Annotated in this window: 51 protein-coding genes, 1 other RNA gene and 1 pseudogene; 25 read left to right on the top strand and 28 right to left on the bottom strand. The window is 57.5% G+C overall.

Annotated features, from left to right (window positions below; genetic code table 11):
• Positions 1-34: 34 nt before the first annotated feature.
• From H8B15_RS00265 to H8B15_RS00255, 3 genes are all read right to left on the bottom strand, one after another.
• Positions 35-238 carry a fructose-6-phosphate aldolase gene (locus H8B15_RS00265; protein WP_185283205.1) on the bottom strand — a complete coding sequence of 68 codons (204 nt, stop codon included), beginning with the start codon at positions 236-238 and terminating at the stop codon, positions 35-37.
• Positions 239-391: 153 nt separating this feature from the next.
• Positions 392-488, bottom strand: an RNA gene (gene ffs / locus H8B15_RS00260) — signal recognition particle sRNA small type.
• A 116-nt stretch (positions 489-604) separates the two neighbouring features.
• Positions 605-1036 (bottom strand): carboxypeptidase regulatory-like domain-containing protein, encoded by a 432-nt coding sequence (locus tag H8B15_RS00255; RefSeq protein ID WP_187317661.1) that lies wholly within the window; start codon positions 1034-1036, stop codon positions 605-607.
• A gap of 164 nt (positions 1037-1200) precedes the next feature.
• On the opposite strand from H8B15_RS00255, the gene guaA reads away from it, so the two are divergent.
• The gene (guaA, locus tag H8B15_RS00250) at positions 1201-2733 is read left to right on the top strand and encodes a glutamine-hydrolyzing GMP synthase (RefSeq protein ID WP_187317660.1); all 1533 of its coding nucleotides are present in this window, start codon (positions 1201-1203) and stop codon (positions 2731-2733) included.
• 110 nt (positions 2734-2843) lie between these two features.
• Here the strand turns inward: guaA and H8B15_RS00245 are convergent, their stop codons facing one another.
• The 3 genes from H8B15_RS00245 to H8B15_RS00235 all read right to left on the bottom strand — a co-directional run bounded on the left by H8B15_RS00245 (position 2844) and on the right by H8B15_RS00235 (position 7053).
• Positions 2844-4733: a DUF4153 domain-containing protein gene (locus H8B15_RS00245; RefSeq protein WP_187317659.1), complete on the bottom strand. Its 1890-nt coding sequence runs from the start codon at positions 4731-4733 to the stop codon at positions 2844-2846.
• A gap of 249 nt (positions 4734-4982) precedes the next feature.
• Positions 4983-6644, bottom strand: coding sequence for a beta-N-acetylhexosaminidase (locus H8B15_RS00240; RefSeq protein WP_187317658.1), 1662 nt, complete (start codon positions 6642-6644; stop codon positions 4983-4985).
• Between the two features lie 70 nt (positions 6645-6714).
• Positions 6715-7053, bottom strand: coding sequence for a DUF6686 family protein (locus H8B15_RS00235; protein ID WP_187317657.1), 339 nt, complete (start codon positions 7051-7053; stop codon positions 6715-6717).
• 155 nt (positions 7054-7208) lie between these two features.
• Between H8B15_RS00235 and H8B15_RS00230 the strand changes: the two genes are divergently transcribed.
• Positions 7209-10433, top strand: coding sequence for an AsmA-like C-terminal region-containing protein (locus H8B15_RS00230; protein WP_187317656.1), 3225 nt, complete (start codon positions 7209-7211; stop codon positions 10431-10433).
• A gap of 117 nt (positions 10434-10550) precedes the next feature.
• Here H8B15_RS00230 and H8B15_RS00225 read toward each other — a convergent pair whose 3' ends face one another.
• On the bottom strand, positions 10551-11246 hold the full coding sequence (locus tag H8B15_RS00225) for a DUF1361 domain-containing protein (protein ID WP_187317655.1): 696 nt from the start codon (positions 11244-11246) through the stop codon (positions 10551-10553).
• Between the two features lie 188 nt (positions 11247-11434).
• Between H8B15_RS00225 and H8B15_RS00220 the strand changes: the two genes are divergently transcribed.
• The 5 genes from H8B15_RS00220 to H8B15_RS00200 all read left to right on the top strand — a co-directional run bounded on the left by H8B15_RS00220 (position 11435) and on the right by H8B15_RS00200 (position 17213).
• Entirely contained in the window at positions 11435-13165 is a 1731-nt protein-coding gene (locus H8B15_RS00220) for an ABC transporter substrate-binding protein (RefSeq protein ID WP_187317654.1), read from the top strand.
• 230 nt (positions 13166-13395) lie between these two features.
• The gene (gene hemL, locus H8B15_RS00215) at positions 13396-14724 is read left to right on the top strand and encodes a glutamate-1-semialdehyde 2,1-aminomutase (protein WP_187317653.1); all 1329 of its coding nucleotides are present in this window, start codon (positions 13396-13398) and stop codon (positions 14722-14724) included.
• A gap of 225 nt (positions 14725-14949) precedes the next feature.
• The gene (locus H8B15_RS00210) at positions 14950-15768 is read left to right on the top strand and encodes a hypothetical protein (protein ID WP_187317652.1); all 819 of its coding nucleotides are present in this window, start codon (positions 14950-14952) and stop codon (positions 15766-15768) included.
• Positions 15769-15935: 167 nt separating this feature from the next.
• Positions 15936-16472, top strand: coding sequence for a dCTP deaminase (gene dcd, locus H8B15_RS00205; protein WP_187317651.1), 537 nt, complete (start codon positions 15936-15938; stop codon positions 16470-16472).
• Between the two features lie 186 nt (positions 16473-16658).
• Positions 16659-17213: a hypothetical protein gene (locus H8B15_RS00200; protein WP_187317650.1), complete on the top strand. Its 555-nt coding sequence runs from the start codon at positions 16659-16661 to the stop codon at positions 17211-17213.
• A gap of 75 nt (positions 17214-17288) precedes the next feature.
• Here H8B15_RS00200 and gldC read toward each other — a convergent pair whose 3' ends face one another.
• The 8 genes and pseudogenes from gldC to H8B15_RS00160 form a co-directional block, all read right to left on the bottom strand.
• A complete protein-coding gene (gldC, locus tag H8B15_RS00195) occupies positions 17289-17627 on the bottom strand; it encodes a gliding motility protein GldC (RefSeq protein WP_185283191.1) in 339 nt (112 codons plus the stop codon).
• Positions 17628-17760: 133 nt separating this feature from the next.
• Positions 17761-18885 carry a DNA polymerase III subunit beta gene (gene dnaN / locus H8B15_RS00190; protein ID WP_187317649.1) on the bottom strand — a complete coding sequence of 375 codons (1125 nt, stop codon included), beginning with the start codon at positions 18883-18885 and terminating at the stop codon, positions 17761-17763.
• 229 nt (positions 18886-19114) lie between these two features.
• On the bottom strand, positions 19115-20458 hold the full coding sequence (locus H8B15_RS00185) for a type IX secretion system plug protein (RefSeq protein WP_187317648.1): 1344 nt from the start codon (positions 20456-20458) through the stop codon (positions 19115-19117).
• Between the two features lie 132 nt (positions 20459-20590).
• Positions 20591-21082, bottom strand: coding sequence for an XrtX-associated membrane protein (locus H8B15_RS00180; protein ID WP_187317647.1), 492 nt, complete (start codon positions 21080-21082; stop codon positions 20591-20593).
• Positions 21083-21110: 28 nt separating this feature from the next.
• Positions 21111-21734 (bottom strand): annotated as a pseudogene (gene xrtX, locus H8B15_RS00175) (exosortase X); the annotation flags it as partial.
• 21 nt (positions 21735-21755) lie between these two features.
• Positions 21756-21965, bottom strand: coding sequence for a PID-CTERM protein-sorting domain-containing protein (locus H8B15_RS00170; protein ID WP_187317645.1), 210 nt, complete (start codon positions 21963-21965; stop codon positions 21756-21758).
• 575 nt (positions 21966-22540) lie between these two features.
• The gene (locus H8B15_RS00165) at positions 22541-24574 is read right to left on the bottom strand and encodes a six-hairpin glycosidase-like protein (protein ID WP_187317644.1); all 2034 of its coding nucleotides are present in this window, start codon (positions 24572-24574) and stop codon (positions 22541-22543) included.
• 251 nt (positions 24575-24825) lie between these two features.
• Positions 24826-26736: an ABC-F family ATP-binding cassette domain-containing protein gene (locus H8B15_RS00160; protein ID WP_187317643.1), complete on the bottom strand. Its 1911-nt coding sequence runs from the start codon at positions 26734-26736 to the stop codon at positions 24826-24828.
• A gap of 233 nt (positions 26737-26969) precedes the next feature.
• Here H8B15_RS00160 and H8B15_RS00155 point away from each other — a divergent pair, with 233 nt between their 5' ends.
• Positions 26970-27494 carry a GNAT family N-acetyltransferase gene (locus H8B15_RS00155; RefSeq protein ID WP_187317642.1) on the top strand — a complete coding sequence of 175 codons (525 nt, stop codon included), beginning with the start codon at positions 26970-26972 and terminating at the stop codon, positions 27492-27494.
• Between the two features lie 83 nt (positions 27495-27577).
• Here H8B15_RS00155 and H8B15_RS00150 read toward each other — a convergent pair whose 3' ends face one another.
• The 3 genes from H8B15_RS00150 to H8B15_RS00140 all read right to left on the bottom strand — a co-directional run bounded on the left by H8B15_RS00150 (position 27578) and on the right by H8B15_RS00140 (position 29915).
• Positions 27578-27910, bottom strand: coding sequence for an ASCH/PUA domain-containing protein (locus H8B15_RS00150; protein ID WP_187317641.1), 333 nt, complete (start codon positions 27908-27910; stop codon positions 27578-27580).
• 152 nt (positions 27911-28062) lie between these two features.
• Positions 28063-29688, bottom strand: coding sequence for an amidase (locus H8B15_RS00145; RefSeq protein WP_187317640.1), 1626 nt, complete (start codon positions 29686-29688; stop codon positions 28063-28065).
• Between the two features lie 44 nt (positions 29689-29732).
• The gene (locus H8B15_RS00140) at positions 29733-29915 is read right to left on the bottom strand and encodes a DUF2256 domain-containing protein (protein WP_187317639.1); all 183 of its coding nucleotides are present in this window, start codon (positions 29913-29915) and stop codon (positions 29733-29735) included.
• 130 nt (positions 29916-30045) lie between these two features.
• On the opposite strand from H8B15_RS00140, the gene H8B15_RS00135 reads away from it, so the two are divergent.
• Complete coding sequence (locus H8B15_RS00135) at positions 30046-31050, top strand: hypothetical protein (RefSeq protein ID WP_187317638.1); 1005 nt, start codon at positions 30046-30048, stop codon at positions 31048-31050.
• A gap of 102 nt (positions 31051-31152) precedes the next feature.
• On the opposite strand, the gene H8B15_RS00130 is transcribed toward H8B15_RS00135, so the two are convergent.
• Positions 31153-31521, bottom strand: coding sequence for a DoxX family protein (locus H8B15_RS00130; protein WP_187317637.1), 369 nt, complete (start codon positions 31519-31521; stop codon positions 31153-31155).
• Between the two features lie 161 nt (positions 31522-31682).
• Positions 31683-33863, bottom strand: coding sequence for a hypothetical protein (locus H8B15_RS00125; RefSeq protein WP_187317636.1), 2181 nt, complete (start codon positions 33861-33863; stop codon positions 31683-31685).
• A gap of 185 nt (positions 33864-34048) precedes the next feature.
• Between H8B15_RS00125 and H8B15_RS00120 the strand changes: the two genes are divergently transcribed.
• Entirely contained in the window at positions 34049-34633 is a 585-nt protein-coding gene (locus H8B15_RS00120; RefSeq protein WP_187317635.1) for a 2'-5' RNA ligase family protein, read from the top strand.
• Positions 34634-34708: 75 nt separating this feature from the next.
• Entirely contained in the window at positions 34709-35179 is a 471-nt protein-coding gene (locus H8B15_RS00115; protein ID WP_187317634.1) for a hypothetical protein, read from the top strand.
• Positions 35180-35373: 194 nt separating this feature from the next.
• Here H8B15_RS00115 and H8B15_RS00110 read toward each other — a convergent pair whose 3' ends face one another.
• The 3 genes from H8B15_RS00110 to H8B15_RS00100 form a co-directional block, all read right to left on the bottom strand.
• Positions 35374-36135 carry an SDR family oxidoreductase gene (locus H8B15_RS00110; RefSeq protein ID WP_187317633.1) on the bottom strand — a complete coding sequence of 254 codons (762 nt, stop codon included), beginning with the start codon at positions 36133-36135 and terminating at the stop codon, positions 35374-35376.
• Between the two features lie 76 nt (positions 36136-36211).
• Positions 36212-36628: a helix-turn-helix domain-containing protein gene (locus H8B15_RS00105; RefSeq protein WP_187317632.1), complete on the bottom strand. Its 417-nt coding sequence runs from the start codon at positions 36626-36628 to the stop codon at positions 36212-36214.
• A 194-nt stretch (positions 36629-36822) separates the two neighbouring features.
• The gene (locus H8B15_RS00100) at positions 36823-37584 is read right to left on the bottom strand and encodes an OBAP family protein (RefSeq protein WP_187317631.1); all 762 of its coding nucleotides are present in this window, start codon (positions 37582-37584) and stop codon (positions 36823-36825) included.
• 118 nt (positions 37585-37702) lie between these two features.
• Here H8B15_RS00100 and H8B15_RS00095 point away from each other — a divergent pair, with 118 nt between their 5' ends.
• The 4 genes from H8B15_RS00095 (at position 37703) to H8B15_RS00080 (ending at position 41790) form a co-directional block, all read left to right on the top strand.
• Entirely contained in the window at positions 37703-38605 is a 903-nt protein-coding gene (locus tag H8B15_RS00095) for a helix-turn-helix domain-containing protein (protein ID WP_187317630.1), read from the top strand.
• Positions 38606-38686: 81 nt separating this feature from the next.
• Positions 38687-39526 (top strand): SDR family NAD(P)-dependent oxidoreductase, encoded by an 840-nt coding sequence (locus H8B15_RS00090; protein ID WP_187317629.1) that lies wholly within the window; start codon positions 38687-38689, stop codon positions 39524-39526.
• Positions 39527-39713: 187 nt separating this feature from the next.
• A complete protein-coding gene (locus H8B15_RS00085; protein WP_187317628.1) occupies positions 39714-40574 on the top strand; it encodes an SDR family oxidoreductase in 861 nt (286 codons plus the stop codon).
• 268 nt (positions 40575-40842) lie between these two features.
• On the top strand, positions 40843-41790 hold the full coding sequence (locus H8B15_RS00080) for an N-acetylmuramoyl-L-alanine amidase (RefSeq protein WP_187317627.1): 948 nt from the start codon (positions 40843-40845) through the stop codon (positions 41788-41790).
• A gap of 32 nt (positions 41791-41822) precedes the next feature.
• Here H8B15_RS00080 and H8B15_RS00075 read toward each other — a convergent pair whose 3' ends face one another.
• Complete coding sequence (locus tag H8B15_RS00075; protein ID WP_187317626.1) at positions 41823-42152, bottom strand: hypothetical protein; 330 nt, start codon at positions 42150-42152, stop codon at positions 41823-41825.
• 89 nt (positions 42153-42241) lie between these two features.
• Between H8B15_RS00075 and H8B15_RS00070 the strand changes: the two genes are divergently transcribed.
• Positions 42242-42760 (top strand): hypothetical protein, encoded by a 519-nt coding sequence (locus tag H8B15_RS00070; RefSeq protein ID WP_187317625.1) that lies wholly within the window; start codon positions 42242-42244, stop codon positions 42758-42760.
• 259 nt (positions 42761-43019) lie between these two features.
• Here the strand turns inward: H8B15_RS00070 and H8B15_RS00065 are convergent, their stop codons facing one another.
• The 4 genes from H8B15_RS00065 to H8B15_RS00050 form a co-directional block, all read right to left on the bottom strand.
• Entirely contained in the window at positions 43020-43991 is a 972-nt protein-coding gene (locus tag H8B15_RS00065) for a deoxyhypusine synthase family protein (protein WP_187317624.1), read from the bottom strand.
• Positions 43992-44178: 187 nt separating this feature from the next.
• Positions 44179-44718 carry an ATP-dependent protease subunit HslV gene (gene hslV / locus H8B15_RS00060; protein ID WP_187317623.1) on the bottom strand — a complete coding sequence of 180 codons (540 nt, stop codon included), beginning with the start codon at positions 44716-44718 and terminating at the stop codon, positions 44179-44181.
• A gap of 137 nt (positions 44719-44855) precedes the next feature.
• Positions 44856-46586 (bottom strand): pyruvate dehydrogenase complex dihydrolipoamide acetyltransferase, encoded by a 1731-nt coding sequence (locus tag H8B15_RS00055; protein ID WP_187317622.1) that lies wholly within the window; start codon positions 46584-46586, stop codon positions 44856-44858.
• Positions 46587-46801: 215 nt separating this feature from the next.
• Entirely contained in the window at positions 46802-47416 is a 615-nt protein-coding gene (locus H8B15_RS00050; RefSeq protein WP_187317621.1) for a histidine phosphatase family protein, read from the bottom strand.
• A gap of 77 nt (positions 47417-47493) precedes the next feature.
• Here H8B15_RS00050 and H8B15_RS00045 point away from each other — a divergent pair, with 77 nt between their 5' ends.
• The 9 genes from H8B15_RS00045 to H8B15_RS00005 all read left to right on the top strand — a co-directional run bounded on the left by H8B15_RS00045 (position 47494) and on the right by H8B15_RS00005 (position 57151).
• Entirely contained in the window at positions 47494-47922 is a 429-nt protein-coding gene (locus H8B15_RS00045) for a hotdog fold thioesterase (RefSeq protein ID WP_187317620.1), read from the top strand.
• Positions 47923-48080: 158 nt separating this feature from the next.
• The gene (locus H8B15_RS00040; RefSeq protein ID WP_187317619.1) at positions 48081-49292 is read left to right on the top strand and encodes a chorismate-binding protein; all 1212 of its coding nucleotides are present in this window, start codon (positions 48081-48083) and stop codon (positions 49290-49292) included.
• Positions 49293-49449: 157 nt separating this feature from the next.
• Positions 49450-51288: a 2-succinyl-5-enolpyruvyl-6-hydroxy-3-cyclohexene-1-carboxylic-acid synthase gene (gene menD / locus H8B15_RS00035; protein WP_187317618.1), complete on the top strand. Its 1839-nt coding sequence runs from the start codon at positions 49450-49452 to the stop codon at positions 51286-51288.
• A 121-nt stretch (positions 51289-51409) separates the two neighbouring features.
• On the top strand, positions 51410-52222 hold the full coding sequence (gene menB, locus H8B15_RS00030) for a 1,4-dihydroxy-2-naphthoyl-CoA synthase (protein ID WP_187317617.1): 813 nt from the start codon (positions 51410-51412) through the stop codon (positions 52220-52222).
• Positions 52223-52551: 329 nt separating this feature from the next.
• Positions 52552-53367: a DUF2490 domain-containing protein gene (locus H8B15_RS00025; protein ID WP_187317616.1), complete on the top strand. Its 816-nt coding sequence runs from the start codon at positions 52552-52554 to the stop codon at positions 53365-53367.
• Positions 53368-53486: 119 nt separating this feature from the next.
• Positions 53487-53954, top strand: a complete 468-nt coding sequence (locus H8B15_RS00020) for a DUF305 domain-containing protein (protein ID WP_187317615.1) — start codon at positions 53487-53489, stop codon at positions 53952-53954.
• An 85-nt stretch (positions 53955-54039) separates the two neighbouring features.
• A complete protein-coding gene (locus tag H8B15_RS00015) occupies positions 54040-54465 on the top strand; it encodes a hypothetical protein (RefSeq protein ID WP_187317614.1) in 426 nt (141 codons plus the stop codon).
• A 109-nt stretch (positions 54466-54574) separates the two neighbouring features.
• On the top strand, positions 54575-55693 hold the full coding sequence (locus H8B15_RS00010) for an AMP-binding protein (RefSeq protein WP_187317613.1): 1119 nt from the start codon (positions 54575-54577) through the stop codon (positions 55691-55693).
• A gap of 225 nt (positions 55694-55918) precedes the next feature.
• Positions 55919-57151: a cation:proton antiporter gene (locus tag H8B15_RS00005; RefSeq protein ID WP_187317612.1), complete on the top strand. Its 1233-nt coding sequence runs from the start codon at positions 55919-55921 to the stop codon at positions 57149-57151.
• Positions 57152-57339 lie beyond the last annotated feature (188 nt).

The raw sequence follows: 57339 nt of genomic DNA, 5'->3' as shown, positions 1-57339 counted from the left end.
GAGTTTAAAGAAACAGTTGGCAGCCTTGTGTAAGCTACACTTCCAGCTTTTGCAGCTTGCCGAACGAAAGGCCTTCGATAACGGCCGCCAACGGCTCTTCCTTTCCAGCCAGGCCATAGCGGTGCAGGTCTTTGAGCGGACGATCGGCGCGGAAATAGGCAATGAGCACAAACTGCTCGTCCCGTAGCTGGATGTAATCCGGAATTTTCGCCTTGCCTTTTACTTTGATAATATACATACGGATGACTGGCTGCATGAGCGCAACGGCTGCTCTGGCCGTGATACGCTTACTCTCGCGGCTTCGTTTTGTTCCTACCCGCCGCAAAGCAGGAATGCCCCAAAGCTACCGGTTTGCGCGGTACGGCGCTACGGGGCGTTGGGGCAAGGACAAAAAAAAGCGAGCCAAAATCGCACCGCTCAACCGCCTACCCTTGCTACCTTCCGGTCCTGGGGGAGTTCAGCAGGAGCTGGTCGTTCTGACTCGCCGGTGCAAAGATACGCACGCTATCCGGTTTTGCTGCGCAACAGGGCAATATTTTCTTCGAAACAAGCCCTGTTAGCGCGCAGTAGCCTGATTGTCACGCTGAAAAAATGCTAGTTATGGCTAGTTGCGCTTGCCTTTGCCGTTCCAGTCCTTGTACGCCTTCTTGCCTTGTTTGCGCAATTGCTTCTTGTATTTGTCGATGGGGGCCAGCGAAACGACGGCTTCCCCGTCTTGGGGTACGTCGGCTTGATTTTCCTCATAGCCGGCGCAATTCACCACCAGCACGGGCTGGACCTGCCGGGTGGTCAGCAAAAACATACCTTCTTTGTTGGTTATGGCTGTATTGTCGCGCTGGTCGCCACGCACCAATACGGTAGCCCCGGCCAGTGGCGCGCCAGCAATGGTGGTTACCTTGCCCGTGAGGGTACGGGGTAGCGGGGCGGTTTGGCTGGCCTGCGCCTGCGCTGGCACAACGCCGAGGCAGCCCAGTAGGAGCAGCAAAAAAAAGAAGAGGTAAGCTGGGCGGGAAATTAAATCAGAAGAAGAGCGCATGCAAAGTGAAGTTGGCAGGTAGCACAATAAGCTGAAGATAAGTGCATTATTCATACTTTAGAAAGAATACGCACCTGTTTATGTTCAGATCAATTATTTTCTGATTAGTTACCAAATTCTGCGCCAGCTATGCAATCGTTCCATTCTGCACAGTACCTTTGCCCATGCCCGAACAGATTCTGATCCTCGATTTTGGCTCTCAGTACACACAGCTCATCGCGCGACGCATTCGCGAGCTGAATGTTTACTGCGAGATTCATCCCTACACCCACGCCCCGCTCCTCACCGAGGATATCCGGGGCGTTGTGCTTTCTGGCTCGCCCTGCTCCGTGCGCGAGGCCGACGCCCCCAACCCCGACCTGAGCGCCTACCTAGGCCAGGTGCCGGTGCTGGGCGTATGCTATGGCGCGCAGCTGCTGGCTCACCAGAACGGCGGCGAGGTGCTGCCCGCTACCATCCGCGAGTATGGCCGCGCCCGCCTCACGCACATCAACCAGCACCACCCGTTGCTGAACGGCTTAGAGCCCGGCTCGCAGGTGTGGATGTCGCACGGCGACACCATCAAAACTCTGCCCGATGGCTTCCTGGCCATTGCCGGCACCCCCGATGTGCAGGTGGCCGCTTATGAACTGGAAGGCCAGTCGACCTATGGCATTCAGTTTCACCCCGAGGTGACGCACTCTACCGACGGCAAGCAGCTGATGAAGAACTTTGTGGTGGACATCTGCGGCTGCGCGCAAGACTGGACACCCGAGCACTTCGTAGACGCGATGGTGACGGCCCTCCAAGACACCATCGGCGAAACCGATCAGGTGATTCTGGGCCTCTCCGGTGGGGTAGACTCTTCGGTGGCGGCGCTGCTGCTGCACCGCGCCATTGGGCCACGCCTGCACGGTATCTTCGTGGACAACGGCCTGCTGCGCAAAGATGAGTACGAAGGCGTGTTGGAAGCTTACAAAGTACTGGGCTTGAACGTGCGCGGCGTAGATGCCTCGCAGGAGTTCTATGCCGCCCTGGCCGGCCTCACCGACCCTGAGCAAAAGCGCAAGGCCATCGGCCGCACGTTTATTGAGGTGTTCGACCGCGAGGCGCAGAAGGTGGAAGGCGCCCGGTGGCTGGCGCAAGGCACCATCTACCCCGACGTGATTGAGTCGGTGTCGGTGAAGGGACCGGCCGTGACCATCAAGAGCCACCACAACGTGGGTGGCCTGCCCGAGAAGATGAACCTGAAGATTGTGGAGCCGCTGCGGGCCTTGTTCAAGGACGAGGTGCGCGAGGTAGGCGACGCGCTGGGCCTACCCCATAACATCCTGCACCGCCACCCCTTCCCCGGCCCCGGCCTGGGCATCCGCATTCTGGGCGACATCACCCCGGAAAAAGTAGCCATCCTGCAACGCGCCGACGCCATTTTCATTGATGGCCTGAAAGCACACGGCCTCTACGAGCAAGTATGGCAGGCCGGCGTGATGCTCCTCCCCGTGCAGAGCGTGGGCGTGATGGGCGACGAGCGCACCTATGAGCAGGTAGTAGCCCTGCGCGCCGTGACCAGCGTAGACGGCATGACGGCCGACTGGGCCCACCTCCCCTACGAGTTTCTGGCCGAGGTCAGCAACAAAATCATCAACCAAGTGCGCGGCATCAACCGCGTGGTGTATGATATCAGCTCTAAGCCACCGGCTACCATTGAGTGGGAATAAATGGTGAAGTTGTGAGATGGTGAAATTGTGAGTGTTGAACCATCATACAAGAAAGGCCGCTGGTAGCATACCAGCGGCCTTTCTTATGGACTAAAGCCAAGGCTCGAAAGCTACTTGTTTTCGTGAAGCTCTAGTAGAGCCTGGGCTTCCAAATCATAGGATACACTATCCTGCACCTGTTTGCGCGTGAGGTTTTGCAGAAATAAACGCAACGTGGCACCTGCGGTAGATGCTTGCAACTGCAGCTTCTTACCAGGCAGCTTAACCGAAGATTGCAGGTCGCGGCCGTATACGCGGGCCAGCGAATCAGCCATTACGCCAAGTTGCACCGCTACTAGTGGCTGCCAGCTACCATCGGCCCGAAGCTGCTCCAGCGCCACCTCACGCCCCTGTTGCCTGGCACGCAACCGGAAAGTGCCTTCCTGCACTGCCATTTCTGCTGTCAAATTGCCCTTGCTATACATGTATTGATTCTGACCAACATCTCTTATCCAATAACGACCAGCTCCGAGAGCTACAAAATCATTTTCGTCAGCCTGGAAAGAAGCCGACAGTTCATCGTGTTCCTTTGTTTGATACCAGCTAGCCCGTTCTATGCCGCTAAGCGTAAAGAGCCGGTCTGTTTGCCAACTCTGCTGCATCCAGGTTGATTTGAGACGTAGTGAATCGGGCATATTCTGCAATTCTGCTGCGAATAGCGGTTGCAATTGTGCCACGGCCTCCCGTTCGGCAAAAAAATTAAAAATGGACGTAATGCGCTTGCGAGCGTTCAACGACAGTTTCGGTACACGCTGCCCGGCTCCGTCTAGCTTCCCATCCTTCAAAAGCCCGTATTCCGCACTGATTTCGCGCAGTTGCTTTAGCTGACTGCGCCGGGCCACGGCAAACGCGCTCCACGGTCCCGCAGCCGACAGAAACGCTACTAATGCCAGCGAGGCCGGAATCCAGATGATACCTTGGCCGCGCCGCACCAAAAAATACACGGCCATGCAGAATAGCCACGCCGCCAGCACCAACACGAAATACCGCTCCTCGGTGATACCATAGTCGCGGATGCGAGTGCCGATGGCTACGGCCAGCAGCCCCAACAGCGGAAACAACGCCCGGTAGAACCAGCGCGCAAACGTGCGAATCCAGGTGTTTTCGGCGGCGTGGCGAATGGGGTGAATTAGCAGCAAGGCGAAGATACCTGCTACCGAAAATGCCAGAATCAGGATGGACACCCAGCCCTTAGGCAGCTCCCACTGCACCAGGATGCGGCCCAGGTAGGCGTACAGAATAACCAGATACAGCACTACCAACGGCAGCAGCACGAACTGCGTGAACAGCTTCAGCGCCTTTGGGTAGGGCGCCGCCTGCTCCAGCTCAGCAAAATTATGCGGCACGCCGGCCAGGAAGAACCACGTGTTGAATACCGTGGCCAGCGTCACAAACAGATAGCCGAACAGGTGCTCATCCAGCTTGACATCAAACAGATTATCGATGGCTACCAGCGCCAGTGCACACCCCACAAAGAGCACCCCGGAATAGATACCGGCCAGCAGAATGCGCAGAAATAGCGTTTCGTTGTAGCGCCAGAAGCCGGGCGTATCGGCCGTGCGGCGCAGCTCGGGCAGGTAGGGGCCGGCGGCTACGGCCAGGTGCATTCCCAATAACAATAGCGCCAACCGGATGCCCCACACCAGGTTGGGCTGCGCAGGCACTAGTGCGTACCAAAGTGCCAGCAAGGCTACCACAACGGCCTGTGCTACCCAACGCTTTGCCGGCCCCCAGCGCCACCGCTCGGTTGCCAAGGCAACCGCCAGCGTACTCGAAAGACCTAACCCAGCCGTGGAAAGCGCCGAAAAAAGCCAGTCCAGTTCCTGTTGCTTCTGGTTATCAAGATGAATAACATAGATGCCTACCCCGCAGAGCACAAATGCACAAAGCAGTGTAAGCGGAAAGCGGCGCACCACCCGCGCTGCTTCGGCGGCAAGGTGTTGCAGGGAGGGTAGCTTCACGATGTAGGTATAAGAATAGTGACTATGCAATATAAGCGGTTGCTACCGCGCAACCGCTGGTTTTCCTACCCCCTTTCAACGACCGAAGCCCCTTTGCACAACCTGCGGGCAGTTGTGCAAAGGGGCTTCGGTCGTAAACCTGTTTGTCACTGAACGCAGCGGAGCGCAGTGAAGGACCTTATCACACAAGAACAGTATATGTGATAAGGTCCTTCACTGCGCTCCGCTGCGTTCAGGATGACAGACGGTTTACTTCTTGGCTTCTACCGGCCATTGATAAGTAAACTTATCATTGATTGGCGCGCCGAAGTAATTCACATTCAGCAAGTCCAGGCGCTTTTTGTGCACGTCGAGGCGGCGGTTGAAGTCGGCGTAGTCCTTGTCCTTTTTAGGCGTCCAGCCTACCTCAGCCAGGGCAGTAGCGCGGGGGAATACCATGTACTCCACGTACTCGGGCGTGAGCATATACTCGGTCCAGACGTTGCCCTGCACGCCGATGATGTGCTTGGCCTGGGCTGCCGTGAGGCTATCAGGGGTAGGCTCGTAGGAATACGACTTTTCGGTGGTGAGAAAGCCGCCGATAGCGATGGGCTGGGTTTTGGGGTCAGCCTGGTAATGGTCGAGGTAGCAGAACTCACCGGGCGTCATAATGGCGTCGTGGTTTTGGCGGGCGGCGGCGAGGCCGCCCTCGGTGCCGCGCCAGCTCATCACGGTGGCGTTGGGCGAGAGGCCGCCTTCCAGGATTTCGTCCCAGCCAATCATGCGACGGCCTTTGCTGGTGATGAACTTATCGATGCGACGGATGAAGTAGCTCTGCAACTCGTGCTCGTCCTTGAGGCCTTCCTTGCGCATCAGGTCCTGGCAGAAGCGGCTTTCCTTCCACTGCACCTTGGGGCACTCGTCGCCGCCGATGTGAATGTACTTGCTCGGGAACAGGTCCATCACCTCGGTCAGCACATCTTCCTCAAACTGAAACGTTTGCTCACGCGGGAACAGCACGTCCTCAAACACGCCCCATTTGCCGGTCACGAGTATAATCTTATCGGGGTTGCTGCCCAGGGCCGGGTAGGCCGCCAGCACCGACACGGTGTGGCCGGGCATCTCGATTTCGGGTACTACCGTCACGAAGCGCTTCTGAGCGTAGGCCACCACGTCGCGGATTTGGTCCTGGGTGTAGAAGCCGCCGTAGGGCTTATCGTCGAACTTGTTGTCGGCGTAGCGGCCAATCATCGTATGGTCGCGCTTGGAGCCGATTTGCGTCAGCAGCGGGTATTTCTTGATTTCGATGCGCCAGCCCTGGTCGTCGGTGAGGTGCCAGTGAAAGGTATTTTGCTTGTGCAGGGCTATCAAGTCGATATACTTCTTCACGAAATCCACCGAAAAGAAGTGGCGGCTCACATCGAGGTGCATGCCGCGGTAGGCAAAGCGCGGCTGGTCTTCGATAGTGCAGCAGGGCACGGCCCAGGTTACGCCCGCCACCGGGGTAGGGCTGAACACCTCCACCGGCATCAGCTGCAACAACGACTGCATGCCGTAGAACAGCCCCTGCGGCTCAGCGGCCGTGATGGTGACTTGTTTGGGCGTCACGCGCAGCTCGTAGCCCTCGGCGCCCAGCTTGCTTTTCTTGTTGAGAGCGAAGAAGATACCCTGCTTGGCGGGTCGCTTGGCGGTGGCAATGCTGGGCCGACGGCCGGTAGCCGTACCGAGCTGTGCGGCCAGCAGATCGGCCACCTGATGCATCTGCTCATCGGTTTCCGACACGGTGATGGTGAGATTGGCAGGCAGCGCAAAGGTGCCGGACTGCTCGCGCAGGTGCGTGGGTTTGGGGATGATGGCGTAGCGGGCCGACTGGGCACAGCTTAGCTGCACAGAGAACAGCGCCGCAAGCAGCAGCAAGAGAGAAAGTCGCATAGATTAGGGTGCGGTTAGAGAAAAGAGCCCTCTAGTATACAGCCTTTTGCCGACACTCTCCGTGCTGCCCCTACCCTAGCAAGGCTTCTACCTCCAGTAGTAAGGCCGTATTTTCCAGGATTTCGTGCAGCTGCTCCAGCTCCTGCCAGCTGAGCACCAGGGCCATACGGTCGGTGGGGGTACGCAGGGCAATGCAGCGGGCTTCTGGGTCGCGGTAGGCGGAATGGTTACGCGCATGCTCCTCTTCAATAAAGCGCCGGAACTCCTGAAACTCTGCTGTGGTGGCTACCAGCGCCAGATTGCCAAAGCACAAATGCATGTGCCGGGTGCGCGGGCACCGCAGGCAGTAGCCAAACGAATTGTGATGAAAAAACTGCGCCATACGCGGAGTAAAAAAGTCGAAAGACATAGGCTAACGTAGCAATCAAATTTATTTAGATTTTTTCTAAATAAAAAGAATTCCTTTCCAAACTCAATATTTGCTAAGCGTCCATTCCTGCTTTTTTTGCGTACAGTTGCACAATGCTGACCTTCTTTTAGGCCGCTTTCTGCCCGCTCCTTTTTATGAAATTCTCCACCCTCTGGCGGCTGCTCGCTGCTGGCTTCGTGCTGCTCTTGCTGTTGCTGCTGGGGGGCGTGTGGCTGCTGGGGTCTACGTACGGGCGGGAGCAAGCCAAGAAGCTGTTGCGCCAGCGGGTAGGCGAAAACACGGATTTGGTGGTGTCGCGGTTCGACGTGGACTTCTCCCCCCTGCGCGATTTTCCGCACTTCACTATCTCGGTGCGCAACTTCGGGCTGACCGATACAGCCCACCAGCAACTAGTGCCCGTGCTGCGAGTAGGCCGCGCCGATGCTCGCCTGGAACTAAGTCAGATCCTGCGCGGCAAGGTCCGCATAACCCGATTGCAACTCACCGACGTGTTTTTTCATCAGCAGGTTGATTCGCTGGGCCGACAGTGGGGCCTGCGCGGCAAACGGCGCCACGAGGCCGGCTCCGGTCCGCCCCTCAGTTTCAAACTAGACTCGCTGGTGCTTCGGCATCTGCACCTCTCCACCCGCAACGACTACAAGCACAGCACCTTTGCGGCCGTGGTGGACCAAGCGCGTCTTTCGGCGGTGGTGTACGATGAGCAGGCCCGTTTGCGCGGAACGCTGGCCGGGCAACTGCTCTACCTGCGCACGCGGGGCAACACGCTATTTGCAGGCGAGCCGGTGCGGGCGCAACTCCGTTACCGGTATGATTTTCGGCAGCGCCAGGGCAAGCTCTGGCAGACGTACGCTACCCTCAACGGCGACACCGTGCGCGTGGGCGGCACCCACACCGCCGCCACCGACCGCGAAACCGGCTCGCGCCTCAACCTACGCATGGTGGGCCAGCAGCCGCTGCTGGATGTGTTGCGCACTGCCCTACCCCCCAACCTGCATGCCTACCTGGCCGATGCGCGCAGCCACAGTAAAGCGCATATCCGCTATACCATTCAGGGCCTGAGCGGCCCCACTACCCGCCCCCACAACGTGCTCACCTTCCGGTTGCGCAACGCCCGCGTGGTATGGCCCGACTCGGGTAGAGCCATTCGGCGCTGGGACCTGCTGGGGCGCCTCGACAATGGCCCAGACCATGCCCCGGCTACCACTACCCTCTCTCTACCCCGTTGCCGCATCTACTCCTCAGCCGGAGAGTTGGATGCCGCGCTGACGCTCCGCAATTTTGTGCGTCCTTACCTGATAGGCCGGGTGCGGGGCCAAACCGAGTTGCGCAGCCTAGCCACCATTGTGGCTCCGGGCCTGTGGCAAGCCCAGCAAGGCACTGCTACCCTGGATCTGCGGTTGCGTGGGCCACTACCTACGGGCCCCAATCCTGCCCGCGCCCTACCCGCTATGCGTATGCACGGCACCGTGGGCCTGCACAATGCCCATTTCGTTGTGCCTACCCGTCACGCCCACATCACCAACCTAAACGTGCAGCTGGGCCTGCAAGACAGCCTCTGGATGCTGCGCAACGTATCGGGGCAGCTGGCGGGGATGCGCTTCCGGGCCAATGCCCGCACGGTGCATTTGCTGGATTATCTCACCGATCAATACCCGACTACTACCGTATCAGGCCAGTTTGTGGTGGATGAGCTGCACGTACCGCGCCTGCGCTACCTGCTGGCCCGGCCGACACAAAAGCGCATAAAGGCGGCGGGCCAGGGCAACGCGGCCAAGGCCATGACGCGCTACGCAAATCTTTTCCCAACGGGCCTACACCTGGATGTGCAACTGCGCTGCCAGCAGCTGACTTTGCCCTCTGATACCCTGCACGACCTGGCCGTACAAGTACGCCACGATGGCCGGCGTGTTCGGCTCACCAACCTGGCGGGCCGGGTGTGGGGTGGACGAGTCAGCGGGCAGGCAAGCTGGCCCACCGACACTACCGGCAAAATCAGGCCCGTAGATGCGCAGCTGGCGTTACGTTTCGGCACTATCAACTACCGCAAGTTGCTTACACGCCTGAGCCGCCCCCCTGGCCAGCAACGCGCTGCCCGCCGGGCCGCCGGTGCCGACCCCGACCCCTCCTTGCGCGAACTGCTGTTGGAATCGAGTGGGCAGCTCACGTGTGAAATAGCTCGGGTTGACTTGCTCACGGGCGAGAGTCTGCGCAATCTGCGGCTGCGCTTCGATAAGCAGGGACCCAGCCTGCGTGTGCCCTACCTCACGTTCCAAACCAGTGACGGGGGCAAGGGCCGGGCGCAGGCCCACGCCGATATCGAAGGGTTACGCCTCACCTCGGCCCACGCCGATGTGGATTTCACCTACGGTACGCTCAATATTCAGCGGTTGCTACGGCTGCTGTCGGGCCTCAACCCACCCGACGATTTATTTGCCCCGCGCACCCCGGCCGCACGGGCGGCCCGGCGCGCCGAGCCCACTTGGGGCGTATCGCCCCTGTTTGATGGCACCATCACGGCCCAGGTGCGCGTGCGCGCCGACCGGGTGCGCTACGCCGTGTTGCAGGGCACCCAGTTCCGGCTGCGCTCTACCCTGGAGGCCGGCTCGGCGCGGGTGGAGGAGTGTACGCTCCAGGCATTTGGGGGTGATGTGGCCCTACGCGGCCGCCTGCGCACCAATGCCGAAGCGGGCCACCACCCCCTGCACGTGCAAACCCGCTTGCGCGACGTGCAGCTGCCTGCCCTGGCCGAGGTAGCCGAAGTACTGAATCTGAATGCCCTGAGCAGCGCCAACGTGCGCGGCACCATGCAATGCGAAGCCGACCTGCGCACCGACCTCGACGCCGAGTTCCTACCCCACCTCAGCCAAACCCTGGGCTACCTCAAAACCGACATTCAAAACCTGGAGCTGCTGAACGTGGTGGTGCTGCAGGATGCGCTCAAGCTCATCAGTAAGGAGCGGGCCGGGCACTTGTACTTCGAGCCCGTGAAGGCCGAGTTTTTCCTAGACCGGGGCCGCATTCTGATTCCTCATTTGCCCTTGCATAGCAACCTTACCAGTATGTCGGTGAGCGGCACATACTCGCTGAATGGTCCGGCCAACCTGTACGTGGGGTTGAACCCGTTTCAGGCGCTTTTCGGCAACAACCAGAAGCGTGTGGCGCGCATTCAGGCCGGCAAGCGGGTGCGGGCGGTACGGCAGTTGCTGTATGTGAACCTGCGGCGCGAGCAACCCGGTCCGTTCAAAGTGCGCCTGTTCAAAAAGAAGGAGCAACGAGCACAACAGACTATGATTGAGCAGGAATATCGCACCCTTCTGCGCCAGCAGCCCCTGGATACTACCATGCGGCTGTTGCAGTAGGGGCGCGTTGCACGCGCCCACCATTACGGTCAATTCAACGTGGTAGTAATCAGACAACGTTGAGCAACAGTACTTGCTACCGAAAACGGACAGCTGCAAGCCGCCCCTACCTCGTTCCTACCCTACCTCCTCGCCGCTGCGAAGCTGCCCCAACTGCCGCACCGTGAGGTAGCCCACCAGCAGAAACACCCCGTAGAGCAGCGTGACGCCCCAGGTGCCCAAGTGAGCGAAGGGATGCAGGATGCGGCTCATGATATCGTAGAATAGCATAAGTGGATTGGTGATAATATCCCAGCTGTTGAAGCGCAGGTAGCGGCCCAGATACACGCCGAAGCTACTGAGTAGCAGCGCTACGGTAGCAAAGCCCCAGCCCACGGCCGCGCCCAGGCGGCGCTGCACCAGCATTTGCATATCCAGCAGGGAGGCGTAGGCCAGCATCAGGCCGTTCCAGGCACAGGAAAGCAGTAGAGCTAGGTCGTACCAGTAGGGCACGCCGGCACGGGGCGTGAGGTGAAACAAGTCGGTGAGGATGTAGGGTGCGTTGGGAAAGAATAGCAGCCACACCGCCCCTACCGGCAGCAGCACCCGCGCCCGCAGGGGGCGGTCGGTGAGGCCCAGCAAGGTGCTCAGGCCAAACGGAATGAAGGCCAGAAACAGGTTCCAGAGCAAAAACACGAACGTCAGCTCCCGGGTATACACCACGCGGCAGGCAATCAGCAGAAAGCTGAGGGCCAATGAGATGCCTAGCAGTAAGATGAGCCCGAGACGCCTACGCAGAAACGGCGCCGGTGCATGTAGAATAGTTGTGGCCATACGCGAGAGGCGGCGCCGAGCCGATGGCGCCGCGGCCGGCAACCTGCCGGCTTGTTTCTCCGAAGATACAACGCCCCGCCCAAAAACCCGGCGTAGCACCGGCTCGACTTCTGTAATACCTTTGCGGCCGCTTCCGCCGTACACTGCGGCAAGCCTTCTCTCTTTTTCCCGATTTCTGCCATTTCGCTATGCGGCCTTTTTCTTTTATTCGACTGCTTTGCGTGCTGGGTAGCGCCTTGGCACTTCCCAACGTAGCCCACGCGGCCTGGGAAGCGCCCTTGCAAATGCCTACCCCTGCAACCCCCGAGCAGAACACCCGCTACCAGAACGGCAAGCTCCTTTTGGACCAAGGCAGCTACTTGCTAGCGATGAAGGAGCTGGAACCGCTCACGCCGCCTGCTGCCCGCTTTGAGCGCGCCCCCGAAGCTGCCTACCTCTACGCCGTGGCCGCCACCCGCCTCAAAAAGTGGCCGGAGGCCGAGCAGATGCTCAATCTGCTGCGCACGGAGTACCCTACCTCCGCGCTGGTGCCTGATGCCCTGTACCTGCAAGGGCAGGTTTCGTTTGAGCAGGGCGAGCCCGACAACGCCCTGCGCACCTTGCAGCAGCTACCCGCCGGCAAGCTAACAGCCGAGCGCGAGGCCATGGAAGTCAACTACTTGTCGCGCCTCAACGACCGCGCCCTGTTTCAGACGCTGTTGCAACGCTATCCGCAAAACGCTACTCTGGGCCGCGTCTACGCCGATAAGCTGCTAGGCGGCTGGTACACGCCCGCCGACAAGGTGACCCTCACGCGGCTGGTGGAGCAGTTCAAGCTGGACCCTACCCGCTATTCGCCCCGCCAGGTAGGCGCTGCCAAGAAAAACAGCTACAACATTGCGGTGCTGCTGCCATTTGAATTTACCGACGCCGCCCAAGCCCGCCGCACGCAGTTTGTGACGGACTTGTACGCTGGTATGCGCCTGGCGCAGGACTCCTTGCAGCGCGAGGGCCGCCCGGTGCAGGTATTTGCCTACGATACCGGCGCCGACACTTTGCAGCTCAAGCGGGTGCTGGCCTTACCTGAGCTTGCTTCTATGGATTTGATTATCGGGCCAGTGTATAAATCAGGCAGCAAGATTCTGGCCCGTTACGCGCAGCAGAAGCAGATTATTACAGTCAATCCGTTGTCGCAGGACGGGGAGCTGGTGCAGAACAACGCCTGGCACTACCTCTATGAGCCCAGCTCCGCTACCCAGGGCCAGCAGGCAGCTCGCTTTGCTCTCAACACCTTCACCAACCGCACCGCCGCTATTCTCTACGACAACACCAGCGACGACGCGGCCTTTGCCCAAGCCTACAAAGCGGCATACGAGGCCCAGGGTGGCAAAGTGAAGCTCATGCGCCGCGCCGTGGGTACCAGCACCGATTCGGTGTTTGCGCAGGGGTTCGTAGGTTTCGATCTGAAGTCGGTGGGGCACTTGGTGGTGGCCTCCACGGGCCGGCGGGCCGGGCCGTACACCTTCAAGCGCTTGCAGGCTCAGAAAGTAACGATGCCCATCATCACCTACGCGGCCTGGCTGGACAATCCTAGTATTAGTCTCAGCCAGCTCGACGCCCGCGACGTGTATATGCTCTACCCTCACTACCTCGACCCCGGTGCGCTGGGTGTGCGCCGCTTCCGGCAGCTCTACGCGCAGCAGTACAATCTGCCGCCGTCGGTTTTTGCTAATATGGGCTTCGAGATGCTCTACTACTTTGCCCAGCGCCTGCACGATGCCGGCCCGGCTTTTCAGCAGCAATTGTCTGATTCCGGTCCGGTTTCGGGCGCGTTGTTCCAAGGCATTGGCTACCCCGGCGGCGCCCACGATAATCAATATGTACCCATCACGAAGCTGGAACGCATGAACGTGGAAGTGCAGAACCCCGTGGGGGAGTAGTAATTTTCAGCGCGTCGTTCTACCATCATCTGTCATCCTGAGCGCAGCGAAGGACCTTATCACGGCAGAAGGATGCTCGTAACAACGACTCGTAACAACGTGAGAAGGTCCTTCGCAAGCTCAGGATGACAGAATATATTCATAAGTATTCCCTTCCTACCCGCATCTTTCCGGCCTTCTGGCTGTTCTACTTCTTTGTCACTACACGGGCTTCGGCTCTTTTCTACCCTATGCTTTCTTCCGATTCAACGATTGCCCCTACCCTGACGCACACCCAAAGCGCAGCCCTCTTTGAGCAGGCCAAGCAGCACATTCCCGGCGGGGTCAACTCGCCGGTGCGGGCGTTTCGGGCGGTGGGCGGCCATCCGGTGTTTATGCAGTCGGCGCAGGGCGCGTGGCTGACGGACGTGGACGGCAACCGCTACATGGACTTTATCAACTCCTGGGGGCCTATGATTTTGGGTCACGCCCCGGAGGTGGTGCTCACGGCCGTGCAGCAGGCCCTACCCCACTCGCTGTCGTTTGGGGCGCCTACCCGCCGCGAGGTGGAAATGGCCGAGCTGATTAAAGAAATGGTGCCCAGCATCGAGAAAGTGCGATTGGTAAATTCCGGCACCGAGGCCACCATGTCGGCCATTCGGGTGGCGCGGGGCTACACTGGCCGCCCCAAGATTCTGAAGTTTGAGGGCTGCTATCACGGTCACGGCGACTCCTTCCTGATTGCGGCTGGCTCGGGCGCCCTCACCCTCGGCACGCCCGACTCGCCTGGCGTCACCAGTGGCGTGGCCCAGGATACCCTCACCGTACCCTACAACGACCTCGACGCTGCCCGTCAGGCCATAGAAGCCAACCCCGAGCAGATTGCGGCCCTCATCCTAGAGCCGGTGGTCGGCAACATGGGCCTGGTAGCCCCCGCCGACGGCTACCTGCAAGGCCTGCGCGATTTGTGCACTCAGCACGGCATCGTGCTCATTTTTGATGAGGTGATGACCGGTTTCCGCCTCGCGCCCGGCGGCGCGCAGCAGCGCTACGGCATTGTGCCGGACATGACGACCTTGGGCAAAATCATCGGCGGCGGCATGCCTGTGGGTGCCTACGGTGGCCGCCAAGACATTATGGACCAGGTAGCGCCTGCTGGCAAAGTGTATCAGGCGGGCACGCTCTCCGGCAACCCCATTGCCACGGCCGCCGGCCTAGCGCAACTGCGCTACCTGCAAAGCCACCCCGAGGTATACGAGCAACTGGAGCGTACCACTACCCGCCTCGCCGATGGCACCCGCCAGATTGCCGCCGAGTTGGGCCTGAACTACACCGTGAACCAGGTAGGCTCCATGTTCAGCCTGTTCTTCACCGACCAGCCCGTTACGGACCTCGAAACCGCCAAGCAGGCCAATTTGGAAGCGTTCGGGCGTTATTTCCGCGCCATGCTCAACCGGGGTATCTACCTAGCTCCCTCGCAGTTTGAAGCGCTGTTTGTATCTACCTCTATCACCGATGAGCTAGTGGAGCAGTACCTCACCGCTTGCCGCGAGTCTCTGCGCGAAGCACACGGGATGTAGAAGTGGTGAGTTTGTGAAATGGTGAGTGGAAAGCGCCTGTCATCCTGAGCTTGCGAAGGACCTTATAACAGTTGAACGAGTCGTTGGTACGCTTGTCGTTCTTGCGTGAGAAGGTCCTTCGCAAGCTCAGGATGACAGGCGCTTTCCACTCACCATTTCACAAACTCACAATTTCACCATTTCACCTCTCTGCATTGCCTACCTTTGCGGCAAATCTGCGCCGCTATGCTTCAAGTCCGTTGTTTATTTTTGGTTGTATTGCTGACGTGGTTGGCGCCGGCAGTAGCATGGGCGCAAGCCGAAGCACCCGCCGTGGCCAACAAGCGGCTGTTTGACCGCACCGTGGACGAGCTGAATTTCCGCACCATGGAGACGGTCTACGACAAGACCTTTACGCGGCGCAAGTTCCCAGTGTCGCTGCGCACGCAACAGCAGCGCAAGCAGTTCGACGACTTTAATGGCAACGCGGAACTGAAAAAGCTATTCTTGAACTATAACGACCTGTCGGAGCGCTTCAAAAACCGCTTTGGTAAAGGCCGCACCGATCTGGCTGAGTTTGAGCGCCAGCTCAATGGCTTGCTCATCGATAAGAATTTCGAATTCTTCATCAGCGTCATCCCGCGCGACGAGCGTATTGCCCTTATCCGCGCCGAACAGCGTATCATCAAGCAGGCCACGGCCCAGTTCAACGCCTCCCAGGACCCCACGCCCGACGAGCTGGCCACCGATGCCGCTACCGTGCCGCCGGCCGATGCCACTACCCTGCCCTCCGGCGATGCCTCTGAGCTAGAAGACGTTGCGCCCCAGCCCGAGGTGGTAGCACCTAGCTCTGGCGGCCCCATCATTCGCTCCGCCGACGTTCCCAGCACCCACGACTGGTTCGATTACCTCACGCTGCTACTGGCCCTGAGTAGCTCTCTGGGCTTGCTCTATGTGCTCACCAGCGTGCTGCCCGAGATGCGCGCCCGCCTCAACGAGCTAGACCCTACCCACGCCACCCGCTCCTCTGACCAACTTCCCTCTGACCGATACGAGGACGAGTGATTTTAAGTAGGAAGTAAAATGAAGGATTGCAACCCGTTCGCTGCCCGTCATTCCGAGCTTGTCGCGGAATCTCGCGTGCTGACGAAAGCTAGTATCTGCCATCAGCACGCGAGATTTCTCACTGCGTTCGAAATGACGGGCAGCAAATTAATTTTTAATTGAAATTCATGATTCTTACCGATCAGCAGATTCTCGCCGAAATAGAGCGGGGCAATATTGTCATTGAGCCGTTTGAGCGAGGCTGCCTTGGCACCAACTCCTACGATGTGCATCTGGGCCGCTACCTGGCCACCTACAAAGACAGCGTACTGGATGCTCGTAAACACAACGAAATCAGCACATTCGAGATTACAGAAGAAGGTTTTGTGCTGGAGCCCGGCGTTTTATACCTGGGCGTGACGGAAGAGTACACCGAGAGCCACGCGCACGTACCCTTCCTGGAAGGCAAGAGCAGCGTAGGTCGCCTCGGCATTGATATTCACGCCACGGCCGGCAAGGGCGACATTGGCTTCTGCAACACCTGGACGCTGGAAATCAGCGTGTCAATGCCCGTACGTGTGTACCACGGCATGCCGGTGGGCCAACTGATTTACTTCGCTGTGCAAGGCGACGTGCAGACGTTCTACAATCGCAAAGCCAACGCCAAGTACAACGACCGCACCGATAAGCCAGTGGAGTCGATGATGTGGAAGAACAGTTTTTAACTCAACAGCTATAAACCAGAACGTCATTTTAACCAGCGGGCTTTCTCTGCTGGTTGAAATGACGTTCTGGTTTCTGCCTCAGCTAAACTACTTCGCGCCCGTATGCGTTAAAAAGAACACGCTGGCGGGTAGTGCCTTAGCTATACCGCTTGGCATGTGATGTTGAACTGCTCCTACTGTATACTCATGAAAAAGCAAATTGCTACCGTTGCGCTAGTCCTTGTAGCCGCTCTCGGCGCACAGGCGCAGCAGGTTTCTACGGTTATTCCCCGCGATAAAACGCAGAGTACGCCTCGCCTGAACGCCCAGGAAATCAAGGCGGACCGTCTCTCTGCCCAAATGGCCCGCGACCTTCGCCTGAATGGGTACCAGTCCAGCCGGGTAGAGGCCATCAATGCTGCGCAGGCACAAAAAATGGCTGCTATTGCGCAGCAAAATGCAGGTAATCAAAAGGCCATCGACCAGCAGTGCGATGAGGTGTGCCGACAACGCGACGCTGCTTTGCGAGGCGTTTTGAGTAACGATCAGTATACCGACTATTACGGCCAGCGCGCTGCGTACAACAAAGTCGCAAAAGACTTTGCGATGCAAAATGCCGATGCCCAGTTTGTGAAATCAGTGCGCGACCCTGCACCCGTTAGCACCAACGGTGCTACCATTGGTCCAGCAAAAAACACGACAGACCCACGCCCAGCTGCTACCCGCGCCCGCGGCGCTGCAAAGGCCGACGGCAGCCGCTAAGATCCACTTCTTTTTATATAAAAGGCCCCGCCAAATACTTGGCGGGGCCTTTTATGTGTATTACGGGCACAGGGCTTATTTGGCTTTGCGCTCTTCCTCTTCGATATGGTCCATCAGCTCACGGCATACTTCGCGGATGCGGCGGGCCATTTTATCGTCGCTGGTGGCGGTTTGCAGGCTCTCGGCCATAGCGCCCATCGTATCCACGTAGAAACGCTTCATGTCGTCTACGGGCATGTCCTTGGTCCACAGGTCAATCTTCATGGTGCCGCGCTCGTCCCGGTCCCACAGGGCAATGTTGATGGCCTTGGCAAAGTGAATGTTTGGCCCCGCATCGGTGGCCTGCCAGCTGATGGCCTCGGGTACCTTTTGGTCGTCGAGGGCGATGCTAAAGTGAATTTCAGACTTCTTCATAGTGAATGAGTAAATGGTTGAATGACCAAATAGTTTTCTATTCGGCATTCAAAAGAAAAAGCAGGATGGTTTAATACGAAAAATGGTCAGCCGTATGTACGACCAACCATTTAACAATCAAACTATTCAGCCCTTATACATAGTTGTTCAGCATCACGGGCATCACCAGCATCAGGATGTTCTCGTTGTCATCCGGCGTGGTAGGCATCAGCAGGCCAGCGCGGTTGGGCGTGCTCAGCTCCAGCGTAATTTCCTCAGAGTCAATATTCGACAGCATCTCTTGCAGGAAACGGGCATTGAAGCCGATTTCCATGTCCTCGCCGTCGTACTGGCAGGCCAGCACCTCTTTGGCTTCGTTGGAGAAGTCCAGATCCTCGGCCGAAACCGTTAGCTCGGAGCCAGCCAGGCGCAGGCGCACCTGGTGAGTGGTTTTGTTGGAGTAGATGCTGATACGCTTCACCGTGTTCAGAATTTCCTGCCGGCCAATGATGAGGCGGTTAGGGTTGCTCACGGGGATTACGTTCTCATAATCGGGGTAGCGCTCGTCAATCAGGCGGCATACTAAGCGCATCTGGTTGAAGCTGAAGAAGGCGTTGGAGGTGTTGAACTCCACCGTCACGGGCGTAGCCTCCGAGGGTAGGGCGCCTTTCAACAGGTTGAACGCCTTGCGCGGAATGATGATGTTGGCCGTCTGGCCCGCGCCCACGTCGGAGCGGCGGTAGCGCAGCAGACGGTGGCCATCGGTGGCCACGAAGGTCACCTGATTATCAGCCAACTGCACCAGGATGCCCGTCATGGCGGGGCGCAGCTCGTCGGTGCTCACCGCGAAGATGGTCTTGTTGATGGCCCGCGCCAGCGACGACGACGGAATCTCTACCGGCGCCGAGCCTTTCACCACCGGCACGCGGGGAAAATCGGTGGCATTCTCGCCCGCCAGCTTGTAGCGGCCGTTGGAGCTGGCAATTTCGATGGTATAGGTTTCCTCATCCAGCGTAAACGTCACGGGCTGGTCGGGTAGGTTCTTGAGCGTATCGAGCAGAATGCGGGCCGGAGCCGCAATGCGGCCGCTTTCGCGGGCCTCCACGGGCAGCTCCGTCATCATCGACGTTTCCAGGTCAGAGGCCGTAATCGTCAGCTTGCCGTCCTCAATTTCGAAGAGAAAGTTCTCCAAAATAGGCACCACGGGGTTGTTCGTGACTACGCCATTGATGCTCTGGAGCTGCTTGAGCAAGGCGGAAGACGAGACGATAAATTTCATATCGGCGGGGTGTTTGAGCTTTAGTAAGTAGAAAGCAAAGATAGGAAACCGCTACCGGAGTTTTCTACTTGCTGGAACGTCATTTCATGTGGCACGTCATTCTAAGAAGAACGTCATTCCGAGCTTGTCGAGGAATCTCGCGTGCTGACGCCGGATAGAAATCACTATCAAGCGAGATTCCTCGACAAGCTCGGAATGACGTTCTATTATCCTACCCTTGCCCTCTACCCTACCGCTTATTCACATCCACCGACTGATACCCAATGAGCAGGTCGGCGCGGGTGCCGGGTGGGCGGTAGTATACCAAGAGGTCGTATTGGTTTTCGGTTTCCTGGTGCGAGCCTTCCCACATCACGCTATTTGCCCCCTGGGGAGTTTGGGTGGCGTAGATGTAGTTGTAGTAGCCCTGCTTGAGCAGCACCGTGGTCGTATAAAACTGCGTGGTGGCGTCATAGCTGAGGCGGAATTCTTCGCGCAGTTGCCAATCGGTGAGTTGGCCTATTACGTACACGGGGCCAGGCGCGGCCTGCTCGGCGTGCAGTTGAAACGTGACGTTGGCGTAGTCGGCGTTGGTGTCGCCGTTGCCGTACTCGCGGCTCTCAAATAGACGCTGCCCGTTGATATCGGGATACTGGGTGTAGGGCTCCCCGGCCCGGCTAGCGTCGGGGTTGAGCAGTACCGCTTTCGGTACGGCTTGCTGGTCGAGCTTCAGCATGCCTACCCCCATCACTTGCAAGGAGCGCAGGTCAAACGGCCGAAACTCGCTGAGGCCCGGAAAGGCATTCTCGAAGTTGAAGTACTGATACTCCAACCGCTGTTCCGCGTCGCGCACGAAGGTAGGGCGCAGGTTGTACTTGGCATTGTCCCACCGAAAGTTCTGACGCAGAATCACTTTCAGCTCCTGCGAGGGATTGATGATGGGGTAGCCCGCGTAGCTGATGCCGAAGTTGAGCTGTTGCAGCGTATAACGCTCGGCCCCGGCCGCAATAGGGCCGGGCTGCAAAAACAGCTGCACGTTGGTGTCATACACCAGCAAGCGACGCGAGAGTAGCGGCGTGTTGCCGGGTCCCTGCACCAGCAGCAGGTAGTTGCCGCTGAGCTTCACGCGTGGCACTTGCATTTTGTAATGGACGTAAGGCACCTTGGTACCTACCGATGTACGGTAGTCCGTAATTAGCTGCTCGTTGATTTGGTCCAGAAACTGAATATCGGTCAGGATGGACGGTTTCCAATCCACGTCGCAGTGGATGAGCTTGGCCGTGAGGCGCTGGCTCTGCGTGCCCAGCACATCAAACTCCAGCAAGATGGGTAAGCCCTGCGCCAGCGGCACGATGGGCGGCTGGAAGATATCGGTGTTGCCGCTGGTGCCCACGTAGCACTGCACCGAGCGCACGTTGGGGTCATAGATATAATCCTGGTAGCGCAGGGTTTTGTCGGCGTAGTACGCCGGCGTGGTTTGCTGGCCAGGGGTAGGCGCAGCCTGGCGGGTGGTATCGGTGCTGGTAATGGGCGTGCCCAGCGGCACGCAAGCGGCAGCCAGAAGCAGGAAAAGCAGGATGGGGGAAAGGCGCATAAGACGAGAAGCAAAATAACAATGGCTGATGCGGGAGCAATATGCCTTGCTACTGCATCAGCCATCGGCTAAAATAGTCGGAACTTTTTACTCCAACCCTGCTACCCCATTTACCCTTACACCCGATGAACCCTACTGCGTGCTTTCAGCCGGCGCGATGGGTGCGTACCACCGTAGCACTGGCACCAGCATTATTACAGCTACCGGCGACAGAATGAAATGAATGATCTGGCTGCTGAGGGCATAGGCGGCAGGTAGGGCCAGCAGTTTTCCTACTAGCAAAAGCAATATCCCACTTCCACCTGCCACTGCATAAAACAACATCGCCAAGCGCCATTGCTGTGCACTCACCAAGAGCAATCGCACTAATGCCAAGCAGGCAGCCAAGTACAGCACAGCGTACAGGCCGGCAACGGGTACACTGCGCGTCCGGTTCATGAGGTGCAGCGCGGCCTCATCGTGCTGCATGGCAGAGCCGATACCGATGGCAGCCAATAGACGCTCCCATGCGGGTGTCAAAGAGGCGTAGAACTCCTCCGTGTACCACGTCAGGCAAAACAGGAAGAGCACTAGCAGTACCACTCCACCCCAACGCAGCAGCGTGCGCGGTGCAGAGATGCTCATCGGTGTTGGCATTGGGTAGGGAGCAGCCTCAGGCATACGCGTAGGTAGTGTCTGGTTGGGTAGGCGCAGACTTGCGGGTAGCCAGACGCGTGGCCCACCACATCCAGAGCAAGAAAATGAAGGCGTACACAACGAACGTAAACGTGTAGTGGTGGTTGAAATCCACCGACTCGTGTGCGTAGTACTGGTTGATACCTAAGGCGGCAATACGCAGCACGTTGATTCCGTAGATCAGTAAGTTGCCGAGCGGAATAAACCACAGCTTATGGCGTATTGGGCCTGGGAAGGCAAGCACGAAGCCAGTAAATAATGCATACAACACCAATCCATCGCAGGGGGCACTTACTACTACGGCGGGCACCCCATTGAGAAACAGCACGTTGGATTGCGCATCGGGCACCATAGCCTGGTAGTTTGCCATACGCAGCACAGCCGCGCCGGCGGCCGCTAGGTTGTGCATGAGCACGGCGTCTAAGCGTCCATCTGGTGCCAGCCACTGCTCATACCCAAAAAACCAGAGCAGATACAGGCTAACGGCAATGATACCTACACGCAACAACGGATGTAGCCGGGGCATAAAGCAACTATTATAGAGTAAGCAAAAAAATAAAAGCAGCTTTCCGTTGTGCCTCTTCTGTATGGTAGAGGCACAACGGAAAGCTACTCCTGCACATTATTTGTTTTTCCGGATGCGACGCACCATGTAGGCCGCGCCGCCAGCGAGCAGTACCGAAGCACCACCGTCGATGGGAGCATGCGTGGGCGGCGGGCAATCCTGTACTGGTACGGGTAGTAAGATATCGCTGGCTTGAGCAGGAGCGGCAGCGCGGGTCAGCAGAAAGGCTGTGATGGCAAAGCGCAATGCGTTGGTAACAATCTTCATGTGAAGAACGGTTAGTGAATAATGAAATGGTTGAGAAGATGTTGCTGCTCCCGGACGTCAACGGCAGCAGTAACTGCTTCAAATGTAGGATACATTATTATACTATTCATATATTTTATAAAATATTTTTTCAATTGAATTCTATTATGTCATACTATAGTTATACAATTATCCTGTTTAATAGGAGCATCTGAAGGCGAAAGAGCCGCTGGGCGAGGGAATAAAAAACGTTTCTCCCCCATTGCCCAGCGGCTTTTTCAGCTATTGCAGCTGCGTTAAAGAGCAACGCAACAATGGTTCTACAACCTTTCCAACTCTTCCACGCGCTTTACTACTTGCTCCCAGCACCTGCTCGTTTTGTCTAGGCCCTTCTTCACTTGCTCAAACTTCATGATTGCCTCTTTGAGTTGAGCGGCATTGCTGTCAATGATAGGGGTTAGCGAGCTATTTTTCGTATGTAGCCACCCCACTTTCCAAGTCCGTAAGCACGTTGGGGTCGTAGAACATGCCTCTCGGCGCTGAATACTAAGGATAAAGCACACTAGCACTATTCACTGCTTTCACAAAGCACAGGGCTACTTTAGCCGAACCTCCACCAGCATATCATTCTTTAACGCCCGCTGTAGGATAACCTTACCCTGCTGAATAACCTTTACCTGAAGCTTACCTTTTGCTCTGCGAAGGTCAACATCAAAAGTCGTGTTAAACGCTTTTACCTGACTGATAGTCAGATGGTCCCACGCAGCTGGCAAGTTTGGGCGTAGGGTGAAAGAACTGAACCCCGTCGGTTCGAGGCCGAGTATGCCTTCGGTGAAGATCCGGCAGTACAGAGCGCTTTCGGCCGACAGGTGCGCCATGCCATTCTCCGGCCAGGCTTCCACGGCATAGGGTACTCGAAAACCAGTTAGTCGCGTGGTGGAATAGGAAGTCAGGCGCTCCAAGGCCCGATCCGCTGCGCCCGCTTTAAAGGCCCCTCGAAATGCATACAGGCTTCCCCGGTCCCAAAACACTTGCGGGGAATTGTTATCTGGTGTGCGCTCGGTCAGCACGCCGTTGGCCGACCACAATTTATCGAACAAGGCATCCAACGTACCGGCTTTGCGTTGGTTCAGGCCCACCACCAAGGGTAGGCAAATCCAGCTTCGTAGCGTTGTATTCTCTTTGTAGTACTTGTACGTGTGCAGGCCGTCCATCTCTGCCCCAAAATACTTTTCAATAGCCGTTGCTACCCGCTGCGCCCGTTGTTGATAGGTAGTACTAAGGGCTGCCGGCTTCTGCATGGCCTTCACTAGCCGGGCCGCCTGAATCAACGCCCCGTAGTACAAAGACGAGGTAGCAAGATTAGCCGAGCCAGAAGGAAAACGCCCTTCCAGCTCATCACTTTCCGACGCTACAATGCCCTCCGGCGTGGTTCGTTTATGACAGTAGTCCAAGCACCACGTGATTAGGGGCCATAGCTCCTCGGCTTTTTTCCTATCCCCGGAAGCTAGCAGAAAGTGCGTAGCGCCGAAGGCAATCATGGCCGCGTCGCCACGGTCACGCTCCCCAAAGGGAAAGGTGACGTCCATTTCAAACGAAGCCCAGATTTTGCCCCCGTCTTTGGGCAGGTTGCGCTGGAAGATCCGGTAAGCGTTCATGGCGGCCTCTACGCCGGTTTGATACCCCAGATACGGAAAGAACGGACCGCTGTACTCGGCCTGGTCATTGGCCCAGATCCCAACGTAATAGTTGCCGCCGCCCGGCGAATGGACCAGGCCGTAGCGGGAGCGGAAAATACTTTCCGCGGCCCGAATTTTAGAGAAATAGAATAAAGTATTGATAATCTGGTCTGGCGAGTGCAGGCGCAGATTGGTAGCGATACTATCCAGGAACGTGTCGCGGCTTCGTTCGATTGCGGCTACGGAAACGGCGGGTTCCGCTTCCTCGTTTAGCGTTGCGAGAAAGTAAACACCAAAGTCATACTGTTTGCCGGGTTGTAGGGTGACGTTGCGCTGGGCATCGGTAAAGACCCGGCGGTGGTACGTGCCGTGCCAGCCTGCCTCTTCCTGCTTGAGTTCGGTGGCTCCAATCCCTACCGTACGGGGCGTCTTGCCAGTGTTGAGCAAGGTCCACTTCTCCACCAGGCAGCGGTCTTGCATCGAAGGAAAAAACGAACGAACCACGGTAAGGCCGTCTCGCTCCTTGAAATAAAAGCTGATTTTGCCGTTGATCCTAATGGAGTCTAATACGCCGGTTTCGTACTTTTTGTCTGCCAGTGTGAGGACGGGCAACAGGTCATCGGAGTAGGTATCGCGTAGGTAGGCGCGGTACAGCGACTCGTTCGATTTGGTGTATTTGCGCAGCTGCGGAAAGAGAATGTCGCGGGTAATGTGCACCTGCTTCGCCTTATCTACCTCGTAGCGAATGATGCCGGAAACCTGCGTGCCCGACAGTTCGATATTGTCGTTATGAGGAAGCCTGGTTTCACGGGTCAGGTCCCAAGTGATGCTATTGTCTGCATTCGGGCGCCAGAATAGCTCCTTTTGGTTTTTGAAGTCTTGCGCTTGACTTTGGGTGATACTGCCAATAGCTAAAACAAACAGGACGGCTAGGTAGGATTTCGTACTCATCAGATACGTTGTGGTAGGAAACGGCATAGGGTGTTTGCTTCTATGTACCGCCTCAAGATACTGAGAGAACTTGTGCCACTTGAAGTAGCACCTCGGCAAGTGCAGTGCAGAATAGTATCCGACCGGGAACAGCGGCTACGTAGGCGCTTCGGGAGTGTGCGTACCCGTGTCAAATCAACATTTATAAAACCAAAAAGCCCCGCCCGAAGCACAGAGCTTCCGGCGGGGCTTTTTGCATGCCAGTAACTACACTACATTTCCGCTAGCATTTCCCAACGGTCATTCAGCTGGGCCAGCTCTTTTTTCACCTGCTCAAATTTGAGAGTAGCGTCTTTCAGTTGGGCCGCGTTTTGGTAAATCTGCGGGTCGGCGAGTTGGGCTTCGTATTGGGCCAGTTCCTTTTCCCGCTCATCAATCTTCTTCTCTACCTCAGCCAACTCTTTTAGAGCTTTTTTCTGGTCGGGGGAGGGGGTTTTGGCGGGGGAAGCGTCGGCCTTCTTCTCCTCTTTGGGTAGGGGCTTGGGGGCCGAGGGCGAGGGTAGGCCGTTTTTCTTGGCTTCCTTCTCGCGGTCTTCCTGCCACTGCTCGTACTCGGCGTAGGTGCCGGGGTACTCTTTCAGCTGGTAATCCTCGATGTACCAGATTTTGGTCGCCACGTTCTCCACAAAGAAACGGTCGTGGCTGATGACGATGAACGTACCCTCAAACTGGTCCAGGGCCTGAATTAGGATGTTCACCGACTGCATGTCCAGGTGGTTGGTCGGTTCGTCGAGCAGCAGGAAGTTGGCTTCCGAAATCAGGGTTTTGGCTAGGGCCACGCGACTTTTCTCGCCACCACTCAGCACCTTGATTTTCTTGAACACCTGGTCGCCGGTGAACAGGAAGGAGCCCAGCACGGTGCGCAATTCCATTTCGTTGCGCTTGGAGCCGGCCTCAATCATCTCCTGCAAAATCTCGTTTTCAATGCGCAGGCTTTCCAGTTGGTGCTGGGCGTAGAAGGCCATAATCACGTTGTGGCCCAGCTGGTGGTTGCCAGCCGTGGGGGCCTCGGTGCCGGCCACCAGGCGCATCAGGGTAGACTTGCCCTTACCGTTGGCGCCAATCAGCGCAATTTTGTCGCCGCGCTCGATGTGCACGTTGGTGTCGCGGAAGATGGTTTTCTGGTCGTACTTTTTGGTCACGTGCTCCATGCGCAGGATGTGGCGGCCAGGCTGCACCGAAAACCGGAACGAGAAGTTCACCTTGGCCGCCTCGGGCGCTACGTCCTCGATGCGGTCCATCTTGTCCAAGGCTTTTTGGCGGCTTTGGGCCTGCTTAGCCTTGCTGGCTTTGGCTTTGAAGCGCTCGATAAAGCGCTCGGCCTGCCGGATGGCGGCCTGCTGGTTTTCAAACGCCCCCTTCTGAATCTCGTTGCGCTCCTCCTTTTCTACCATGTAGTAGGAGTAGTTGCCAGCGTAGGGCACCAGCTTCCCGCCCGTCACCTCCACAGTGGTGTTGGTGGTGCGGTCCAAAAACTCGCGGTCGTGACTCACGATAATCACGGCGCCTTCGTAGCCAGCCAGGTAGTTCTCAATCCACTTAATAGAGGGTAGGTCCAAGTGGTTGGTGGGTTCGTCGAGCAGCAGCAGGGAGGGTTGTTGCAGCAGGATTTTCGCCAGCATCACACGCATGCGCCAGCCCCCCGAAAACAGCTTCAAGGGCTTTTGCAGCTCCTCGGTCGTGAAGCCCAGGCCTTCCAAAATCTCTTCGGTGCGGGCCTGCATGGTGTAGCCGCCCAGCGCCTCGAAGCGCTCCTGCAAATCGGCCAGCTTGTCTACCAGGTCGTCGGTGTAGTTGGTTTCGAACTCCAGTAGCGTCTCGTCGATTTGCTTCTGCAGGTCCAGCGCCTCGCCAAAGGCCTGCATGGCCACGATGAGGATAGGCTCGTGCGAGTCGTAGCTTAGCAAATCCTGGTTCAGGAAGCCCAGCGTCACATCCTTACCCATGCTAATGCTGCCGCCGTCGGGCTTATACTCGCCTACCAGGATGCGCAGCAGCGTCGATTTACCCTGCCCGTTCAGCCCAATCAGGCCGATTTTGTCTTTGGGCTTAATGTGGAGGTTGGCCCCGTCGTAGAGCGTGCGCGAGCCGAAGTGAAAGTCTAAGTCGTTGATGGAAATCATTTCCTACTTTGCTGTAAGCTGCAAAGGTAAGGAACTCTGCGTGCTAGTGTATAAGCTGCTGACAGTACCTCTGTCATACCGGGCGCAACGGAGTGGAATTGAAGCGGTAGAGATGCTTCAACCTCGCTCCGCTTAACATGACTTAACCAACCTTTCAATTACACTTCTTCAAACACCCCATAGCCACTGACTGCTAGACTATCCTTAGCGTCCAGCACCGTATTTTCGCTGCCATGGCCCCTACCCTTTCTTTCGTTCCCGCTACCCCTACCGATATTCCCGAGTTAGAACACCTCGTGAATCAAGCCTATCGCGGCGACGCCTCGCGCCAGGGCTGGACCACGGAGGCCGACCTGCTCGACGGCACCCGCATCGACGCGGCCGAGCTGCGCCAACTGCTGGCAACACCCGGCGCTACTATTCTCACGGCCCGCGACGCAACTGGTGTGTTGATAGCGTGCGCCTACCTACAAATACAGATGCCACGCCTGTACCTGGGCATGCTCTCGGTACAGCCCACATTGCAGGCGCAGGGGGTAGGGAGGCAACTGTTGCAAGCCGCCGAGCAACACGCCCGCCAACACGGCTGCCACCAAGTGAAAATTACCGTCATCAGCGACCGAACCGAGCTGCTGGCTTGGTACGAGCGTCACGGCTACCGGCGCACAGGAGCCACTGAGCATTTCCCTACAGATACCCGCTTTGGGGTGCCGCGCAAGCCATTGATACTGTTAGTGCTGGAGAAGCAGCTTGCGTGACGCTTTGGCATATTTGAACAGCGCGCTTACAAAAAATGGCCCTAACAATTCGCCAGGGCCATTTTTGTAAGTGCAATGAAATATTACCACAAGCTGGTATTGGTGATGCCGGGTGGCAGGGGCGGATGCTCGGCAAAGCCCAGCACGCACCAGCCGGCTTCTACCCCAAAGGCACCGCCGTGCAGCACATAGCTGATCCAGCGGGTGAGGACGCGGCCAGTGTACTGCTCGCTTTCGGGCTCAAACTCGCGCAGCAGCACCGCATCGCCTACCTCAAAGTTTCGGTCGTTCTGGCGGACGTCGAAGGGTTTGGTGTGGGCTTCTACAGCCGAGAAGCAGGAAGGCCAGATTTTCAGCTCGTGCGTTTGGTGAGTAGCCGGGGCCGCGTGGGTTGGGAAAGTTGCTATAGATGTCATGATGAAAAGTCGGTTGGAGTGAAGCATAGGTTCTAACAGGAACCGGGTTAAGCTCAAAAAGTAAGTGTAAGAGCCACATATTCACTTAACTATAACATAGGCTTGCCAGAATACGTGCAAACACCGGCCCAACTCGTCACCAGCTTGTCTTCCTACCCTGCCAGCGCCCCCCGAAACTGCGGCGCCTTACGCTGCCTGCTGGCTTGCTCGTAGGCATAGGCTAGCGGCAACAGCGCCGCCTCCTGCCACGCCCCGGCCACAAACGACAGGCCCACCGGCAACCCATGCGCCTGGCCCATGGGCACCGTAATGTGGGGGTAGCCGGCCATGGCGGCCGGCGACGAGAAGCCAGGACCGGGCCAGTAGTCACCATTTACGAGGTCGATGCAGGGCGCGGGGGCGTTGGTGATGCCTACAATGGCGTCGAGCTTATGGGTTTGTAGGGCAGTATCGAGGGCACGGCGGGCACCCTCGTGCGACTTGCGCAGGGCGGCCTGGTACTTGGCGCTGCCGAGGCCGTCGGTTTTCTCGGCTTGCTCCAGGATTTCCTGCTGGAAAAACGGCATGGCCTTATCGGCGTGCTGGGTGTTGTAGGCCATAACGTCCGCCAGCGTTTTCACCGGGGCGTTGGCTGTGGCCAAGTACTTGTTCACGCCGTCTTTGAACTCGTAGAGCAGCACGTCGAACTCAGCGCCACCAAGCGGTTCCACTTCCTTTAGCAAGTCGATTTCCACTACCGTGGCACCCTGCGCCTTCAATAGCCCCACCGCCTGCCGAAAAAGCGGCACGGCGTCGTTGTTGCCGGTGAGATGCGCTTTTTCTACCCCCAGGCGCTTGCCTTGCAAGCCGTTAGCGTCCAGAAACTTGGTGTAATCGGCGTGTAGTTTGCCGGCGCTGGCCTGGGTAGCGGCGTCTTGGGCATCGGGGCCAGCCAGGGCGCCCAGCAGCATAGCGGCATCGCGCACGGTGCGGGCCATGGGGCCGGCCGTATCCTGGGTGGCCGAGATGGGAATGATGCCTGCGCGGCTCCACATCCCTACCGTGGGCTTGATGCCCACTACCCCGCTGCACGACGACGGCGACACGATGGACCCATCCGTTTCGGTGCCAATGGCCAGGGCACACAAGTTGGCCGATACCGCTGCGCCCGACCCCGACGATGAGCCGCTGGGCGTGCGATCCAGCACGTGCGGATTTTTGGTCTGGCCGCCGCGGCTGCTCCAGCCGCTGGTGCTGCGCGAAGAGCGAAAGTTGGCCCACTCGCTCAGGTTGGTTTTGCCAAGCAGCACTGCTCCGGCCTCACGCAGCTTCTTCACAATAAAAGCGTCTTGCGCAGCTTTGTGCCCACTCAGCGCCAGCGAGCCGGCGGTGGTCTGCATCTGGTCGCCCGTGTCGATATTGTCTTTGATGAGCACCGGCACGCCGTGCAGCGGGCCGCGTATCTTACCAGCCTTGCGCTCTTGGTCCAGCTGGTCGGCTAGGCGCAAGGCGTCGGGGTTCAGTTCAATCACGCTGCGCAGGGTAGGGCCGCTTTGGTCGATGGCTTTGATGCGCTGCTGGTACAGTTCTACGAGGCTACGGGCAGTGCGCTGGCCGCTTTGCAGCTGCTGTTGCAGGTCACTTAGGGTAGCTTCGTGCAGTGCAAAGGCATCGGGTGTGGCGGTAGACGCTGCGGCATCTTTTGTGGCCGGCGGCTTGGAGTCGCAGGCGGGTAGGGAAAAAGTGGAAAGGGCCAACCCGGTCAGGCCGCCGTTGCGCAGGAATAGTCGTCGATTCATCGGCTGGTATTTTCTGCGTAAGATACGGGCCGCATCGGGCTTTTCTACCCTACTGCTGGGGCCGCTTTGAGGCGGTTGCGCTGGCATTTCTCGCCGCAGTACTTCACTTCATCCCAGCTGTTGCGCCATTTCTTGCGGTACTCGAAGGGTCGCCCGCAGGTCAGACAGATTTTGGTAGGCAGGTTGCCTTTGGTGAGTTTGGCGGGCAGGTTGCTGGCAGGAGGCATGGGCAAGGTAGCAAGTGAACGGGTAGGCACATCTTCAAACGGCTTGGGCAGCCGAAAGGTGCGCGGCTCATAACCCTACCCAGTAGCTCATCCGTAGTGCCTGGATACAACCACTTCATCCTCACCAACTATGTCTGCTCTCACCACTTTCCGGCGCCCTACCCTACCCCTGTTCTCGCTGGCGCTGCTGGGCCTGCTAGCTACCAGCTGCAACGACGATTCCGACTCCGACCCTGACGCGCCTGATACCATCACCTTCACGCAGTCGGCGCTCTACCCCGAAGGTGTGCAATACGATGCCGCCAACAACCGCTTTCTGGTCAGCTCCCAAACGCGCGGCACTGTGGGCCAGGTGAAGGACGACGGCACGTACAGCGCTTTTGCGGAGGATGCCCAGCTGGTTTCTACCATCGGTATGCACGTAGACGACGCCCGCAACCGCGTGCTGGTGGCCGTATCAGACCCCGGCTACAACACGGCCCGCTCCACCGACGCTACCCGACGCAAATTGGCCGCTGTGGCCATTTTCAACCGCGACAACGGCCAGCGTATTGCCTACGTGAACCTGGGCGCTCTGCGTCCCAACGCCCCCGGCCACTTCGCCAACGATATTGCCATAGACGGCCAGGGCAATGCCTACGTGACGGACAGCTTCGCGCCCATTATCTATAAAATCGATGCGCAGGGTACGCCTACCGTGTTTCTCGAAAACGCCCAGCTGAGTGCCCCTCCCGGCTCGTTCGGCCTCAACGGTATTGTGTATCACCCGGATGGCTACCTGTTAGTGGCCAAATCGGATGAAGGCGCGCTGTTTAAGGTGCCGCTGAACAACCCGACGTCTTTCACCAAAGTAACGACCAGTGTGAATCTAAAAGGGGCCGATGGCCTACTGCTCTACAATAACACCACCTTGCAGGCCGTCGCCAACAACCAGAGCACCGTGTACCGCCTCACCTCGTCCGACAACTGGGTTTCCACTACCTCTACCGGCACCTTCACTACCCCTGCCGTGTACCCTACCACCTTGGCCCGCCGCGGCTCCGACACCTACGTGCTCTACTCCCACCTGAACGCGCTGCAAGCGAACCAACAGCCACCCGTATCCGAATTCACGATCCAGGAAGTGGATTTCTGATATCTATCCTACCCTTGGTTTAACAACATAACTCCGGTTTTACTTGTGGCGGTCTGCTAATAAAAGAAATTTGCTGGCAGACCGCTTCGAGTAACAGCCTATTTATACCGTGGCAGTTATTGGCCGCCGCAGCCACAGTACCACTAGTAGTAACAGCAGCAGTACAATGGCCGGCACGCCGCCCGCCAGACCGCCAGGAATTTTGGTAGCGTGCATAATAACGGCGCCAATCATGATAACACTCAACCCCAACGCGGCGGGTCGGACAAAGCGTGGCACCAGCAACCCTATGCCCCCCAGTACTTCGGCGGCGGCAACAACATACGCCAACGCACCCGGTAAGCCCAGACCACCAAACATGCCAACTGTACCAGGTAAATCCATAAGTTTTCTTGCTCCAGAAGCAATAAAAGCTAAGGCTAACAAACCTTGTAGAACCCAGGCAATGATGTTGCGAGCAGATGCAGACATGATAGGAAATGGTTGTGGAGTTAAAAAAGAGACCGAACGTAGCAATACACGCTTGCTGCTATAATAGTAAGCATTGTTCTACTAAAAGACTATTACCCAGCAGTAGGAAAATCCATTCTGTTGCCGGAGTTAATCGGCAACCCTAAGTCATTGATCCTTGCTTACTTGAATACCGGTTTATCCTGTTGCTCGCTGAGCTTTTTGCTGAGGGGGGCAGGTACGCCGGCGCTGTTCAGCATACCGCTGACAATACCCTGGCGCCATAGGGTAAATACCGACACGCGCAAGTCGCGGGCGGAGGTCATGCGGCCCACCTGGAGCTTGCCTTTGCGTGGGTTGTCGTCGCGCAAAAACAGGCCGTTGACAAGGGTTGTTTTTAGGCGGGAGCCGAGCGTTTTGTGGTCGGCACCGCCTTTTTGGCTGAGCAGGGTCAGCTTGAGGGCGGAGTAGCTGGCCCACATAGGTCCCGTTACCCGCTGACGATTGGCCTGCATGCGGAAGCGGATATGATGCACCAGCCCACTGCGAAAAAGCAGCTGCTTGGTAGGCACCGTCATCGGATTCAGCATCGACAGCTGCCCTTCGCTGAACGTACCCGCAATGGTATGGCGCCCCTGGGGGTCGAGCAGATTGGCCCTGAGCGTGGCTTGCAGCCGGCAGCGGTTTTGCAGCCACGCCGTGGCGTGCACTACGGCCGGGTGCGCCGCCGACATCTGGTGCGGGTCGTTGGAGAAGTTTTCGATGGTGCCCGACACGCGGTTGATGGTTAGCTCACCGGGTTTGGGGTTTTGCGGTGCCCGATAGATGGTGTACAGCGTGCCATTTTGCACGCTGATGCGCCGCACATCCAGTATGAAGCCTAAGTGGCGCAGCGCCTCGGGCGTGGCTACGGAGTACTCAGGATTTAAAGCAAACCGACCGTCGCTGCGGGTTTGCAAGCGGGGCTGCCGCAGGGCCAGCGTCTGCATGGCCAGACGGTGCTGGTGCACGAGGGCTGCGTACTGAATAGCCGTAGCGCGCAGCTGCCGGATGAGCAGCGTGACGTGGGGCGCCTGGTGGTGCTTCCTGCGCGAAAGCTCCGCCACCGACACTAAAGGCCGAAGCCGGATATTATTGATTTCCAATAGCCCGCCGCGTGTGGCTAGATGTGCACTTTGGCAAGCCAGCTGGTAAAACGGTGGGTCGAGGCGGGCCATAACTACACCGGTGCGCACGTCCCACTGCTGGGCATACAGTACCCGCCGCTGGTCCTGTGCCCCCACCGAATCGATTCGCAATTGGCTGCCCTGCACCGCAATACGTTGCGACCGGGGCTGCTGCTCCAGCCCCCGAATGCGCGCCGAGGCATTGGCCAGCAACAGATGCTCCAGCTGCACCCGGCTGAGCCACGGCGCCAGCAGCCGGTGGATGGGCGGCGGCGGCACCCGCGGAGCCGTCATGTCCAGGTCGCAGGCCAGCACTAACAGCGTATCGGCCCAAAACTGGTGGCGTGCCAGTGCTGCCGTGCGCAAGCCCGTGAGCAGCAGCCGCGGCAGGTGCAGCGAAATGCGAGCATTGCGGCTGCGCACCTCACTCAACGGCTGCTGCGGCCGCACTGCCACCGAATCGACCACTAACGTACCCGGCCGGGATACAAACCGCACGCTACGCAGTGCCAGGCGGTGCTGCGCGGCCGCGGCAGCCACGTGTTGTATCTGTGCAGTCATGGCGGCAGCGTAGCCTATCCGTTGCGAGTCGGCGGCACCGGCGGCGCTGAGTAGTATATCCTGCGCCGAAAAGCTTGCTTGCTTCCAGGCTACACGCGCTTGTGGCGCAGGCTGGTAGGCGGCCTGCACGTGGCGAAGCGCTAGGTACTTCAGGCGTATTCCTTGCAGGTGCAGGGGTAGGCGCTGGTAGAGTGGCTGTGGCTGCTTCGCCGTGGGTAATTTCCCCAGCAAACGAATATGCAACGAGTCAAGCACCAGGCTATCAATAGGCACGGGGCCGCGTTGCACTAGCTGCCACAGCCCTACCCCCGTGAGGCGGGCGTGGCCCAGCTCGAGCTGCACGGGAGGTAGCGCAGCGGTGTCGGTGGCTGGGCCTACTGTGCGCAGCCGTACACCGCGCACGTGCACGCTCTGGTGCCACAGGCTGGTCTGCAGCTGCCCAACGTGCAACTGGTAGCGGCCGTGCGAGCTTTCAGCCACCTGCTTTTCCAGGTATTGCCGCAGCCAGGGGTCGAGGGCCAGCAAAGCCAGCAGCATGACACCGCTCAACGCTACCAGCCCCAGCATCACCCAATGCCACCACCGCCGGGTAGGCGATGCAGGAGGAGTAACAACCGGTGCGGAAGAAGCTGACAACACGAAATAATGAAAAATAAAGAATGCCTTTGTAACGTATAACTAAGCCGTGACGGTTGTCGGGCCTTTCGTTTTTTTAGCTGCTTCTACGGCGCATACGTACTCTCAGACAATTGTCCGGTTTTGCTTCTGGCCCTATCTTGCTGGTCGTAGCCTACCTTTTTCGCCTTCTATATCATTCGTGCATGCTTGCCATTACTTCGCTGCTCAGCCCCAAATACGCGGCGCATATCAACAAGATTATCAAAAGCCTGGAGGAAAAGTTTGGCCTTGATGATGTGCAGGCAACCCCCGACCCGCATATCACCTACCAGCTGGCCGGTGTGCGCCAGCTGTCGGCCCTGAAGGAAGTGTTGCAGGACGTAGCCCGTACCACGCATTCATTTCCAGCCTTCACCACGGGCCTGGGCGTGTTTCCGGGCCCCAACCCGGTGATTTATATTCCGGTGCTGCGTTCCGATGAGTTGAATGCCCTGCACAAGCGCATTCTGCGGGCCACCGCGCCCCTGTGCCTGCAAACCGATAAATACAGCGCCCCCGACTGCTGGCTACCACACATTTCGCTGGCGCTGCACGATACCACTCCCGAGCTGCTGGGCCCCGTGCTACAATACCTCAACGAACAAACGTTCAATCTGAAAATCAGCATAAACAACCTGGCCATTCTGCGGCAGGAGGGCGAGCAGTTTGTACGCGAAAACGTATTCAAGTTTGAAGGGCATAAGCTCGATGAACCTTCTCCTGTGTTTGAGGCGCCCGTGCCGCGTTAGTAAATTTCTGAGGGTAGGGCGCGGCATTTTGCGCCTCGCGCCCGACCTTTGCCGCTCAACCACTCCCACTACCTGATGACACTCTACTCCGTCGTACTACTGCTGCACAACTGGACGCGCTGGCTCGTCCTTATTTTCGGACTCATTGCCATCTTCCGCGCCTTTGGCGGCTGGCAGGGCCGCAAGCCCTTCACCAGCGCCGACAACGGCATGGACGCCGCCTTTGTGGGCTCTATGCACCTGCAATTGTTGCTGGGCCTGTTGCTGTACTTTGTGCTGAGCCCCGTGGGCCTGTCGATGATGAAGGCGATGGGAGGCGCGGCCATGAAAGACCCACAAGCCCGCTTCTGGGGGGTAGAGCACATCACAGCCATGATTCTGGCCTGGGCTTTCGCGCAGATTGGCCGCAGCAAATCCAAAAAAATCAACGACGCCGTGCTCAAGCACAAAACCGCGTTTATCTGGTTCACCATCTCGCTGGTGCTAGTCCTCATCATGATTCCGTGGGGGATCTGGAACCCCGCCCGCCCTCTGATTCGCCCCTAATCACGGATTTCTGCGGATTTTTCGGATTAGTCGAATTTTGTGGACGATTGTCGTCTGCATCGTGTATAATCCCGCTGTAAAGCAAAAAGGCTTGCCAACTGGCAAGCCTTTTTCGTGTTCGGACGAAGCATAGTGCAAACGACAATCGTCCACAAAATCCGACTAATCCGCAGAATCCGCAAAAATCCGTGGTTCTAGATGGCCTGGCCGCCGCTTACCTCAATGCGCTGGGCGTCAATCCAGGCGGCTTCGGGGGTGCACAAGAAAGCCACTACCGGCCCAATATCGGTGGGTAGACCCACGCGGCCCATGGCCGTAAGGCTGGCAATGTGGGCGTTAACTTCTTTGTTATCGCGGGTGCGGCCGCCGCCAAAGTCAGTTTCGATAGCACCGGGGGCCACCACGTTGGCGCGGATGCGGCGACTGGCCAGCTCCTTTGCCTGGTATTTGGTGAGGGTTTCGGTGGCTGCCTTCATGCTGGCGTAGGTAGCGGAGTTGGGGTAGATGATGCGCGTTAGGCCCGAGGAGATATTAATGATACCGCCCCCATCGTTCATCAGTGGCAAAGCCTTCTGCGTGAGAAAGAACGGGCCTTTAAAGTGGATGTTCAGCATGTCATCAAACTGCTGCTCCGTCACCTCTGGGTAGGGCTGATAGAGGCCCGTGCCGGCGTTGTTGATCAGGAAATCGAACCGCTCGGCACCAAAGGTGCTGCTCAGCGCGCTTTTCACCTGCTCGAAAAAACCATCGAAGCTGCCCACCGCAGAAGCGTCGAGTTGCAGAGCAGCAGCTTTGCGGCCCTGACTTTTAATTTCGGCTACCACGGCTTCGGCTTCTTCGCGTTTGCTGTGGTAGGTCAACAGTACGTCCAGGCCTTTCTGGGCCAGGTTTAGGGCCATGTCTTTGCCCAGACCGCGGCTGCCGCCCGTTACGAGGGCTATGTTGGGGGTGCTCATAGAAAATAGTGCGTTAGGTGAATGACACTGCAAAAGTCGGGGTAGGCCGGCGCTCTGCTCTGGTGAGTAGTTCAGATTAACTGGTAACCGTTTCCGAATCTCCTACCCGCTCCTTTGCCCACAACTCCTCGCGGTACTGCCGGGGTGTGCAGCCCACAAAGCGCTTGAAAAACTTGGTGAAGTTGGATGGGTCGTAGGTGAGCTGGGCCGCCACATCGGCCACCGACCGGCCCGCATCGGCCAGCAATTCCTTGGACACTGCTACCAGCTTGCGCTCATAAATAGCGCAGGGTGCCTCGCCAGTGGTGTGCTTGAGCGTGTTGCTGAGGTGGGTGGGGTGAATGCACAGCTGCCCGGCAAAATCCCGGATTTCAAGCGCTTCCGTAGCCCTGCCTGCCGCCAAATCCTCGACGTGGGCGTGCACGAGACGGGTGAAGTCGGCGGTTATTTCGTGCTGGCGGGCCAGAATTTTCTTTGGGATAGGGGTAGGCATAGCAGTCAGATAGGAAGAAGCTTTTTGGGTTAACTACTGCACGGTGTAGAGACGCATACTTGCGTCTTATCGTTGAACGTTCGCCGCCCAAATCGCCCTACGACGAGACGCAAGTATGCGTCTCTACACCGTGCTTGAGACCTGAAACCGCTTCTTAGCGGTGCAGCTAGATTCACCCAACCTGCAGCAGCCACTTAATGTTGGTGCGCCGCGTTGGCCCGTTGCGTCACCTCAAACTGTCGTACTTGGCCTTGCTGCCAGGCATCGGCACCGGATAGCACGTCGGGCGCGGCAATGTCGGCCCGCTGGCGGCGCTTTTCGGCCGTCGAAATTTGCATGCGCCGGTCGCGCTGGCCTACCATGGCCGTGTCAATCTGCCCGTCCTGCGTGAAGCCCATCATCAGTAGTGGCCCACCCAATGGCAGCTCCTTGTCGCGGTCGGTGTGCCAGGTGTGGATGGTTTTGCCGTAGGTGCTCACCACCTGCTCCATCAGCTCGTGCTCGGCCACATTGGGTAGGCCCGGCGCCACCAGCGTCCCCGATTTCACCTCGTAGCGGTGGCTGTGCCAAAGCTTTTTTTCCTCGGTGGGCAGCTTTTCAAACAAGCGCCGCGATATAATGTATTCCACGCCCATAATCTTGGCATCGGCAGCATTCCCATCAAAAATCACAGCCTGAATCACGTCTTCGTTCAGCTTGGTGCAGAAGTGATGCGCCTCCATTTGCGCCTGCATAGCCCCACTGTAGAAGTGAAACCCATCGAGGTAGATGTTCATATTGCGCAGTGGCTCTTTGCCCTGCAATACGTCGGCGCCGGCTTCCAGCACCTCGGTTTTGGTTGATTTTTTGGCGCCGGGCGCCTGCACCGGCGAGCGGGTGTTCTGGTCGCCGCAGGCAGATATGCATACACTCAGCAACAAGGCGTAGCCGGGGTAGCAGACTCGATTTGCTTTCATAAGGTGGGGGTACATACTTCCCTACCCTACGCGCTACCTGGCGCTGCGTTATGGCTGAGCTATGCACACAGAGTCCGCGTACTTTAGACCTCTCTGTTTGATTTACGTAGGTTTGTCTATGCAAAAGCCTCTAAGCCTCGAAGATTTCTACCAGCAGAAAATACACTGGCTGCCCGATAACCTGAAGCAAGATATTGGTCACTTCAACGTGTTTCGGCTCGATGATTTTGTGGGGCCCAACGCCTGCCACTTGCCCTATAGCCGCAAGGATTTCTATAAGATTACGCTCGTCACGGGCCGCAGCAACTACCACTTCGCCGACAAGACCATCGAAATCAGAGGCAACGCGCTGCTGTTTGCCAACCCGCTGGTACCCTACGACTGGGAGCCCCTGGACGACCAGCAATCCGGGTTCTTCTGCATTTTCACGGAGGCCTTTTTGCAGCGCTATCTGGTAGCGGGAGCGTTGGAGCTGCCCATGTTCAAGCCCGGCGGGCAGCCGTTGTACTCACTCACCGATGAGCAGCTACCTGGCGTCACGCAGCTATTCAAGAAGATGGCAGCAGAGTTGGATTCTGACTACGCCTTTAAATACGACCTGTTGCGCAACTACGTGTTTGAGCTGGTGCACAGTGCCCTTAAGTTGCAGCCCGCTACTACTCTCTATAAGGAGAGCAACGCGGCTATGCGCATTGCTTCGCTGTTCACAGAGCTGCTGGAGCGGCAGTTCCCTATCGAAACGCCGGGCCAGCAGGTGCGCCTGCGCAATGCCCACGCCTTTGCCGGGCAGCTGGCGGTGCACGTTAACCACCTCAACCGCGCTCTGAAGGAAGTAACCGGCAAGACCACCACCCAGCTCATTGCCGACCGCCTCCTGCAAGAAGCCCACGCCCTGCTCCGGCACACGGCTTGGAACGTGGCCGAAATCAGCTACTGCCTGGGCTTTGAAGAACCGGCTCATTTCAACAACTTCTTCCGCAAGCGAGCCGGCACCACGCCTACCGCCGTGCGCGTTGTTTGATTTTCGCAAGCATTGGTTTGAACCGGGTAAGCCCCCCGCCCCTACCTCGCTCTACTTTTGCAGTGTACCAAACACGCAACTATGAGCAACTCTAAAATCTGGTTTGTTACGGGTGCCTCGCAGGGCCTGGGGCTGGCGCTGGTGCAGCATCTGCTGCAAGCGGGCCACCGCGTAGCGGCTACCTCACGCCACCCTGCTGCCCTTGTTGAGCTTCTTGGCCCTGCTTCCAAAGCTTTCCTACCCTTGCACATGGACCTCAGCAGCGAGGTCAGCGTACAGGAGGCCATCGAACAGACAATCAATACGTTTGGCCGCTTGGATGTGGTAGTAAATAATGCTGGCTACGGGATTGGAGGCAGCGTGGAAGAACTCACCGACGCCGAAACCCGCCAGTCGTTTGAGGTAAATGTGTTCGGGGTGTTGCGCGTTATTCGGCACGCGCTGCCGCACATGCGCGCCGCTCACGCCGGGCACATCATCAACATTTCGTCGATTGCGGCGCTGGCCGGCACTGCGGGCTGGTCGGTGTATTCGGCTACCAAAGCGGCCGTGAGTGCTATGTCGGAAGGGTTGGCCCAAGACGTAGCTTCGTTCGGCATTCGGGTGACGGCCGTTGAGCCCGGTGGTTTTCGCACCAATTTTCTCACGCCCGAGTCGCTGGTTTTTGCCGCACAGCCCCTTGCAGCTTACCAAACCGTGCGCGATACGCACGCCCGCTACCTAGCTCTGAACGGCAGCCAGGCCGGCGACCCAGCAAAGGCCGCGGTAGCCATCGAGCAACTAGCTGCCGAGCCTACCCCGCCCGTGCACCTGCTATTAGGGCAGGATGCTTTCCGCCGCGCCACCCAGCAGCTGCAAGGCCGCTTGCAGGAAACAGAGACCTGGAAAACCGTAACCGTCTCCACTGACTTCGCACAGTAGCCAGCCCCAGGTTAAAAAAACATGGTTTTCTGGTTTCCGATACGGTAAACTGCTGCTTGGTGCGTCTTTATCAGAGTAGCCCGCTGGCCTACCCTCCCTCACCCCTCACCTACTGCTTGCATGCTTTATCTATTCGGAAGTCTAGCCCTTAGTGACTCATTGTCTTACAACGAAACGCTTCATACACATGACTTCTCAGCAAAACAAAAACATTTGGTTTGTGACCGGCGCCTCGAAGGGCCTGGGCCTGACCTTGGTGCAGCACCTGCTGGCCCGCGGCTATGCGGTGGCAGCCACCTCCCGCAATCTGACCGAACTCCAACAGAACGTGCCGCCTAGCGAAGGGCGGTTCCTACCCCTGCACATGGATCTGGGCAACGAGGCCAGCGTGCGCGAGGCCATCGAGCAGACTGTAAAGACGTTTGGCCGCCTAGATGTGGTCGTGAACAATGCTGGCTACGGCCAAGTAGGCGCGCTGGAAGAACTCTCGGACGAAGAAGCCCACCGCAATTTCGATGTGAACGTGTTTGGGCTGCTGCATGTGCTGCGGCACGCTACCCCCCATCTTCGCCAGCAGGGCGCGGGGCGCGTGTTCAACATTTCCTCAGTAGGCGGCTTTATGGGTGACTTTCCCGGTTGGGGCATCTACTGCGCCACCAAGTTTGCCGTAGCGGGTCTCACCGAGTCGTACGCGGCGGAGGTACGGGAGTTTGGCGTGCAGGCCAGCGTGGTCTACCCCGGCTATTTCCGCACCGATTTTCTAACCGCCGGCTCGTTGGGCACGCCCCGGCAGCCACTAGCCGCCTACCAAGCTGTGCGCGACTCCCAGCAGCAGCACGAGCAGCAAATCAACGGCAACCAGCCCGGCGACCCGGAAAAAGCCGCTGCCGTACTACGCGAGCTGAGCGAGGCGCCTGAGCAGCCCGTGCACGTTTTCCTAGGCGAAGACGCTTATCAAATGGCTGACTACAAAATAGCAGCGGTGCAACAGCAGATGCAGCAGTGGAAACACCTGGCGGCGGCTACTAATCTCTCAGTTGAGGCCTAGCAAAACGTTGGAATAGCAGGCTACTCTAAGCCCAAAGGCCCGCGGTTATCTGCGGGCCTTTTTTTGTGGTAGACAACCAATATAGGTCAAATCAGTTATTCTACTTACATCTGCCCGGTTTTTGCGGCTTTCTGTTTCACCTGATTCGTCCTCCATTCTTTTTGTTCTTTTGCGCGTAGCTACCTTTCTTTTCCTGTCTTTTTTTGTCTCCATAAGTGCCTTCTGCCAAAGCACTTATCGCCGCGCAGTAGCCAAACCCGGCGATGGGGTGCACACGCTGCTCTACCGCTACGGCCTCACCCCCAGCCAACACGGCCGGCAGTTTCGGGAGCTGAACAAAAAGAATTTGACGAGCCGCAACGGCCTGATTGTGGGCCGTACCTATCTTCTACCCCGCAAGACGGCTACCCCTACTAGGGCAGCCAGCAAGGCCCAGGAGGCTGCCACTGCACCAGCCACTACTGCCAGCCGCGCCGCCATTTCGCCACGCGCCTTGTTTGGCCCCAGATACGGTCCGGCACCCGTGCGCGACCATCTCCTGCACGGTGCCGTGTACTACCTCTCGCCTGGCCACGGCGGCCCCGACCCCGGCGCCATTGGCACATACGGCTCAAACAAGCTAGCCGAGGATGAATACGCCTACGACATTACGCTGCGCCTGGCCCGCGTGCTGATGGCCCACGATGCTACCGTGTATATGATGGTGCAGGACCCCAACGACGGCATCCGCGACGAAAGCGTGCTGGCAATGGACAACGACGAAGTGACCTACCCCAACCAAGTGATTCCGCTGAACCAGCTGGCTCGGCTGCGCCAGCGCATCACGCAGGTCAACAAGCTCCACGCCCGCCACAAGGGGGCCTACCAGCGCCTGTTGTGCCTGCACGTGGATAGCCGCAGCGCCGGCCAAAATATCGACGTATTTTTCTACCACCACGCCAACAGCAAAGCAGGCCTGAGCCTTGCCAAGAACATTCATAAAGTATTCACGGCGCGCTACAAACGTGCCCAGCCCAATCGGGCCACCTACTCCGGCAACGTGTCCATCCGCAGTTCGCTTTATGAGGTGCGTACCAGCCACGCTCCTGCCGTGTTTATGGAGCTAGGCAATATCCGCAACGCCAAAGACCAACGTCGCTTTTTAGTTGACGACAACCGCCAGGCCCTGGCTAACTGGATTTGTGATGGGTTGATAGCAGATTATAAGCGAAAATGAGTTGTGAGTTCACGTGGTAACGGGTAACTCAATTACGGATTCATTAACAGAAAGAGCAGATTGTGGTATAGAATACCCTGCTCGCCATCGTGGATGCCATCGAGGCCGGCATCTTCCAGTAGGGCTTCCACCTCTTCGTAGTCCTGCAAAAAGTCGATTTCTATTTCCTCCGCGTCTACCACTTGCGTGTGCACCAGGTAGCGGCGCTTCGGTTCCAGCGTGATAAAGAGCTTGCGGTACCGGGTTTGGGCAATCAGCAGCGCATCATACGTCTCTATTGTTTCCTCGTCTACATGAATGAAGACGGACGTTTTCTCGCCCTCGGGCGTGTGTTGCAGGAAACTGGTGAGGTCGATTGGCATAGCGGCAGAAAGGTAGGAATATTATCTAACCGGACTGTTTTTTGCGAATAAGCCAGCTATATCTTATTCATATCGTTTTTGTTTACTGCATGAAACTGTTGCGGATTGTCTTATTCATTTTCCTGGGTGTAAGGAGTCTGAACGCCCAGCAACCTCTTCTGAGTCTTGTTAAAAAATATACTACCATAGACGATACAGGCCAGAAAATATCGTTTGAGTTACCTGTTTCCTGGTCTTTCGAAGATGGCCTACTTCGCAACAGTCGCAAAGCCAAGGTAGGCGAGTTCACTTCTGGAGTTATTGCCGATTATCCGTTTGCATCAGGAGCCGATTTCATTCAGCAGCTTAAAGCAGGCTACCCCGACGATGCAGGCAATCCTACCTTCATAGGTTCCAGAACCTTAACGCTAGGCCGACAAACCTGGACGGAAGGCATCCGGCAGGTGCCACTTTGGGATGGCAAGACAAATGCAAAAAGGTGGTATACACACGATTTCTTCACAGTACTAAACCGCAAGTGCTTCCTTATCACGTTTTACAGCACGCAAAAAGTACTGCCAGAAGAATTGAATGTAAGGCAAATTCTAGCTTCGATTAAGTTGCTCTAGATGAAGCTGTCTAGAAAGTCATCTAGAACGTCATGCTGAGCTTGTCGAAGTATCTCTACCGCTTCGTTGGGGTCGTTCAGGTTGTCCTACAGAGTCATTTTACTATCTGACGAAGCGGTAGAGATGCTTCGACAAGCTCAGCATGACGGCTTTCAGCACTTTCTAAACAGCTTCAATAATAACTAGAACTGGAAGTATACAGAAACGCGCGCCGCTGAAGATTCAGCGGCGCGCCTTTCCATGTAAATTCAGTCAGCAACTACTGCCCCAGCACCATCGCAAATACCAGCGGCGCTACAATCGTCGCGTCCGATTCGATGATGAACTTGGGCGTATCCTGTCCCAGCTTGCCCCAGGTGATTTTCTCGTTCGGCACAGCACCAGAGTAGGAACCGTACGAAGTCGTCGAATCCGAAATCTGGCAGAAGTAGCCCCACAGCGGTACCGAGGTGCGCTGCAAGTCCTGGTGCAGCATGGGCACCACACAGATGGGGAAGTCGCCGGCAATGCCGCCGCCAATCTGGAAGAAGCCTACCTTGCTTTCATCGGTAGCCTGCTGGGTGTACCAGTCGGCCAGGTAGATCATGTACTCGATGCCCGTGCGCACGGTGTGCACGTTCTTGATGTCGCCGGAAATCACGTGGCCGGCGAAGATGTTGCCCAGAGTAGAGTCTTCCCAGCCGGGGCAGATGATGGGTAGGTTTTTCTCGGCGGCAGCCAGCATCCAGGAGTCTTTGGGGTCAATCTGGTAGTACTGCTCTAGCTCGCCCGACTTCAGAATCTGGTAGAAAAACTCGTGGGGGAAGTACCGCTCACCGGCTTTGTCGGCCTTTTCCCAGAACTTCAATACTGAGTGCTCGAGGCGGCGCATGGCCTCTTCCTCGGGAATGCAGGTGTCGGTTACGCGGTTCATGTGGCGCTCCAACAAAGCTTGCTCGTCGGCAGGCGTCAGGTCGCGGTAGTGGGGCACCCGCTCGTAGAAGTCGTGGGCTACCAGGTTGAAGATGTCCTCTTCCAGGTTGGCGCCGGTGCAGCTGATAATCTGCACTTTATCCTGCCGAATCAGCTCGGCTAGCTGGATGCCCATTTCGGCGGTGCTCATGGCGCCGGCCAGCGTTATCATCATTTTGCCACCTTCGGCCAAGTGTTTGTTGTAGCCTTCTGCTGCGTCAATCAGGGCGGCGGCGTTGAAGTGGCGGTAGTGGTGCTTAAGGAAATTAGTTACGTTCATCGTAAGAGTAATTGAGAGTAGGAACGAAACTCCCCTCCTGAAGAGGGGACATTGCGACTTTGGTCGCAACTGGGGTGGTTGGGGCGTTGTTGCTGAGTTGCTATAGTTGGAAACTCGTTCTCAGTAAACAACACCCTTTCCACCCCCTACCCCCTCCTTAAAAAAGGAAGGGAGCTAACTTCTACTACTATACCGGTTCCTCGATAATGAGGTTGTGGTTGGTGTAGATGCAAATGTCAGCGGCGATGTGCAGAGCTTCTTCTACCATCTGGCGGGCCGTGAGGTGGGGCGCGTGCTTCTTGAGGGCCAGTGCGGCTGCCTGGGCAAACATGGAACCGGAGCCGATGGCAGCCACATCGTTGTCGGGTTCCAGCACGTCGCCGGAGCCGGCAATGATCAGCAACTCGTCTTTGTCGACCACAATCATCATGGCTTCCAGCTTGCGCAGGTATTGGTCTTTACGCCAGTCCTTGGCCAGCTCAATGGCGGCACGCTTTAGGTTGCCGCCGTAGCTTTCCAGCTTCTCTTCAAATTTATCGAGCAGGCTGAAGGCATCGGCCGTGGAGCCGGCAAAGCCCGTCACGATTTTGCCGCCTTGGAGCTTACGAATTTTGCGCACGTTGTTTTTGGCTACGTGCTTGTCCATGGTAGCCTGGCCGTCGGCGCCGATGGCAATCTGCCCATTGTGGCGCACCCCAAGGACGGTGGTGGATCTTATCTTAGTCATTTAGGAACTAGTTAAAAAACTGTCATCCTGAGCGGAGCGAAGGACCTTATCACGCGAGAACAAGACGTTGTTACATCAGTTGTTCTCGCGTGATAAGGTCCTTCGCTCCGCTCAGGATGACAACGGGGTAATTACACTTAAATCAGCATCCGCAGGGGGTCTTCCAGCAGGCTCTTCACCGTTTGCAGGAAGGCCGCACCGGCAGCGCCGTCTACCACACGATGGTCGCAGCTCAGCGTCACTTTCATCACGTTGCCAATCACCAGCTCGCCATCCTTCACTACGGCGGTTTGCTTGATGCCACCCACGGCCAGGATGCAAGCATCCGGTGGGTTGATGATGGCCGTGAACTCGTCGATGCCGAACATACCCAGATTGCTGATGGTGAAGGTGCTACCCTCCCACTCGGCGGGTTGCAGCTTCTTGTTTTTGGCTTTGCCAGCCAACTCTTTCACCTCGGTAGCAATCTGCGACATGCCTTTGCCGTCGGCGTTGCGTACCACGGGCACCAGCAGACCTTCGTCCACAGCCACAGCCACACCGATGTTCACCACCTTGTTCTGGCGGATTTTGTCGCCCAGCCACGAAGAGTTGATAACTGGGTGCTGCTTGAGCGCCACGGCGCAAGCTTTGATTACCATGTCGTTGAAGGACAGTTTCACCGGCGACAACTCGTTGAGCTTTACGCGGGTTTCCATGGCCTTGTCCATCAGAATTTCCATCGTGAGATAGAAATGCGGAGCCGTAAACAGGCTCTCCGACAGACGGCGGGCAATGACCTTGCGCATCTGCGATACCGGCGTGTCGGTGTAGGTGCCTTCGGCAGCGGCTGGCGCTGGTGCGGGAGCCGGCGCGGCTCTGGGTGCTTCAGCAGCGGGAGCAGCGGCTGGGGCAGCTTGTGGCGCAGCGGCGGGTTGGGCAGCTGGTGCGGCGGCCGGTTGCGCGGCGGCACCGGGCTGGAAGTTCTCCACGTCGCGCTGGATGATGCGGCCGTTGTCGCCACTACCCTTTACCTGGCTCAGGTCGATGCCTTTGTCTTTGGCAATGCTCTTGGCGAGCGGCGAGGCAAAGATGCGGCCGCCGTTAGCGTTGGCAGTTTGCGGTACCTCGGGGGTAGGCGCAGCGTTGGCGTCGGCGGGGCCTTGGTCTTTCACTTCGGCGGTGGGCTGAGCCTGCTCGGCCTCTCCACCCGACTTGCCACTGATGAGAGCTTCTACGTCAGCACCTTCCTCTCCAATTACGGCTAGTACGCCGTCCACCGGAATGGCTTCGCCTTCCTTCGGACCGATGTACAGCAGGGTGCCGTCTTCGTAGTTATCCAGCTCCATGGTGGCCTTGTCGGTCTCCACTTCGGCCAGCACGTCGCCCGATTTTACCTTGTCGCCTACCTTTTTCAGCCAGGCGGCAATGGTTCCTTCGGTCATGGTGTCGCTCATCTTCGGCATCCGAATCACGGTTGCCTTTTTGCCGTTGCCAGCAGGGGCTGCTGGGGCAGCAGGCTTAGCGGCTTCGGGAGCCGGAGCGGGTTTGGGTTCTTCTTTCGGAACTTCGGCGGCGGGGGCTGGAGCAGCTTCGGCAGCCGGGGCGCTGCCGCCCGTATTGCCATTCAGCAGACCCGAAATATCTTCGCCTTCTTTGCCGATAATGGCCAGCACACCGTCAACTGGTACGCTTTCGCCTTCTTTCGGACCTATATAGAGGAGAGTACCGTCGTCGTAGTTTTCCAGCTCCATCGTGGCCTTATCGGTTTCGACTTCGGCCAGTACGTCGCCGGACTTCACTGTATCGCCTACCTTCTTGAGCCACGCGGCAATGACGCCTTCCGTCATGGTGTCGCTCATTTTAGGCATTTTGATGATTTCAGCCATCTGCTTTTTGTGCTTGGGTTGGAACGCCAAATTTAGCCCGAATTTCCGGGCAGGCAAGTAATAGATTAAGATGCGAGATGCAATCTAAGGATTACGTCTGCGCTATTGGTATGTCATTTTGACCAGCGGGAGAAATCTCACGTGCTGATGAAAGATAGTAGTGTCATGCTTCGACTCCGCTGCGCTGCGCTCAGCATGACGTTCTGTGATACTGCTTACGCCAAGTGCGCAATATCCATGAAGTTGCGGGCCGTGAACATAGAGCCGGTGTAATCCAGCAGGTACAGGCACAGGTTGTGATGTTCAAAGGCATCCATGCAGCTCAGGGGGTAGCCCAGCAACTGGCAGAGCAGCACGCGCATGGCGCGGCCGTGCATGCACACCAGCACGGTTTCTTCCTCGGGGCGCGACAAGATCAGGTCGATAACCGGGCGCTGGCGGGCAGCTACGTCGTCGGGGCTTTCACCGCCAATCATGGGGATGCTGGTGTTGCCGAAGCGCCACTGCTGCAATACGTGGTGGTATTCCTCGTCTTCCTCGGCCGTGATGCGGGTGCCTTCGCGGGCGCCCCAGCTGATTTCGTTGAGGCCCGGGTACTGCTCGTGGGGTAGGCCCAGCTCCAGAAACGCCTGCACCGACTGGTGGGTACGCTGTAAGGTGGAGGTGTATACTTTGTCGAACGGCACGTGGCCGTAGGCCGCGAAAAACTGCGCTGCCTGCCGCCGCCCTACCTCGTTCAGGCTGGAGTCGACGCCGCTGCCCTGCACAATGCCGCGCACGTTCAAATCGGTCTGGCCGTGCCGGATCAGGTAGATTTTTTTGACGCTCACTTTCCCGCTAGCTTTGCTGAATTCTCCCGAAAGTACGGATTTCAGGGCCGAAATCCGCGTTGCGCTGTTATCAATCTATGACGAATTCTCCTGTTGATCTGGCTGAGCTGAACGCCTGGAGCCGCAATACGCTCGGCGAACATCTTGGTATTGAGTTGACTGAGGTAGGCGACCGGCTGCTGGTAGGCCGCATGCCCGTAGACCGCCGCACGCACCAGCCCATGGGCCTGCTGCACGGCGGCGCCTCCGTGGCCCTGGCCGAAACGCTGGGTAGCATCGGCGCCGTGTTGCAGGTAGACCGTACCAAGCAAGCGTGCGTGGGCTTGGAAATCAACGCCAATCACATCAAAGGCGTGCGCGACGGCTACGTGGTAGGCCGCGCCACCGCCCTGCACGTGGGCCGCACCACGCAAGTGTGGGAAATCCGCATCACGCATGAAGAAACCGGCACACTGGTGTGCATTAGTCGTATTACGATGGCGGTGATTGATTTGCCGAAGAAGTAAGGATAATGGTTGTCTGTCATGCTGAGCTTGTCGAAGCATCTCGCGTGCTCCCGGTAATTTTCCAACGATCAGGATTACTACTGCACGCGAGATGCTTCGACAAGCTCAGCATGACGTTCTGTGTTGCTTCTCTTTATCGCAATTCATAATTAAAAACCATGCAGCAACTTGCCTGGAATCCGGAGCTGCCGACAGCCATGCGGCTGCGGCAGTTGGTAGCCCTGGCCCTCACCTCGGGTAGGCCGGTGGCGCTGTGGCGTTTGCCCGGTGCTGCCCATGCCCGGTTGTGCCTTACCCTAAAGGCCGATACGGCCCTTACGGGCCTGCCGCCCGTGCTGGAGCCCAACGCGCCCGCGGGCTTCGCCTTCTTTCCGTTCTGGGATTCTGACCACAACCCGCCGCTGTTCCTGCCCGCCGATCTGTTTTTCGATCTGGCAACCCCCGACAAAATTCAGGTGAGTGCGGCGGCGGCAGTTCGGTTGCCGGAATTGCGGCAGCGCTTTGCCGCCCTACCCCCTACAGCCCCGCTGCCGTGGCACATGAGTCCGCAACCTGCTCCCAAAGCGGCCACACAAACTGAGTACGAATCGTTTGTAGCGGCTGGGGTGGCGGCTATTGAGCAAGGCACGGTGCAAAAGGTAGTATCGAGCCGGGCGGTGCGGCGGCCATTGCCTGCTGGGTTTGATGCACTGGTAGCATTTAAAGACTTGCAGCAGCGCTACCCCAATGCCTTTGTGTCGTTGGTGAGTGCGCCGGGGGTAGGCACCTGGCTAGGCGCCACGCCCGAAGTGCTGGCCGAAATTACCGAAGACTCCGTGTTCCGGACGATGGCGCTGGCTGGCACGCAGCTGGCCCAACCGGGAGTAGCGCCCGCAGCTTCGTTGTGGACGGCGAAGGAGATGGAAGAACATGCCATGGTAGCGCGCTATATCGTTAACTGTTTCAAGCAGTTGCGCCTGCGCGAGTACGATGAGCGCGGCCCACGCGTGGCCGCAGCCGGCAATCTATTGCACTTGCGCACCGACTTTGCCGTGCAGCTCAACCAAGTACCCTTCCCCAACCTGGGTACCGATATGCTGCGCCTACTCCACCCTACCCCCGCCGTGGCCGGTATGCCCAAGCAGCCCGCCTTGGAGTTCTTACGCCGCCACGAGAGCTACGACCGCGCCTATTATGCCGGCTTCCTAGGCCCCGTAAACCTACCCGAAACCGGCTCCTCGCGCCTGTTCGTGAACCTACGGTGCCTCCAACTGCGCCCCCAGGAAGCCATCCTCTACGCCGGCACCGGCCTTACCGCCGACTCCGACCCCGCCCGCGAGTGGCAAGAAACCGAGCTAAAACTCCAGACGATTGGGGCGGTTTTGGAGTAGATGGAATTCAAATTTTCTTTGTCATCCTGAGCTTGCGAAGGACTTTATGCTTGCAGAACGAGTTGTTGTTACGTCAATCGTTCTGCCGTGAGAAGGTCCTTCGCAAGTTCAGGATGACAGAAGGTTTTGTTTCAACTCAATCACGTATCCGCTATTCATGTCCCTCCAAGCCATCCACAACATCCCCGAAATCTGCGCGCAACTGGGCATTACTGATGCGGTGCTATCGCCAGGCTCGCGGTGCGCGCCGCTGACCATTGCCTTTGCGCGCCACCCCGACGTTCGGGTGCGCACAGTGCCCGATGAACGGGCAGCCGCATTTATCGGGCTGGGTATTGCGCAGGCGCAGCGGCGGGCGGTAGCGCTGGTGTGCACCTCAGGTACGGCGGGGCTGAACTACGCGCCAGCCCTAGCCGAAGCCTATTTTCAGCAGATTCCGCTGGTAGTCTTCACCGCCGACCGCCCGCCAGAGTGGATCGACCAGCTCGACGGCCAGACCATCCGGCAGACGGATTTGTACGGTGCCCACGCTAAGGGCTCCTTTACCCTACCCGTCGACACGTCGCACCCCGATGCCGAGTGGCACGCAGCGCGCATCGTGAACGAGGCCATCAATTTGGCGCAACGGGCGCCCGCCGGACCGGTGCAGGTGAATGTGCCGCTGCGGGAACCGTTCTACCCCAAAGCGGGCGAAGAGCTAACGTTTGGGCCGGTGAAGGTGATTCGGGAGGATAGGAGCGCACCAGTGCTGCCGCCGAGCCAATTGGATGCTTTACGCGACACTATACGCAACGCCGAACGTGTAGTGGTAGTAGCTGGGCAGCACCAGTGGCATCCGGCGTTGCAGCAAGCGCTGCAACAATTTACTACGACGTTCAGCGCGCCCATAGTAGGCGACACGATTGCCAACTTACCTTCAGCCATAGGCCGACAAGATGTCTTTCTGGCTGCACAGTATACAGCGCTCAAAGAATCTCTACGTCCTACCCTGCTGCTTACTTTCGGCCAGTCGTTGATTTCAAAAGCATTGAAATTATACCTGCGTAATACGCCAACTACCGAACACTGGCACATACAGGCAGCAGGCGAAGTGGCTGACACCTATCGTGCTCTCACCCAAATAATTCGCTTGGAGCCAGCCGACTTTTTCGCTGTTATGGTTTCAACTGATACAGCGGATAGTATAGGAGTCCTTGAAGCTTCCGATCTAGGTTCGACTCCTGGCGCGACTACTATGCACCCACCGTTTCCCGCTGATGCCACTCGCGTAGCTCATTCTACCCCGCCATCTGTCTTTGCCACCAACGAAACGAACTCGGCATCCGTTTCTTATAATACTGCCTGGCAACAAGCGGAGAAGCAAGCAAATAGCTTCCTAACTGCCTTCTTCAAGCAGCCCGACCAGCCGTTCAATGAATTTACGGCCATCCAAAAAGCCCTACACCTCCTACCCGACTACACTGCCCTACACCTTGCCAATAGCATGGCCGTGCGCTACGCCAACATCATCGGCTTGCCTGCTGGACGCCAGATTGAGGTGTTTGCCAACCGTGGCACCAGCGGCATTGATGGCTGCACGAGCACGGCGGTAGGCGCGGCGCTGGCCCAGCCGGGGCGCCCGGTGGTGCTGCTCACTGGCGACGTGGCGTTTTTCTACGACCGCAATGCCTTTTGGCACAACTACCCTACCCCCAACCTGCGCGTGGTATTATTGAACAACCACGCCGGTGGCATCTTCCGGCTCATCGACGGGCCCCGTCAGCAACCGGAGCTGGAGGAGTTTTTTGAGACACGCCAGCCACTGCGGGCCGAGAATACGGCGCGGGATTTTGGATTGCGCTATTTCGCGGTTTCGTCTTTCGCCGAACTCGAATCGGCTTTACCCGTTTTCTTTGCAGCGGAAGGCGGCGCGGCCCTGCTGGAAATCACCACCGACTCTGCTACCAACGCCGCTTTTTTTGAACAGTACCGCGCCGCAGTACGCACTTCATTCTAGAACATCACTGCGTCTTCTGCGTTTTCCTCCGCGTCCTCTGCGGGCTCAAACCGTACCAACGACTTTAGCCCGCAGAGGACGCAGAAGATTCGCTGAAGGCGCAGTGACAAACGACCTTTTTATGAACTGGAAACCCATCAAAGAATTTCAGGAAATCTTATTTACGGAGGCCGAGGGCATCGCCAAAATCTCCATCAACCGCCCGCAGGTGCACAATGCCTTCACGCCGCTCACGGTGCAGGAGATGATTGAGGCGATGGACATCTGCCGCAACCGCACCGACCTGGGCGTAATTATCCTCACCGGTGAGGGCGGCAAGGCCTTTTGCTCGGGCGGCGACCAGAGCGTGCGCGGCCACGGCGGCTACGTGGGCGACGATACCGTGCCCCGCCTGAACGTGCTGGATTTGCAAAAGCAGATTCGCTCTATCCCGAAGCCCGTTATTGCCATGGTGGCCGGCTGGGCCATTGGGGGCGGGCACGTGCTGCACGTGGTGTGCGACCTGACTATTGCCGCCGACAACGCCCGCTTCGGGCAGACTGGCCCCAAAGTAGGTTCGTTTGATGGAGGCTTTGGAGCATCCTACCTGGCGCGTATTGTAGGACAGAAGAAGGCCCGCGAAATCTGGTACCTCTGCGACCAGTACGACGCTCAGGAAGCCCTCGACATGGGCCTCGTGAACAAGGTAGTGCCGCTGGATAAGCTGGAAGAAACCACCGTAGCATGGTGCCGTAAGATTCTACAAAAGAGTCCCTTGGCCCTGCGTATGCTCAAGTCGTCATTTAATGCTGAGCTGGACGGGCAGGCTGGTATTCAGGAGCTGGCCGGCAACGCCACGCTTCTGTACTACCTCTCAGAGGAAGCCAAAGAAGGCAAGAACGCCTTCCTGGAAAAGCGCCAGCCCGACTTCTCGAAGTACCCCAAGTTCCCGTAACACGACGGTACGAGCGTGATGCACAAGTGAGCCCCTACCCTTTTCAGAGTGTAGGGGCTCATTTTTTTGTTCAGTCTGATAGTGGCTTACCACCCCTAGATAGGGTTGAGGGCCATCGGTGGCGCCTTCTTCATGCAGTCTTCAGGAAACTATATGTCAGTTTGCATTCTATGCGCTAGCTGGTAAGCCGGATAAGTGAGCAACAGATTAATCACATAATTGCTTGTTAATCAATATACTTCACTTTAAAAATACCTGTGGTTTACCTGAGATGCCAGCGTCGTAACCAGATGCTGCCACTCTGCGCAGCTGTACGCTACCCCAGGATAATGAAGTTTACGAAAGTTCTTTTTTTCTGCCTTTGCATTGTAAGTCAATCCGTTGTCGCACAGATTAGTCCGCCGGGCCTGGGGCAGGCCCACACTGCCGAGTGGTTGGCGGTAGGCATTCGGCAAGACCTGGACTCGCTCAAGAAGTGGCAGTCCATGTCTTACATCGGGGTAGGCCGCAAGAGCAACCCGACCGATTACAATCCGCTGGATAAGTCGTCTATCCTGGTGCTGAACCAGGAGTTTTACTATCGCTTCCACAAGCACTGGCAAAGCTCCTTTGCCTTGAGCTACCGCCGCCAGGATGCGTACACCGAACGCTACCCTTACGAGCACGAGGACCCACCCTTTGAACAGGAGTTCAGAGCTTACAGCCGGATTTCGTACGTGCTGGAAAACGCCCGCCTGAAGTTCGTGCCCACGTTCCGGCAGGAATTCCGAAAATTCTATACGCCTACCTTCACGAAAGAAGTCGAGTCTTTTCAGTTCCGCTCCCGTGTGCGGCTGCAACTGACCCTCAATCTGGACGCGAATAAAGTACACCGCCTGATCGTCAGTTCCGAGCAGCTATTTTCGGCCAGTAAGTTGTCTGCTCCCAGCCGGTGGACGAGCCTTGCCTACCATGAAAGCCGCTTTGTGGGATACTATTCCTTGGCGCCCAAGTCGTTGCCTTTCATTTTTGATGTGGGCTACATGGCCAATCGGCTGGGTACTACCTCGCCCTCCTATGTGCACTATATTGCCCTGGATGTTATCTGGAAAAATCCCTTCGGCCATCGAACCAAGCAACGCACCCACGTGGGCAACTTAGAGTAGCAGGCTTTGTTAGCCTGTGCAGAATTCGGGCAAAGGGAGTGCAAAATACTGGATGGTTTTGGCGTGAGAGTAGTGGTGACGCGTATGAGGAGCACACCCCTTTCTCTTCTCTCCAAACCATGAAAAACGAAAACCCCTACCCCCGTTTCTTCCTGATGCTGGCCATATCGTTTGTGGTCATGTATGTAGTGATGTATCTGAACGTTTATACGTTAGACCACGTCTATTTCAGTCTCACGCGCTTCTACATGACCATCTTGATGGTGACGCCCATGGCTCTGATCATGCTGGTTTTTATGCGCCATATGTACCAGAATAAGCAGCGCAATCTGCTGATTGTAGTAGGTAGCCTAGTGGTATTTGCGGCGGCCCTTACGATGGTGCGCTCCCAGACCTTCGTGGATGATTCGCGCTGGATGAAGGCTATGATTCCACACCACTCCATCGCTATTCTGACCAGCGAGCGGGCCAACCTACAAGACCCCGAGGTGCGCAAGCTAGCCGATAACATCATCGAAACGCAAAAGCGTGAAATTGGTGAGATGCAACAGATGTTGCAGCGGCTGCAGCAGGAGAAAGCACGGTAGCTGATCTGGCTATAGCGGCACAGCACACCTTAGTGCCACGTAGCAGCAATAAGCAGCCTACCCTGTTTTGTGTCGTACTACTTCTATGCTTGCCATCCGTCGTATCCGCCGTATGCACATCCTGCAGTACCTGGTGCTGGGCGGGCTGATGCTGGCGTTGGTAGTGCTGACCCACCACCGGCTGCCCACAACCAGCACCAGGCAAAACACTACCCTGGTTGTAGTGTTGCTATTTATATTATTGGTGCTGGTGATGGGCGGTATCTATCTGATATTCCAGCGCATGCGGCCCAACCTACGCCGTCCCGAAGCCGAAAACCTGCGCATTTACCAAAGCGTGATATTGCTACGTAATAGCTTTCTGGCGCTGGTGAGTTTGCCGCCTTTGTTACTCTATCACCTTACCAGCGAGTGGGTAAATCTGCTGTTTTTTGGGATACTGCTAGTGGCGCTGTGCGTGCTGACGTTGCCAACCGAGCGCAAATTTCGCCGTTGGCTGCTAACAGGATAAGGGACTTTCCTTAAGTCCGAAAAGCAATTTTCTGCCTTTTGAGCAGGAGCTTCGTATGCGGTACTGGTTGTATAGTTCGACCATCTGTTATTTGCGCCCTACCCTGCTTATGTCTGCCCACTCGCTCCTCCCCGACTCGCTTTCACTCAATGGCCGCACGTTTCGCTACGCCGATATCCAGCAGTACCCCGCCAACTCGCCTACCGAGCTAAATGGCTACGAGGCCCGCGTGCTGGACTTTTGCTGGCAGTGGCTGAACGGTGCCCTGGAGTTTGAGCTGCAAACCTCCGGCTCTACCGGCCAGCCGCAGACCGTGCACATGACGCGGCGCCAGCTGGCCGCCAGTGCCGCCCGTACTGGCGACTACTTCGACCTGGGCCCCGATATGCCTCTGCTGGCCTGCCTGAATTGCGAGTTTGTGGGCGGGCTGATGATGTTGGTGCGCGGCTTTGAGCGCCACATGCCCATCACCATTGTAGAGCCTCAGGCCGACCCGCTGGCCTTACTGCCAGCCGACACCGCCATAGCCTTCGCCTCCTTTGTACCCCTGCAGCTACGTGCGCTGCTGGCGGCCGGCCGGGCCGATCAACTCAATCAGATGCAGGTGATTCTGGTGGGCGGCGCCCCGCCCGATGCGAGTCTTACGCGGCAGATTGAGCAACTCTCAGTGCCCGTCTACCTCACGTACGGCATGACGGAAACGGCCTCGCATATTGCCCTGCGCCGCCTCAACGGCCCCGAGGCCTCTGCCCATTACCGCGTGCTGCCGGGCATCCACATCGAGCAGGATGCGCGGGGCTGCCTGGCCATCCGGGCCGATGTCACCAACGACCAGCTCATCATCACCAACGACCAGGTGCGCTTGCTCGGTCAACATACCTTTGAGTGGCTGGGCCGGGCCGATTTTGTAATCAATAGCGGCGGCGTGAAGGTGCAAGCCGAAAAGGTGGAATTGGTGCTGGAAGTGGCCTTGGCCGAATTGAATTTGTCGCGCCGCGCCTTTGTGGCCGGCCTACCTGATGAGCGACTGGGCGAGCAAGTAACGGCCGTGCTGGAAGGGGAACCCCTACCCTCGGCGCAACAAGAGCAGCTCCTGCACTTACTAGCCGAGCGGCTTGACAAATACGAGCGACCCCGCCACTTGTTGTTCTTAGCGCAATTTCAAACTACCGCGTCTGGCAAGCTCGACCGACGTCGTACGCTGCGCGAGGCGTCGGAAAAGGAATAAACGCTGTATGATGCTGTTATTCTAACTTCTAAAAACAGCTTCCCAGGCCTGCCTACACCTCCCACAACTACCCTTGTGCAGGTTGGGGGTGGCAATCCTACCAAAAAACAATTCGCCTTTCGGGCCTTGTTTCTGCGTGAAAAATACACTTCTACCGTAGTGCTTCTTTGCTATAGCGGTTGAGCTGAATTTCACGTAAGAGCTATTTTACGTTTTCCCCTCCTCATGTCGTTGTATAATATCGTGCTGGTGCTGCTGGGCATTTCTATTATGGGAGTGGCCTGGCTGCCACCGGTGATGGATAAATACCCTCTTTCCTACCCCATCGTTTTTATTGGGCTGGGGCTTGCGGCCTATTCGCTGCCCTTGGGCCTACCCGATCCTATTCCACTGCACAACAATGAGTTAGCCACCCACTTGTTTGAGCTATGCGTGATTGTGGCCCTTACTGGCACCGGTCTCAAGATTGACCGCTCTTTTTCCCTGCGCAAGTGGCGCATGCCGCTACTCCTAGTATTGGTGCTGATGCTGCTGACCATTGCCAGCTTTGCCCTGGCTGCCTGGTGGCTGCTGGCCATTGCGCCGGCGCCGGCCGTGTTGCTGGCCGCCACCCTGGCCCCCACCGACCCCGTGCTGGCCGGCGATGTGCAGGTAGGCGACCCCGGCGAAGGCCAGGAAGACACCGTGCGCTTTGCCCTCACGGCCGAGGCTGGCATGAACGACGGCCTCGCTTTCCCTTTTGTTTACCTGGCGCTGGCTCTCATTCCGGCCGCTACCTCTCTGCAAGACCGTTTGTTGGAGTGGGCTTGGTACGATGTACTCTACCGTATTGCGGTAGGTGTAGCCATGGGCTGGGTAATTGGGCAAGCCATGGGCAAGCTGATTTTCCGGTTGCCCAAGCACATCGAGATAAAAGGCTCGGCCTATGGGTTTATCGTACTGGCCGTTACGTTCACTACATACGGCCTCACGGAATTGGCGCACGGCTACGGCTTCTTGGCCGTGTTTGTAGCGGCTGTTACGCTGCGCGGTAACGAGAAAGCCCACGAATATCACCAGCAAATGCACGCTTTCACCGACCAACTGGAGCGCTTATTCATTGTGGTGATTCTGGTGCTGTTTGGCGGAGCGTTGGCCAACGGGCTGCTCGCTACCCTTACCTGGACGCAGGCTACACTAGGTTTGCTGCTATTATTCATAATTCGTCCGCTGGGTGGTATGCTCACGCTGCTCGGCTCGCGGGCCACGCTGCCAGAGCGGGCCGCTATTTCCTTTTTCGGCATCCGGGGCATCGGCTCCTTTTTCTACCTGGCCTTTGCGCTGGAAAAAGGCGAGTTCGTCAACTCCGAGCAACTTTGGGTGATAACAGGCTTCACCGTCCTCACCTCCATCGTCATGCACGGCATCCTGGCTACTCCCGTCATGACCTGGCTCGACCGTCGCGCCGGACGTGAGTAGGGAAATGGTGAAATGGTGAAGTGGTGAATGCCAACGCGGCTGTCATCCTGAGCTTGCGAAGGACCTTCTGTTAGCTGAACGAATGGTGTACCAACGATTTGTTCAGACGTGAGAAGGTCCTTCGCAAGCTCAGGATGACAGCCGCGTTGGCATTCACCACTTCACCATTTCACCACTTCACCATTTAC

The sequence above is a fragment of the Hymenobacter citatus genome, assembly GCF_014333615.1.
Taxonomy (GTDB): Bacteria; Bacteroidota; Bacteroidia; order Cytophagales; family Hymenobacteraceae; genus Hymenobacter; species Hymenobacter citatus.
The sequence above is the reverse complement of the archived record's forward strand: the minus strand, read 5'-3'. Positions and strand labels throughout refer to the sequence as shown.

Excerpts from the sequence above, each read along its gene's own strand:
- H8B15_RS00265 (WP_185283205.1), bottom strand. The coding sequence starts at position 238 with ATGTATATTATCAAAGTAAAAGGCAAGGCGAAAATTCCGGATTACATC.
- H8B15_RS00255 (WP_187317661.1), bottom strand. The coding sequence starts at position 1,036 with ATGCGCTCTTCTTCTGATTTAATTTCCCGCCCAGCTTACCTCTTCTTT.
- guaA (WP_187317660.1), top strand. The coding sequence starts at position 1,201 with ATGCCCGAACAGATTCTGATCCTCGATTTTGGCTCTCAGTACACACAG.
- H8B15_RS00240 (WP_187317658.1), bottom strand. The coding sequence starts at position 6,644 with ATGCGACTTTCTCTCTTGCTGCTGCTTGCGGCGCTGTTCTCTGTGCAG.
- H8B15_RS00235 (WP_187317657.1), bottom strand. The coding sequence starts at position 7,053 with ATGTCTTTCGACTTTTTTACTCCGCGTATGGCGCAGTTTTTTCATCAC.
- H8B15_RS00230 (WP_187317656.1), top strand. The coding sequence starts at position 7,209 with ATGAAATTCTCCACCCTCTGGCGGCTGCTCGCTGCTGGCTTCGTGCTG.
- H8B15_RS00225 (WP_187317655.1), bottom strand. The coding sequence starts at position 11,246 with ATGGCCACAACTATTCTACATGCACCGGCGCCGTTTCTGCGTAGGCGT.
- H8B15_RS00220 (WP_187317654.1), top strand. The coding sequence starts at position 11,435 with ATGCGGCCTTTTTCTTTTATTCGACTGCTTTGCGTGCTGGGTAGCGCC.
- hemL (WP_187317653.1), top strand. The coding sequence starts at position 13,396 with ATGCTTTCTTCCGATTCAACGATTGCCCCTACCCTGACGCACACCCAA.
- H8B15_RS00210 (WP_187317652.1), top strand. The coding sequence starts at position 14,950 with ATGCTTCAAGTCCGTTGTTTATTTTTGGTTGTATTGCTGACGTGGTTG.
- dcd (WP_187317651.1), top strand. The coding sequence starts at position 15,936 with ATGATTCTTACCGATCAGCAGATTCTCGCCGAAATAGAGCGGGGCAAT.
- H8B15_RS00200 (WP_187317650.1), top strand. The coding sequence starts at position 16,659 with ATGAAAAAGCAAATTGCTACCGTTGCGCTAGTCCTTGTAGCCGCTCTC.
- gldC (WP_185283191.1), bottom strand. The coding sequence starts at position 17,627 with ATGAAGAAGTCTGAAATTCACTTTAGCATCGCCCTCGACGACCAAAAG.
- dnaN (WP_187317649.1), bottom strand. The coding sequence starts at position 18,885 with ATGAAATTTATCGTCTCGTCTTCCGCCTTGCTCAAGCAGCTCCAGAGC.
- H8B15_RS00185 (WP_187317648.1), bottom strand. The coding sequence starts at position 20,458 with ATGCGCCTTTCCCCCATCCTGCTTTTCCTGCTTCTGGCTGCCGCTTGC.
- H8B15_RS00180 (WP_187317647.1), bottom strand. The coding sequence starts at position 21,082 with ATGAGCATCTCTGCACCGCGCACGCTGCTGCGTTGGGGTGGAGTGGTA.
- H8B15_RS00170 (WP_187317645.1), bottom strand. The coding sequence starts at position 21,965 with ATGAAGATTGTTACCAACGCATTGCGCTTTGCCATCACAGCCTTTCTG.
- H8B15_RS00165 (WP_187317644.1), bottom strand. The coding sequence starts at position 24,574 with ATGAGTACGAAATCCTACCTAGCCGTCCTGTTTGTTTTAGCTATTGGC.
- H8B15_RS00160 (WP_187317643.1), bottom strand. The coding sequence starts at position 26,736 with ATGATTTCCATCAACGACTTAGACTTTCACTTCGGCTCGCGCACGCTC.
- H8B15_RS00155 (WP_187317642.1), top strand. The coding sequence starts at position 26,970 with ATGGCCCCTACCCTTTCTTTCGTTCCCGCTACCCCTACCGATATTCCC.
- H8B15_RS00150 (WP_187317641.1), bottom strand. The coding sequence starts at position 27,910 with ATGACATCTATAGCAACTTTCCCAACCCACGCGGCCCCGGCTACTCAC.
- H8B15_RS00145 (WP_187317640.1), bottom strand. The coding sequence starts at position 29,688 with ATGAATCGACGACTATTCCTGCGCAACGGCGGCCTGACCGGGTTGGCC.
- H8B15_RS00140 (WP_187317639.1), bottom strand. The coding sequence starts at position 29,915 with ATGCCTCCTGCCAGCAACCTGCCCGCCAAACTCACCAAAGGCAACCTG.
- H8B15_RS00135 (WP_187317638.1), top strand. The coding sequence starts at position 30,046 with ATGTCTGCTCTCACCACTTTCCGGCGCCCTACCCTACCCCTGTTCTCG.
- H8B15_RS00130 (WP_187317637.1), bottom strand. The coding sequence starts at position 31,521 with ATGTCTGCATCTGCTCGCAACATCATTGCCTGGGTTCTACAAGGTTTG.
- H8B15_RS00120 (WP_187317635.1), top strand. The coding sequence starts at position 34,049 with ATGCTTGCCATTACTTCGCTGCTCAGCCCCAAATACGCGGCGCATATC.
- H8B15_RS00115 (WP_187317634.1), top strand. The coding sequence starts at position 34,709 with ATGACACTCTACTCCGTCGTACTACTGCTGCACAACTGGACGCGCTGG.
- H8B15_RS00110 (WP_187317633.1), bottom strand. The coding sequence starts at position 36,135 with ATGAGCACCCCCAACATAGCCCTCGTAACGGGCGGCAGCCGCGGTCTG.
- H8B15_RS00105 (WP_187317632.1), bottom strand. The coding sequence starts at position 36,628 with ATGCCTACCCCTATCCCAAAGAAAATTCTGGCCCGCCAGCACGAAATA.
- H8B15_RS00100 (WP_187317631.1), bottom strand. The coding sequence starts at position 37,584 with ATGAAAGCAAATCGAGTCTGCTACCCCGGCTACGCCTTGTTGCTGAGT.
- H8B15_RS00095 (WP_187317630.1), top strand. The coding sequence starts at position 37,703 with ATGCAAAAGCCTCTAAGCCTCGAAGATTTCTACCAGCAGAAAATACAC.
- H8B15_RS00090 (WP_187317629.1), top strand. The coding sequence starts at position 38,687 with ATGAGCAACTCTAAAATCTGGTTTGTTACGGGTGCCTCGCAGGGCCTG.
- H8B15_RS00085 (WP_187317628.1), top strand. The coding sequence starts at position 39,714 with ATGACTTCTCAGCAAAACAAAAACATTTGGTTTGTGACCGGCGCCTCG.
- H8B15_RS00075 (WP_187317626.1), bottom strand. The coding sequence starts at position 42,152 with ATGCCAATCGACCTCACCAGTTTCCTGCAACACACGCCCGAGGGCGAG.
- H8B15_RS00070 (WP_187317625.1), top strand. The coding sequence starts at position 42,242 with ATGAAACTGTTGCGGATTGTCTTATTCATTTTCCTGGGTGTAAGGAGT.
- H8B15_RS00065 (WP_187317624.1), bottom strand. The coding sequence starts at position 43,991 with ATGAACGTAACTAATTTCCTTAAGCACCACTACCGCCACTTCAACGCC.
- hslV (WP_187317623.1), bottom strand. The coding sequence starts at position 44,718 with ATGACTAAGATAAGATCCACCACCGTCCTTGGGGTGCGCCACAATGGG.
- H8B15_RS00055 (WP_187317622.1), bottom strand. The coding sequence starts at position 46,586 with ATGGCTGAAATCATCAAAATGCCTAAAATGAGCGACACCATGACGGAA.
- H8B15_RS00045 (WP_187317620.1), top strand. The coding sequence starts at position 47,494 with ATGACGAATTCTCCTGTTGATCTGGCTGAGCTGAACGCCTGGAGCCGC.
- H8B15_RS00040 (WP_187317619.1), top strand. The coding sequence starts at position 48,081 with ATGCAGCAACTTGCCTGGAATCCGGAGCTGCCGACAGCCATGCGGCTG.
- menD (WP_187317618.1), top strand. The coding sequence starts at position 49,450 with ATGTCCCTCCAAGCCATCCACAACATCCCCGAAATCTGCGCGCAACTG.
- menB (WP_187317617.1), top strand. The coding sequence starts at position 51,410 with ATGAACTGGAAACCCATCAAAGAATTTCAGGAAATCTTATTTACGGAG.
- H8B15_RS00025 (WP_187317616.1), top strand. The coding sequence starts at position 52,552 with ATGAAGTTTACGAAAGTTCTTTTTTTCTGCCTTTGCATTGTAAGTCAA.
- H8B15_RS00020 (WP_187317615.1), top strand. The coding sequence starts at position 53,487 with ATGAAAAACGAAAACCCCTACCCCCGTTTCTTCCTGATGCTGGCCATA.
- H8B15_RS00015 (WP_187317614.1), top strand. The coding sequence starts at position 54,040 with ATGCTTGCCATCCGTCGTATCCGCCGTATGCACATCCTGCAGTACCTG.
- H8B15_RS00010 (WP_187317613.1), top strand. The coding sequence starts at position 54,575 with ATGTCTGCCCACTCGCTCCTCCCCGACTCGCTTTCACTCAATGGCCGC.
- H8B15_RS00005 (WP_187317612.1), top strand. The coding sequence starts at position 55,919 with ATGTCGTTGTATAATATCGTGCTGGTGCTGCTGGGCATTTCTATTATG.